The following is a 57,671-nucleotide window of genomic DNA, read 5'->3' on the forward strand; positions in this document are numbered from 1 at the left end:
TGTCCAGCTCCTCCGCCCTCGTGGTCGGGCTCGCCCTGGCCCTGATCGACCTCTCCGGCATCGCCGCCGACGGGACCGGGACCTTCGCCGCCGAGATCACGACCCCCGAGCAGCTGGGCGAGTACCTCGGCACGGTGGAGAACGGGCAGAGCTTCGGCGGCCTCGAGGGCTACCGCGGCGTGGGCACCTTCGGCGGCAGCGAGGACCACACGGCGATGCTGTGCGGGGTCCCCGACGCGCTGGTCCAGTACTCCTTCTGCCCCGTGCGGCACGAGCGGACGATCGGCCTCGGCCCCGAGCTCTCCCTGGTGGTCGCGGTCAGCGGCGTCGAGGCGGAGAAGACCGGGGCCGCGCGCGAGGACTACAACCGCGTCTCCCTCGCGGTCACCGAGACCCTGCGCCGCTGGCGGGAGGACACCGGACGCGGCGACAGCTCCCTCGCCGAGGCGGTCGCGAGCGGCCCCGGCGCCGTGGCCCGGCTGCGCGAGCTCACCGCCGAGGACAACTACCTCGGGGTGCGCCTCGAGCAGTTCCTCACCGAGTCCGAGCGGCTCGTCCCCGCCGCCGCGGTCGCGCTCGAGGACGGCGACCTGGAGGAGTTCGGACGCCTGGTCGACGAGTCCCAGACCGGCGCCGAGCAGGGACTGCGCAACCAGGTGGCCGAGACCTCCGCCCTCCAGCGCCTCGCCCGCGAGCAGGGGGCGCACGCCGCGAGCGCCTTCGGGGCGGGCTTCGGCGGCAGCGTCTGGGCGCTGGTCGCGGCCGAGCGGGCCGAGGAGTTCGCCGAGCGCTGGCTCGATGCCTACCGCAGCGCCCATCCCTCGCGCACCGGGGCCACCGCCGCCGTCACCCGGCCCGGGGGAGCGGCCCGCCGCATCGCCTGACGCGCGTGACACACTGAGCGCGTGAGCACGCCGATGAACAACTCCCTGCCCTGGCCCGACACCGCCGAGGTGCTGCCGCTGGCCTCCGTGCGACCCGTCCTGGACCGCCTCTCCTCGCTGGTGAACGTGCACGAGCAGGACGCCACCGCGATCCCCGGCCTCGCCGTCACCGAGGAGGAGGTCGCGGCCGATCCGCCGCCCGCCCTCGAGCAGATCGCCGACGAGCTCGGCGGCGTCCGCGTCTGCGGGCAGACCATGCTGACCCTCCAGATCGAGGACCGCACGGACGTGGGTCCCTACACGCTGCTGGGCGAGGCGACCTCCTTCTACCCCCTCTACGAGACCCCCGACGCCGCGGTGGTGCTCACCCTCGACGAGGACGGCGCGCCCGGGGCGGTCCACGGCATCGGCGAGGACCTCGCCCTGCGCCTGGCCGCTCCGGACCTGGGCACCTATCTCGAGCTCTTCGCCGACGCCCTCGAGACGACCCTCACCGCCCTCGCCGAGCGCGGACCGGCCGCCGCCGACGTCGAGGACGATCGCGCCGAGGCCGCGGAGCGGCTGATGGACCAGCACCTCTTCGCCCGGATCCTGGGCACGACCGAGGAGGACGAGGCCCCCGAGGTGCCGCTGCAGGACCCGGTATCCTCCGATCTTCCGGGCCTGCCCGGCCTGCCCGAGGGGACGCTCGCGGTCGCCGACCTGCGCGGAGCGCCCCTCGGCGCCCGCGCGGACCTGATGGAGGTCGAGACCCCCGGCGACCCGCTGGCGATGCGCGTCGCCTTCCGCGAGCGCGGGCTCGTGGTCGCCGTCCTCGGGGACTGACCCGACCGGGCGCCGGCCCGCCCCCGGGGCCCGCCTCGTGGCCGCGTCCGAGGGGCACGGCATCCGCCGCCCGCCCCTCGATCTGCTGACCCTGCCATGGGGAGTCCTCCCCATGGCACGCCCCGGGCGCCTCTGAGTAGGTTGGGTCCGACCTCAGGGGTGTCGGCGCGGCCGGGACACAGGGGACGGGACACGGGGAACGAGAGGGGACCGGCGGTCGATGAACGGATTCTGGGGCGCGGACACCGAGGCTCTGCGGACCATGGGATCGGTGCTCGCCCGCCGCGCCGAGGCGTTCTCCGATCTCGAGGCGATGCTCTCCTCCGCCATCGACAGCACCGAATGGACCGGGGAGGACGCGGAGCACTTCCGCGCCGAGTGGAGCGGCATCGTGCGCCCCGGCCTGCAGGACCGGGAGCTCGAGCTGCGCCACTGCGCACGCCGTCTGATCCAGCACGCCGATGAGCAGGAGGCGGCCTCCGTGCCCGACGCCCCCACCGTCGGGGGCGGGGTCGGGGGAGGCGCCGGGGGTTCCGGAGGGCCGTGGACGAGCCCCGGAGAGCTGCTGCGCGACCTGTTCGGAACGGGACAGGGGCTGGCCGAGGAGCTGCGCGGCGGCACCGGGCCCGGTGGTCGGCACGGCGGGGAGGACGGCCCGCTCGCGCAGCTGCTGCGTGAGCTGCTCAGCACCCCGGAGGGTCGCGACGCCGTGCTCGGGGCCTTCCTCGGCGCCGCGCTCGGCGGGCTGCTCGCGGACCTGGTCGGCCGAGCGATCGGCCTGGGCGTCGCTGTCGAGGGCCTGCTCGCAGGGCTCGGCGCCGGTCCCGCCCTCGGTGCGCTGATCGCGGAGTCCGGGAGGCTGCCCGGGGCGGAGCAGTCCCCGACGGGGCCGGATCCGACGGGGCAGGATCCGACGGGGCAGGTCGCCGGAGGGCCGGAGCCGATGGCCGGGGCGCCGACGGCGCCCGCCGGGGGAGCGACGGGCGGCGCGGAGGGTGCCGCTGCCGGCGGGAGCGGTGCCCTGGCCGGTGCCGACACCGGGGCGTCGGAGTCGGGGATCTCGGAGGCGGGGGCAGCCGAATCGGGGGCCTCGGAGCCGGGGGCCTCGGCATCGGCCGGGTCGGGAGGCCGGGGCGCGACCGAGAGCGACTCCGCGCAGTCCCCGGGCTCCGGGGGCGGCGAGCGGATCACCGCCGCGGAGGGCTCGGGACCGAGGACTCTGCTGGAGCGGCTGCTGGAGATGCTCGGCGAGGCCCTGGGCACGGGAGCAGGCCCCGGCGCAGGGACGGGCTCCGGCGGCGCGGCAGCGATCAGCGGGGACATCGGCACGCCCGGCCCCGCCGTCGACGGGCGCTGAGCGGTCCACGGCGCGGGGTCTACCCTGGACGGACCGCCTCCGCTCCGTGAGGCCTCTCGATCAGGAGCCGCGACATGTCCACGACCAGTACTGACACCCCTGCTCCGGTTCTCGTGCTCGTCCCCGGCGCCACCGGTGCCCCGGCGGACGGCGGCGCCCGCTTCCACGTGGCGGATGCGACGGTCCCGCAGCTGTCGGTCACCGACCTCGTCGCCACCCGCGGTGACGGCGTCTTCGAGACCGTCGGCGTCTTCGACGGCCGGCCCATGAACCTCGGCCCGCATCTCGAGCGCCTCGCCCGCAGCGCCTCCCAGGTCGAGCTGCCCGAACCCGACCAGGCCACCATCGCCGAGGCGTTCCAGGCCGCCGTCGACGCCCACGACCCCGTCGAGGAGATGAGCGTGCGCATCATGCTCACCCGCGGCATCGAGGGGGTCGGCACGCCCACCTGCTGGATCCACGCCCGGGTCTCCGACGACTGGTCCTCCTACCGCGCCGGGATGCGGGTGGCGGCGCTGGACCGCGGGCTGTCCACCACGATCGCCGAGACCAGCCCCTGGCTGCTGCCGGGGGCGAAGACCCTCAGCTACGCCGTGAACATGGCGGCCGTGCGCGAGGCCGCACGACGCGGCGCGGTGGACGTGCTCTTCGTCGCGAGCGACGGCTACGTGCTCGAGGGCCCCACCTCCACCCTGCTGGTGCGCCGGGGTGAGGAGTTCCTCACCACCCCCGTGAGCGCCGGCGTGCTGCCCGGGACGTGCGTGAACACGCTCTTCGCCTGGCTGCACGAGAGCGAGGGCCGGACGGTGTCCGAGGAGCTCATGACCGTCGAGGACGTCGTCGGCTCCGACGGCGCCTGGCTGCTGTCCTCCACGCGCCTGGCCGCCCCCATCGCCCGCCTCGACGACGCCGAGCTGCCGGTGGACCACGACCTGACCGCGCAGTTCGAGAAGGTCCTCAAGGGCCGGGCCTGAGCAGACCGACCCGACCTGAGCAGCCGGACCCGTCCGCCCGGCACCGGGCCGCCGGGCGCCGTCGGCCCGACACCGGGCGGCCCGGCTGCGACGGTCCGGGGCGCGCAGGTGCCAGAATCGGGGAGCTGCCCCGGAGGAACCCAGAGCGAGGAACCATGAGCACACCACCGCGCCCGTCCGACGCCGACGACGGCGCCCCGCCCCTCGCGCTCGGCGTCGTGCTCGCACAGCTGGAGGTCTCCGACGCCGAGGACGTGCTGCGCTCCCTCGCCGGCCGCCTGCTCGACGCCGGTGCGGTCACCGTCGACTTCCCCGCCGCGCTGCGCGACCGGGAGCGGACCTACCCCACCGGTCTGCCCACCCCGATCCCCACGGCGATCCCGCACGCCGACCCGGAGCACGTGGTGACGCCGGGGCTCGCGCTCGCGACGCTCGCGCGTCCCGTCTCCTTCGGGGAGATGGGATCGCGCGACCGCGCCGTGGAGGTGCGGCTGGTCGCGATGCCGCTGCTCACCGACGCCCGCGAGCACCTCGCCGCCCTGCAGCGCCTGATGGGGCTGCTCAGCGACGAGGGAGCCGTCGCGGACCTGCTCGAGGCCGAGGACGACGAGGACCTGCGCGCCCGGGCGACGATGCGCCTGGCCGCCGCGCTGCCGGGGGCGGAGGAGGAGAGCGCGTGAGCAGTCCTCGACTGGGGGTCAAGGCCCTGATCGTCCGCGACCAGCAGGTGCTGATGAACCGCTACGTCGATCCCGACGGCAGCGAGGTCTTCGCTCTGCCCGGAGGCGGGCAGGAGCACGGCGAGGACCAGGTCGCCGCCATGGTCCGCGAGTGCCGCGAGGAGATCGGTGCGGGCGTCGAGGTGCACCAGGCCGCCTGCCTGTTCGAGGTGATGGCCGGGCGCCGCATGGTCGACGGCACCCCCGTCCCACCGTTCCACCAGGTCAACGTCGTCTACTGGTGCGGGCTCGCCGAGGGGGAGGAGCCCGGGGAGGGCACCGACCCCGATCCGGGGCAGGCCGGCACCGCGTGGCTGGGGCTGGACCGGCTGGGCGAGCACCTCGTGCACCCGCCCGAGCTCGCCCGCTGGCTCGAGTCCGACCCCAGCGACCGGCCGTTCGCCCTCGGGGTCTGCCGGCTCTGACCGGGTGGGGCCGGTTCGGTAGCCTGGACGCGCTGACCAGCGCGGCACGGTGCCGCGCCCCGAGAGCAAGGAGCACCATGACCGCCTCTCCCCGCATCTCCTTCCGTGACGGCCGTTCCATCCCGCAGCTCGGCTTCGGCGTGTGGCAGGTCGAGGACGACGTCGCGGCCGACGTGGTCGTCACGGCCCTCGAGACCGGCTACCGCCACGTCGACACCGCTCGCGGCTACAACAACGAATCAGGCGTCGGCCGGGCGCTGCGCACCGCGGGCCTCGCGCGCGACGAGGTGTTCGTGACCTCCAAGGTCCCCAACCAGGACCAGGGACGCGACGCGACCCTCGCCTCCTTCGACGCCACCATGGCCGATCTCGGCCTCGAGGAGCTCGACCTCTACCTGATCCATTGGCCCGCCCCCTCGAAGGGTCTCGCCGTGGACACCTGGAAGGCGCTCATCGAGCTGCAGGAGCAGGGGCGGATCCGCTCCATCGGCACCTCGAACTTCCGCATCGAGGACCTGATCCGGCTCGAGTCGGAGACCGGTGCGGTGCCGGTCCTCAACCAGATCGAGCTCCACCCGTACATCACCCAGCCGGAGCTGCGCGAGTTCCACGCCTCCCAGGGCATCGTCACCGAGAGCTGGTCGCCGCTGGGCCAGGGCGGCGGCGAGCTCGAGGACCCGGTGGTCACCGCGATCGCCGAGGCTCACGGGGCGACCCCGGCCCAGGTGCTGATCGCCTGGAACCTCGCGCTCGGCAACGTGGTGATCCCCAAGTCCGTCACCCCCGAGCGGATCGCGGCGAACTTCGCCTCCCTCGATCTGACCCTCGGCGAGGACGAGGTCGCGCAGATCTCCGCGCTCGACAAGGGGGACGCGGGACGTCGTGGCGCGAACCCGGACGAGTTCGCGGGGCACCAGGGGGCCTGAACCGCTCCGGACGCCCCGGGCGGGGAGAGGATCCCTGCCCGGGGCTTTCTGCCGCCCGCCCCGTCCTCACATATGTGAACTGTCGTCGTAACACTTGCGCGCCAGTGTGATCGCGGGCACGATGATCCGCATCCGCACATCGATGTGCAGATGGTCGTCACCTATGTGACGTCAAGGAGCTCGGGATCGGCTCGCCGCACACGGCACCGCTCCTCCGCCGTCCCGAGCAGCGGCGGCCCCGGCCGCCGCGCGGATCGAAGGAGTTCCACCATGACCGTCCACGCCCTCAGCGGGCTCGGCAGCCAGGCCACCGGGGGCGGTGTCCTGCTCGCGGACCCCGCCCCGGCCGTCGGCGCCGACAACCCGGTGATGCAGGCGATCACCTGGGCCGCCGAGCACTTCATCGGCCTCTTCCAGGCCGCGGCCGAGAGCTTCACCGGCCTGTTCACCGGGATCCTCCCGCTGCTGATCGTCCTGCTCACCGCGATGTACGCGATCACCACCTGGATCGGGGAGGAGCGGGTGACCCGGGCCGTGCGCTGGTCCGGGAGATTCGCCCTCACCCGCTACACGCTGATGCCCATCCTCGCGATGATCATGCTGACCAACCCGATGGCCTACACCTTCGGACGCTTCCTGCCCGAGCGCCACAAGCCCGCGTTCTACGACTCCGCGGTCTCCTTCTGCCACCCGGTGACCAGCTTCTTCCCCCACGCGAACGCGGGAGAGATCTTCGTGTGGACCGGCGTCAGCGCCGGCGTGCTCGCGATCAACCCCGATGCCTACGCCAAGCTCGCGGTCATGTACTTCCTGGTCGGCATCGTGGTGATCCTGATCCGCGGCATCGTCACCCAGTGGATCACCGGCGTGATGATCAACCGCAGCCCCGACCGCGAGAAGTTCGCCCAGTTCGACGAGGACTACGCCGCGGGCCACTTCCAGGGGGCGGGGCGATGAGCACGCGCAGCGTCCGCGTCCGACGGGGCCGCGGCGGATGGGGTGACGGTCTCACGCTCACCCCCACCGAGACCCGCGACGTGGTCCTCTCCGTCACCGGCGGCGGCATCCACCCGGTCGCCGCCCGCATCGCCGAGCTCACCGGCGCCGAGGTCGTGGACGGTTTCTCCAACCACATCGAGGACGAGCGGGTCATGGTCGCCGTGATCAACTGCGGCGGCACCGCCCGTATCGGCGTCTATCCCAAGAAGCGCATCCCCACCGTGGACGTCTACCCCGGCGAGCCCTCGGGGCCGCTGGCCCAGTTCATCACCGCGGACATCTTCGTCTCCGCGGTCTCGCAGGGCGACGTCGAGCTGCTGGACCCGGAGGAGGCGCAGACCGCGGCCGCCGGGGTCGCCGGGGTCGCCGGGGCGGCGGCCACCGACGCCGAGGACTCCGCCTCACCGGCCGCCACCGATCCGGGAACCCTGCCCTCCAAGCAGGAGCGGATGGAGCAGACCGGCGCGGCGATGTCCTCGGGCGGCATGGGCGGCTTCACCGGCGTGGTCGTGAGGTTCGGCAGCGTCATCGGCTACCTCATCAACACGCTGCTCTCCTCCGGCCGGCAGGCGGTCCAGCTGTGCCTGCAGACGATCATCCCGTTCATGGCCTACGTGTCGCTGCTGATCGGCATCGTCACCTACACCGGGATCTCCGAGGGCATCGCCCACCTGGTCACCCCGCTCGTCGGCAACCCGCTGGGACTGGTGCTGCTGGGAGTGATCACCGCGATCCCGATCCTGTCCCCGATCCTCGGCCCCGGCGCCGCGATCGCCCAGGTGGTCGGCGTGCTCATGGGCACCCAGATCGGGGCCGGGAACCTGCCCGTCCAGTACGCGCTGCCCACCCTGTTCGCGATCAACGGCCAGGTGGGCTGCGACTTCATCCCCGTCGGCCTGTCCCTCGGGGAGGCGAGGCCGGAGACGGTCTCGGTGGGGGTCCCCGCCGTGCTCTTCTCCCGCCTGATCACCTCGCCGCTCGCGGTGATCATCGCCTACTTCGCGGGCTTCCTCGTCAACTGACCCGTCGCCCGCACCACGATCCCCACCGAGCAAGGAGCCCACCGCCGTGAGCGAGACCCTCTGGACCACCACCGTCACCCGCATCGGCACCGATGCCCAGGAGATGTTCGACGCCGGGGTGCTGATCCTCTTCGCCGAACCGGTGCCGCCGGCCCTCGCCGACGTCTCCGTCGTCCACACCCCCTCGGGGCACCCGATCCGCGAGATCCGCCCCGGCGACGTCTTCGTCGTCGCGGGCCGCGAGCACCCGGTCGAGGACGTCGGCGAGAAGGCCACCGAGAACCTGCGCGAGCTCGGGCACGTGGTGCTCTACCTCGACGCCGTCGACCAGAAGCTGCTGCCCGGCGCCGTGCACGTGCGCGGCGAGGCGGTCCCGCCCGCCGAGGGCCAGCAGATCATCCTCCGTTCGGCCTGACCGGACCACCGCACCCCTCCAGGAGCACCTCATGGACCAGCTCGGATTCATCGCACTGCTGATCTTCGCGATCATCCTGTCCTTCGCCTTCAGCTACCGGCAGCACCGCGCCTACGTCGGCGCGATCCGCGACCTCGCGGACGCCCACGACCGCAATGGCGTCGTGGTCGTCTCCGGCCGCGGCAAGGGATTCCTGCGCGGATGCGTCGTCATCCTCGCCGTCGACTCCACCACTCGTCGCATCCTCGAGGCCCGCACCATGCAGGGCTCGACCGTGCTGGCCCGCTTCCACCGCGCCGGCTTCCTCGAGGGCAGCCTCAAGGGTGCCGTCGAGAAGGCCACCGGCAAGCACATGGCCGCGGCCCTCGAACAGGCCACCACCCAGTTCCGCCGGACCGCCACCACCCGGTCCCGCGCGGCCCGGGCGCGGCGGCCCCGCACCCTCACCCCGGAAGGGACCCCCGCATGAGCTCCACCCAGCGTCTGATCGAGCGGGAAGCCGCGCTCGGCCGCCCCGTCCGGGTCGGCATCGTCGGCGCCGGGCAGATGGGCGCCGGCCTCGTCGCCCAGGTCCACCGAGCCCGCGGCATGGAGGTGGCCGCGGTCGCGGACATCGCCGTAGACCGCGCCGAGGCGGCCCTCGCCGGCGCCGGCCGCACCGACGTCGAGCGCGTCCGCGACATCGCCCACGCCCGCGAGGTCATCGAGTCCGGTCGCGCGGCGGTGCTCGACGACGGGCTGCGCCTGGCCGAGCTGCCGGTGGACATCGTCATGGAGGTCTCCGGCATTCCGGACGTCGCCGCCCAGGTCGCGCTGTCCTGCGTGCTCGCCGGCAAGGACGTGGCCCTGATGACCGTCGAGGCCGACGTCACCGTCGGCCTGCTCCTGGCGCGCACGGCCGCCGCCGGCAGCGCGGTGTACACCGTGTGCCGCGGCGACGAGCCCGTCGAGTGCCTCAAGCTCGTCGAGTACGCCGAGGACCTCGGTCTCGAGGTGGTGGTGGCCGGCAAGGGGAAGAACAACCCGATGCGTCCCACCGACGTGCCCGAGGACGTCGTCGAGGAGGCGGAGCGCAAGGGGATGAACCCCAAGATGCTCACCTCCTTCACCGACGGCACCAAGACGCAGATCGAGATGGCGGCGCTCGCCAACGCGACCGGCTACGCGATCGAGACGCCCGGCATGCACGGCGCCGCGGTGGACCTCGACGGACTCTGCGCGACCCTCCGGCCCGTCGCCGAGGGAGGGATCATCACCTCGGACGGGCCCGTCGTCGAGTACGTCACCGGCGACGTCGCCCCCGGCGTGTTCGTGGTGGTCCGCTCCGACAGCGAGGTGGTCACCGAGGAGCTGCACTACCTGCGGCTGCCGGGGGAGGGGAACCACTTCCAGCTCTACCGCCCCTACCACCTCGCCTCGATCGAGGCACCGCTGTCGATCGGGGAGGCCGTCCTCGACCGCCGCCCCTCCTTCGCCCCGCGGACCTGGACCGCGGACGTCGTCGCCACCGCCAAGCGCGACCTGGCCGCCGGCACGGTCCTCGAGGGCATCGGCGGCCACCACGTCCACGGCACCGCCTACGACGCCGGGCAGGCTCGGGCGCAGGACCTCCTGCCCATCGCCCTGGCCGCGACCTCGCCGCTGATCCGCGAGGTCCCCGCCGGGCAGCCCCTCACCTACGACGACGTCCAGCTCGACGAGTCCCGCCCGCTGGTCGCCATGCGACGGATGCAGGACTCGATGCTCGCGAACGGAGTGATCCGATGACCGACACCGCCCCCGGCTCCACGCCCGACACCGCGCCCGGCACCGCGCGCGACCCCGCGCCCGGCCCTGCTCCGGCTCCCGACCCGGAGCAGCTCCTCGAGGACCCGGGGACCGCCGCCGAGGCGCTCGGGACCATGTGGCGGATCCGCCTGTTCGAGGAGGCCGTCGAGGACCTCTACGGCCGCGGCATGATGCACGGGACCATGCACCTGTCGATCGGCATGGAGGCGGTTCCCACCGGGACCTGCTCGAACCTCGAGGAGGGCGACCAGATCACCTCCACCCACCGCGGCCACGGGCACTGCATCGCCCGCGGCGCGGACCTCGGCCGCATGATGGCCGAGCTGCTCGCCAAGGACAACGGCTACTGCCGCGGACGCGGCGGATCGATGCACATCGCCGACGTCGCCACCGGCAACCTCGGCGCCAACGGCATCGTCGCGGGCGGCGTGCCGATCGCGGCCGGCGCGGGGCTGACCAACCAGCTCACCGGCAACGGCCGGGTCGCGGTCTGCTTCCACGGCGACGGCGCCGTCGGCGAGGGCGCCTGGCACGAGGCCCTCACCCTCGCCTCCATGTGGCAGCTGCCGGTGGTCTTCGTGTGCGAGAACAACCAGTACGGCATGTCCATGTCCGCCCAGAAGGCGTTCAAGGTCGAGAACCTCGCCGCGAAGGCCGCCGGCTACGGCATCCCGGGCGAGAGCGTCGACGGCAACGACGTCCACGCCGTGGCCGAGGTGACCCGGCGCGCCATCGATCGCGCACGCTCCGGCGGCGGTCCGAGCCTCGTCGAGGCGGTCACCTACCGCTGGCGCGGCCACTCCAAGTCCGACAAGAACCGCTATCGGACCAAGGAGGAGATCGCCGAGTGGAAGGAGAAGGACCCGATCGCGGCCTACGCCCACCGGCTGCTCGGGGCCGGGACCCTCGACCAGGGGCGGCTGGACGCCGTGCAGGCCGACGCCCGCACCGCGATCCGCGAGGCCGTCGTCGTCGGCACCCAGGGGGAGGAGCCGGACCCGGCCGCGCTGCTGGACGCGGTCTGCGCCCCCTCGGCCGTGGACGCGACCGACACCCGTGACGGCGGGACGGCACTGACCGCCGGCGCCACCACCGACGATGCGGAGGCAGGACGATGACCACCCGGGAGATGACGTACTCCGAGGCGATCCGCGAGGCGATGGCGCAGGCCATGACCGCCGACGAGCGGGTGTTCCTGATGGGCGAGGACGTGGGCCTGTACGGCGGTGCCTTCGGGGTCGAGAACGACCTCATCGACCGCTTCGGCCCCGAGCGGGTGCGGGACACGACGATCTCCGAGCTCGGCATCGTGGGCATGGGGGTGGGTGCTGCGATCACGGGCATGCGCCCCATCGTCGAGATCCAGTTCTCCGACTTCACCGCCCAGGCCATGGACCAGATCGCCAACCAGGCCGCGAAGCTCCACTTCATGGTGGGCGGCCAGGCGACCGTGCCGCTGGTGATCCGCGCCCCCGGCGGCTCCGGCACCGGCGCCGCAGCCCAGCACTCCCAGTCGCTCGAGGCCTGGTTCACCTGCATCCCCGGCCTGAAGGTCGTGATGCCCTCGAACGCGACGGACGCCGCCGAGCTGCTGCTGGCCGCGCTCGAGGACCCCAACCCGGTGATGGTCCTCGAGCACAAGCTGCTCTACAAGCAGACGTACGAGGTCCCCGCGACCTTCGGGACCGGACGGCTCGGGACCGGACGGATCGAGCGGGAGGGCACCGACCTCACCATCGTCGCCACCGGCGTCGAGGTGCAGCGCTCCCTCGAGGCCGCTGATCACCTCGCCGCCGAGGGGATCAGCGTCGAGGTGATCGATCCCCGCACCCTGAAGCCGCTGGACCTGCCGCTCATCGTCGAGAGCGTCACCCGCACCGGCCGCGCCCTGCTGGTCCAGGAGTCCGTGCGCTTCGGCGGCTACATGGGAGAGATCTCCGCCTCGCTCATGGAGTCCTCGGCCTTCGGGCACCTGCAGGCGCCGGTCAGACGACTGTGCGGCCTCGACGTCCCGATCCCCTACAACCCCGAGCTCGAGAAGGCCGCGGTCCCGCAGGTCGAGGACATCGTCCGCGAGGCGACCGCGCTCGTGAAGGAGTGGTGAGCCATGGCCGAGATCCCGCTGACGATGCCCAAGATGTCCATGACCATGGAGGAGGGCACGATCACCGAATGGCAGGTCGCCGCGGGTGACCGGATCGCCAAGGGCGACGTGGTCGCGGTGGTGATGACGGACAAGGTCGACATGGAGGTCGAGTCCCCGGCCGCCGGCGTGGTCGGCGAGCTCCTCCGCGCCGAGGGGGACGTGGTCCCCGTCGGCGGGCGGATCGCCATGATCACCTCCGAGGAGGAGGACCTCCTCGGCGACCTCTTCGACGGCGGCGGGGACGCGGACGCCGACGAGGACGCGGTCGCCGAGGTGGACGCGGTCGCCGGCGCGGCGTCGGGTGAGGACCCTGCGCCGGCCGATGATCCCGCGCCGGCCGCTGATCCCGCGCCGGCCGCCGATCCCGCCTCCCAGGGACCACCGCCGCCCGCCGTGCCGCTGGCCCGGACGCTCGCCCGCGACCACGGTCTGGACCTGCGCGCGATCGCCCCCACCGGGCCGCACGGCACCGTCCGGGTCAAGGACGTCAAGGAGGCGATCGCGGCCACCGGCGCGCAGCGCGGGGACGGGAGGACCGCGCAGGACGAGCCCCCGCAGGATGCTGCCGCGCAGGGCGTGGTCGACCAGAGTGCGGTCGACCAGGGAACTGTCGACCAGGGCGCTGTCGACCAGGGCACCGTGGCGGACGGCACCGCCGCCGGTGCCGCAGGAAGCGCGGCGCCCGTCGTCGAGGCGTCCCCCGAGGAGCTGCTGGGGACGGCGCGCGAGCGCCGCACCCGGGTCCTCACCGCACGGGCGATGGCGACCACCCCGCTGATCCCGCAGTTCGCGGCGTTCCGCCGGATGGATCTGTCCACCCTCGCGCGGGCCCGCACCGGAGTGCTGCAGGGCGTCAGCTGGACCACGCTCCTGCTGCGCGCCTACTCCCTGCTGCTGCGCGGGAACGACCAGCTCAACGGCTCCTGGGCGGGGGACGGCGTGAAGCACAACCCCACCGTGGACGTGGTCCTGGCCGTCGACACCCCGGGGGGACTGCTGGTGCCCGTGCTGCGCGAGCCCGACCAGCTGCCGATCCGCGAGCTCGACGGACGGATCCGCGAGATCTCCCGCGCCGCCAAGGAGGGGAGCGTCGACCCGGCGCTGTTCGGACCCGCCACCGGCACCGTGTCCAACCTCGGCGGCCTCGGCGTGGACCGGTTCACCGCGCTGATCTCCCCGCCGCAGGCGACCGCGCTCAGCATCGGGACCGTCGGCTTCGCCCCCGTGGTGGAGCCCGACGGCACCGTGACGGGACGGATGGGCTGCGAGCTCGGACTCTCCGTCGACCATCGGGTGGCCGACGGCGCCGACGCCGCCCGGGCGCTGCAGCGGATCCAGGATCTGCTCGACGATCCGTTGCACCTGGCGCTGTGACGGCACAGAATCGACCGAGAGCTTCCCCCGACCCCGAAGGAGCGGTCATGAAGAAGGTCCTCATCATCTGCGGCACCGGCGTCGCCACCTCGACGGTCGTCGCCGCCAAGGTGCGCGACCACCTCGCCGCGGCCGGGATCGGCGCGGAGGTCTCCCAGGGGAAGGTGATGGACCTGGTGCGCGGTGAGGTCGACGCGGACCTCGTCGTCGCCACCACGGACGTGCCCGAGTCCGTCACCGTGCCCGTGATCCGGGCTCTGCCGCTGCTCACCGGGGTCGGGCAGGAGGCGGTGCTCGACGAGATCTCGCAGGCGCTGAGCTGACCTCTTACCGCTGACCGGTCGGCATCCCCCATCCCTCCGCGCTCGAAGGAGAGCACCGTGGAGAACGTCCTCGCCCCCCTCTCGAGCTACCTCAACAACCTCGGGCCCTCCGTCGTCCTGCCCGTCCTGATCACGCTGTTCGGACTGCTCCTGGGACTGAAGCTCGGCAGGTCCTTCCGCGCCGGGGTCACCATCGGCGTCGGCTTCATCGGCATCAACCTCGTCATCGGCCTGCTCGGTGCGCAGGTCGCGCCCGCCGCGGCCGGGATGGCCGAGGGGCTCGGCGTGACTCTCGACGTGGTCGACGTCGGCTGGCCCTCCTCCGCCGCCATCGCCTTCGGCTCCTCGATCGGGGCGATGATCATCCCGCTGGGGCTGGTGGTCAACGTGGTCCTGCTGCTGACCGGTCTGACCCGCACCGTCGACATCGACCTGTGGAACTACTGGCACAGCGCGATGATCGGCGCGCTGGTCGGCGCGGTCACCGGGAACTACCTGCTGGGTCTGCTCAGCGCCGCCGTGCACCTGGCGATCATCCTCGCCATCGGCGACCTCACCGCCCCGATCGTGCAGAAGTACTTCCAGCTGCCCGAGATCTCCTTCCCCCACGGCACCTCCGCCCCCTACGGCCTGCTCGCCATCCCGCTGAACCGCCTGTTCGACGCGATCCCCGGCCTGCGCCGGCTCGACGCGACGCCCGAGGCGATCCAGAAGAGGTTCGGCATGTTCGGCGAGACGCTCATGATGGGGCTCGTGCTGGGACTTCTGATCGGGATCCTCGGCTACGGCTTCGACTCCCCGGCCGAGGACTCCACCGCGATCCTCACCCTGTCGATCTCCCTGGCCGCGGCGATGTTCCTGCTGCCGAGGATGGTGTCGATCCTGATGGAGGGGCTGATGCCGATCTCCGAGGCGGCCCGCGTGTTCGTGCAGAAGCGGTTCCCGGGCCGTACCTTCTACATCGGCCTGGACTCCGCGGTCGCCGTCGGGCAGCCCTCCGTGATCGCGACCTCGCTGCTGCTGGTGCCGATCACGCTGCTGGTCGCCGTCGGTCTCGCCCCCGCCGGCAACCGTGTGCTGCCCCTGGTGGACCTCGCCACCATCCCCTTCATCGTCGCCGTGATGGTCCCGATCTTCCGCGGGAACATCGTGCGCTCCGTGATCGGCGGCGGGATCCTGATCGGTGCGGGACTGTTCATCGCGACCTGGATCGCCCCCACCTTCACCCGGATCGCCGTGGACTCCGGCTTTGCGCTCGAGGAGGGGCAGGCCACGATCTCCTCGCTGGTCGACGGCGCGAACCCGCTGACGGGCCTGTTCTTCGCCGCCGCCGAGCTGGGGACGGCCGGCGTGCTGGGCGCCGCGGTGCTGTGCCTGGGCGGGGTGGTCGCGATCCGCGCCGTCATGCGCCGCCGCGACCGTCGTGCGCTCGCCGAGGGCGGCACCGAGGGCGGCACCGAGGGCGGCACCGAGGACGGCACCGAGGACGGCGTGGGGGCGTGAGCGAGGAGCGCGTCGCGGACCTCGGCGGAGCCGCCGTCCTGCCGTGCGCCGCGATCGCCGGGCTCGCGGCGGAGGACGTCCCCACCCGGCCGGCCGTTCTGCCGTGACGTGCGCCCTCGCCCCTACACTTGCTCCTGCACCGACCCCGACGAACACACCATGGTGACGCGGTGAGGACGGGAGCGCGCAGATCTCCGCCCTGGACGCGGGCGCCGCCGGCCGCCGCGGACCCTCACGTGCCCACCGGGGCACGAGCTGGGACAGGAGGTCCCGATGAGACGACGCACCCTCGTCAGCGGCATGCTCGCTGCGACGATGCTCGCGGCCTGTGACGGCGACGGCCCGGACGGCGCCCGCGACCCCGGTGCGGAGGGCGCCTCCGATCGCGGCGGCGGGTCCGACGGGACCGCAGGAGCCCCACCACGCACGTCGGTGCCGGTGCCGTATGGGCCGGTGGAGATCGATGTCTCGGTCGTCTCGGTGACCCGCATCGAGGAACATCTGGTGCTCACCCTCGAGCTGACCGCGGAGGATCCGGAGGGGGATCTCGACGCCGGGCCCGTGAGCAGGCTGCACCAGCTGGTGTCCGGGGACTACGGCGCGGCACGCGCCTTCGACGGGCTGCGGCTGCTCGATCTCGAGGGCGACCGGGCGGCGGTGATCGCGATGGACGACGACGGTCGCTCGGTGCGCACGGAGCCCGGGGCGAGCTGGTCGGAGCGGTCGGGCACGGAGGGCTCCGAGAGGGTGCAGCTCGCGTACGGCGATCTGGGCACCGACGAGGTCGCGGTGCTGATCCCCAAGGGAGGCCTGCTCGAATCGATCCCGGTCCTCGACGAGGAGCTTCCCGATGCCGATGCCCTGGGGGCGCTGGACCTCGGCGCGATCGCCTCGGCACCGATCACCCCTCTGATCTCCTTCTCCCGTGACCTCACGACCACGACCAGGATCGAGAGCACCGAGGAGTCCACCACCGTCAGTCTGGGATCCGACGTGCTGTTCGATTCGAGCTCCGCCGAGCTGGACGGATCGGCGCAGGTGGTCATCGAGGACGCCGCTCGCGCCCTGGCCGAGCACGCTCCGGGGCCGGTGCGGGTGGTGGGACACACCGACAGCGTCGATGACGAGGCGTTCAACCAGACCCTGTCCGAGAAGCGCGCCCGAGCCGTCGCCGACGTGCTCGCGACCCTGGTCGACGGCGACGAGTATCCGCTGGAGGCCTCGGGGAAGGGCGAGAGCGAGCCGATCGCCGACAACGGCACGGACGAGGGTCGCACCCTGAACCGGCGCGTCGAGCTGAGCATCGACACGCCGGTCGTCTCGGAGCAGACCGTCGCCCGTGAGCTGCCCGAGTTCGAGGGGCAGGTGGCGACGGGGGAGGAGGGCGTGGAGCTCACGGACAGCGGGACCACCCCGTATCGAGTCCGGGCCGTCGGCGCCCGCCTGGTGCACGATCACCTGGTGGTCACGCTCGGGTTCACCCGCCTGGACGAGGAGGTCGATTCCGTCTCCGGCATCCAGGACTCCCCCGGCGCGGCGGGGAGCTGGCTGTCCGCCGGGCACGAGATCACCAAGACGGAGGGCGGCATCGCCGTGATGGACGGCCCGGTCGCCACGTTGCCCGCCCTGCATCACATGGCCGACGAGGACTCCGCCATCCGGCCGCTGACCGATCTGCGCACCAACTCCCGGATCGACGGCGGCACCACCCGCATCTCCGAGATCGTCTATCCGGCCGACGTCCCCGTCGACGACATGGTGACCCTGCAGGTGGGGGAGACGAACGGCTGGCGCCTGACCGAGATCCCCGTGAGCTCCTGAGCGACGAGCGGAGCCCGGCGAGGGGCACCCGCCCTTCCACGGCCCCTACACTGACGCGGACGATCACGCCATGTACACGATCTGATCCTGTGAGGTGAGCGCGATGATCGACCTGCTCTGGGGCATCGGCGGGATGGCGGGCCTGCTGCTGATCGCTCTCGCCTTCTCCAGCAACCGCCGCGCGATCCGCCTGCGCACCGTCCTGTGCGCGCTCGGCATCCAGATCGGACTGGGTGTGCTGGTGCTGTACTGGGGGCCCGGCCAATGGGCGCTGCAGCAGGTCTCGGCCGGTTTCCAGGCCGTGATCGACACCTCCGGCGAGGGCATCTCCTTCCTGTTCGGGCCGCTGCTGCCCGCGGAGGGGGAGGGGAGCATCTTCGCCCTGCAGGTGCTGCCGGTGATCGTCTTCTTCGCCTCCCTGACCGCGGTGCTCTACCACTGGAAGATCCTGCCCAAGGTCGTGGCCTGGATGGGAGGCGGTCTGGGCCGGCTGCTGGGCACGAGCCACGCCGAATCCGTCAACGCGGCCGCGAACATCTTCGTCGGGCAGACCGAGGCGCCGCTGGTCATCCGCCCCTACATCAAGCGGCTCTCCCGGTCGGGACTGTTCGCCGTGATGGTGGGCGGGCTCTCGACGGTCGCCGGCTCGGTGCTGGTGGGCTACTCCCTGCTCGGCGCGCCGCTGGAGTACCTCATCGCGGCGAGCTTCATGGCCGCCCCCGGCGCCCTGCTGATGGCCAAGATCCTGGTGCCCGAGGACGATCCCGAGGCGGTGGCCCGCGAGGCCGCACTGGTCGAGGCCAGCAGCCGCGCGGGGCGCCAGCGGTCCGCGGGCGCGCCCTCGCTCACCGCGTCGGACGCGCAGCCCGACGAAGCGACCTCGGGCGCGCGGGGCGCGGAGACGCAGCCCGCCGACGCGGAGGACGCCGAGGCGGAGGACGCCGGCACCGGCGCGACCGAGGAGGACGAGGACCTGGAGGAGCTGCAGTACAGCAACGTGATCGACGCGGCGGCCGGCGGGGCCGCCGACGGGCTGCGGCTCGCCGCCACCGTCGGCGCCATGCTGCTGGCCTTCATCTCCCTGATCGCCCTGCTGAACCTGCTGCTCGGCACCGTCGGCGGCTGGTTCGGCGCCGGGGACCTGACCTTCCAGCAGATCCTCGGCTGGGTGTTCGCCCCCGTCATGGCCATGGTGGGCGTGCCGTGGGAGGAAGCGGTCCGCTCCGGCAGCTACGTCGGCCAGAAGGTCGTGGTCAACGAGTTCGTGGCCTTCGCCGGCTTCGGACCCGAGGTCGACACCTTCAGCGACAAGTCCGCCGCCATCACCACCTTCGCCCTCACCGGCTTCGCGAACCTCAGCTCGCTGGGCATCCTGCTGGGCGGCCTGGGAGGGCTCGCCCCGAGCCGCCGCTCCGAGATCGCGCAGCTGGGGATGAAGGCGGTCCTCGGCGGCACCCTCGCCAACCTCATGAGCGCGGCGATCGCGGGGATCCTGCTGGCCTGAGAGGAGCCGGCCCCGGGGGAGCGGGCCCGAGGGGACCGGCGCGCCGGCTCAGGCGCGCGGCCCCAGGTCCACGATGTGCTCGGGGAGCCGCTCGTTGCTGCCGTACATGAAGTGGTTCTCCATGCGCTCGGAGTAGCGGCTCGCCTCGGTGGTGCGGCCGACGGCCTCGGCGACCTCGCGGATGTGGATCGGGGCCGCGCCACAGCACACCCCCAGGTAGTTCACGCCCAGATCCAGCGCCTCGCGGGCGAAGGCACCGATCTCGTACCGGTTGGTCAGCAGGGGATCGAGGGCGGTGGGGAAGGTGCGCCCGTGCGGGGAGGGGACCTCCGCCCCCGGGTCGGAGAGGTTGAAGAAGGTCGGCTCCTCCTCCGTGGTGCGGTACGGGATCGGGAGGGCGCCCACGTGGCAGCTCACGGCCTCCCGGATCCGATGCAGCCACGGCAGCATCGTCGCCGGTCCCCGGAAGCAGTTCAGGCCCACCACGTCGGCGCCGGCCTGCTCCAGCCGCTGCGCGGTCTCCACGATGCCCGTCCCGTCGGCCATCTCCTGGAACGCCATCGGGGCGAGCGTGATCACCACGGGCAGCCCGGAGGCCTTCGCGACCTCGAGAGCGGTCAGCGCCTCCTGCGCGTAGTAGAAGGTCTCGCCGACGATGAGGTCGGCCCCCTCCTCGACGGCCCAGCCGACCATCTCCTCGAACATCCCCCGCACCTCGCGCTGCGTCGCGGTGTCCGCCGGGTCCCAGATGTTGGTGTTGGAGATGTTGCCGGCCACGAGGTTGCCCGGGACGGCGTCGGCGACCTCGCGGGCGATCCTCAGGGCGGACCTGTTCAGCGGCTCGAGCAGGTCCTCCTTGCCGATGACCCGCATCTTCTCGCGGTGACCGTTGTAGGTGAACGCCTCGACGATGTCGGAGCCGGCGCGCTGGAAGTCCACGTGCAGGGCGCGCAGCGCCTCGGGATGCTCGAGGGCGACCTCGGGCACGAACTCGCCGGCGGTGAGGTAACCGCGACGCTCCAGCTCGAAGAGGAAGCCCTCCGCGCAGATCACGGTGCCGGCATCGAGCCGCTCGGTCAGGAGGTTCCGGGTCATCATGTGCCTCGTCGTCGGTGCCCGGTGATGGGCGAAGGGGGTGGTGGCCGCTGGCGACTGTATCCGTGCCCGGGCCGTGCCGCCTCGGATGTGGCGATGTGTGAACGCGCGAGGTGCGCAGCAGGCCCGGGCCGACCTGTCGGGGCCCGCTGCGCGGCCCTGCTGCAGGGCCCCGCTGCGGAGTGCGCCCCGCGGTCCGTCAGAGGGTCGCGGCCCCGGGGTCGAAATCTGCCGGCATCGGCTCGACCTCCGCGAAGGAGGAGCTCACAGCGATCGTCCCGTTGCTGCTGATGGCCGTCTCGATGGCCACCATGACGTCCAGGACGTGCGCGGCGATCTCGCCCTGGGCACGGTGCGGGACGCCGGCGCGGAGCGCTCGGGCCATCTCGAGCACGCCCAGGCCGCGTCCGGTGGTGGCACCCGAGGCAGGGACCGGTGTCGCGCTGTCCCCGCGGTACGCGGTCAGTGCCGAGTCGCCGCCGAACACGTTGGGGTCGGGGAGGGCGAGGGTCCCTTCGGTGCCGTACACCTCGACGAAGCCGGTGCGCGAGTGCGGGGAGTCGAAGCTCAGCAGCACCGTCGCGTTCTGGCCCGAGGCGAAGCGCAGCAGCGCCGCGACCTGCGTGGGCACGGTGACGTCGAAGACCCCCCCGGCCCGGGGCCCCGAGCCGATGGTGCGCTGCTCCCGTGCCCGGGAGCCGACGGCGCTCACCGAGACGACCGGGCCCAGCGCGAGCACGAGGGTGGTCGCATAGTAGGGCGCGATGTCGTACAGCGGCCCCGCGCCCTCCTGGAAGAGGAAGGCGGGATTGGGGTGCCAGGACTCCGGGCCGGGGGACTGGAACAGGGTCAGGGCGCTGGTCGGCACCCCGATCGACCCGTCACGGAGGGTGCGCAGCGCTGTCTGGATGCCGGCGCCGAGCACGGTGTCGGGCGCGCCGCCGACCCGCACCCCGGCCCTGGCCGCGGCCTCGAGCAGGGCCTTCGCGTCGGCCGGTGCGGTGGTGATGGGCTTCTCGGTCCACACGTGCTTGCCGGCCGCGACGATCGCGGCGGAGACCTCGGCGTGCGCGACGGGGATGGTCAGGTTCACGACGATCTCGACGTCCGGGTGCGCGAGGACGTCCTCGGCGGTGCCGGAGGCGGGCACGTCGAACTCCGCGGCGCGCGCCGCGGCGGCCTCCGGGACCAGGTCCCCGATGATGTGCACCTGCACGTCCGGGAAGGAGGTGAGGTGGGTGAGGTACTCGGAGGAGATGGTGCCGGCGCCGATGATGCCGACGCCGACGGGGCCGGTCGGGTTCCGGTCGGAGTCACGGGTCGCATCACGGGTCGAGGCGTGCGTCGAGGTCCGGGTCATCAGGGGAGTGTCCTTCGGGGTCGGGGTCGGGGTCGGAGGTGCGGCGTGCGGGATCGCGGGTCGTGGGCGGGCAGGGATCACTTCACGGCACCGGCGGTCAGGCCCGCGACGAAGTTCTTCTGCATCATCAGGAAGCCGACGACCACCGGGATCGACACCGCGATCGAGGCGGCGAGGACCTGGTTCCAGTAGACGTTGGTCTGGGTGGCGTACTGGCGCAGGCCCACCGCGAGGGTGCGGGTGTCCTCCGTGGTGAGGACGGAGGCGAACAGCACCTCGCCCCAGGCCGTCATGAACGCGTAGATCGCGACCGCCACGATGCCCGGCCGGGCGGCGGGCAGGATGATCCGCAGCAGGATCGTGAGGTTGCCGGCGCCGTCGACCTTCCCCGCCTGGTCCAGCTCCTTGGGGATGCCGTCGAAGTAGCCGGCGAGCATCCAGATGGAGAAGGGCAGGGAGAAGGTCAGGTAGGTGATGATCAGTCCGATCCGTGTGCCCACCAGCGGTACGCCGAAGGTGGCGTCGATGTTCACGAAGATCAGGTACAGCGGAAGCAGGAACAGAACGCCCGGGAACATCTGGGTGGACAGCACCGTGGTCATGAAGGGTCCGCGGCCGCGGAACCGCCAGCGGGAGACGGCGTAGGCGGCGAAGATCGCCACCACCACGCTGAACAGGGTCGCCACGGAGGTGACCACGAGCGAGTTCATGAAGTACCGCGCGAGCGGCACGGTGGACCACATCTCGATGAAGGGCGCGATGGTGATGCGGCTGGGGAGCCAGGAGAACCCGGCCTGCACGTCTCCCAGGGGCTTGAGGCTGGTGGTCACCATGACGTACAGCGGCAGCAGCACGAAGCCGCTGAGCCCGCCGATCACGACGACGCGGAAGATCTTCTCGCCGAGGGTCTCACGCATGGGAGGACTCCTTCCGCCACTGGGTGAGGTAGAGGTACACGAGGGACACCGCCAGCAGGAACAGCAGCAGGAGCACGCTCATCGCGCTGCCCACGCCGAAGTCCCAGGACAGGAACGAGGCGTTGTAGATGTGGAAGCTGATGAGGTTGCCGGCCGGGGGCTGGGCGGTGCCGAACAGGATGTACGGGGTGTTGAAGTCGTTGAACACCCACAGGAACATGACCAGCAGCAGGGTCTGGTTGACGGGGGCCAGCATCGGCAGGGTCACCGCACGCCACTGACGCAGCGGCGTGGCGCCGTCCATGGCGCTGGCCTCGTAGAGCTCGGCGGGGACGGACTGCAGGCCGGCCATGAACATGAGGAAGGCGAAGGGCCACATGCGCCAGATCGCGACCACCACGACGGAGACGAAGGCGTTGTCGCCGATCAGCCAGAACGGGGCGCCGTCCAGCACGCCCAGCTGGTCCACGAGGATGTGGTTGATGACCCCGGTGTCGCGCTGGAGCATGAAGTTCCAGGTGATCACCGCGGCGTACAGGGGCAGGGCATAGGGGATCAGGAACAGCGTGCGGAACACGCCGCGGCCGCGGAAGGGGCGCTGCAGGGCGACGGCCGCCGCCATCCCGAGCCCCCAGCTCAGCCCCACCACCAGGACGGTGAAGGCGATCGTGACGAGGAACGAGTTCACCAGCTCCTGCCCGATCGGGGTGGAGACGTCCACGGCGATGCGGTAGTTGTCCAGCCCCGCGAACGGGGCCTCCGTCCAGCGGCGGATGAAGAACTTGGTGAGCTCGACGAAGCTCATCCAGAAGCCGGTGATCATCGGGATGATGTGGATCAGCAGCTCCAGCAGCACGGCGGGCAGCAGGATCAGGTACGGGAACCATTCGCGGCGCGGTCGACGCCGCGGCGGCGGGTCCTGGGGGCGCGTCGCGGGAGGCGTGCTCCCGCTCCGGGCGGTGGTGGTCATGGGGCACTTCTCTCCGGGGACGGCGCGGGGCGGGGCACTGCAGGGTCGGCGGGGGCAGGCGGCCGACGGGGGAGGGCACGCAGCGGCGCGCGCTCCCGACACTCCCGTCGGCCGCCGGATCCTCAGGCGCGGATCGAGTCCTGCGCCGTCTGCATCGCGGTGACGATGTCCTCGCGGGTGACCGTGCCGCCAGTCGCGATGGTCGCGAACATCGAGTTCATCGCCTGGCCGACGGTGGTCTCGAACTGGTCCTCCCACGGCACCAGCGGCAGCGGCTCGGAGCGCTCGGCGTAGACCTCCATGAACATCTCCGCCTGCTCGGAATCGTCGGTGAAGGTGGGCTCGCCGTCCACCAGCACGGGCAGGGAGGCGAAGGGCCTGCCCAGCTCGGCCTGGATCTCCTCGGACGTCATGAACTTCATGAAGGCCAGGGCGCCGTCGCGGTTCTTCGTGTCCGCCATGGCGGCGATGTTGATGCCGGCCAGGTGCGAGGCGCAGTCGTCGACGGCGTCCTCGGGCGCGGGGAAGGGGACCGCGGCGAACTCCTCGGGGTCCATGCCCTGGGACTCGATGGTGGCGTTGGCGTTGTTCTGGTTGATGATCAGCGCGGCCTCGCCGTTGGCGAAGGAGGTGACGGACATGGTGCCGCTGTCGAACTGGGCGTTGGAGGGGTTGACGACCTTGTGCTCCTGCATGAGGTCCAGGTAGCGCAGGATCCCGTCGACGACGCCGTCCTCGGTGAAGGTGGGCTCGCCGTCCGCGCTGTTCAGCGCGGCGCCGTTCTGGACGGCGTTGATGAAGGCGAAGTGGTTGTTCTCGGTGTAGGAGCCCGCCGCGAGGGACATGCCGTACACACCCGCCTCCTCGTCGGTCAGCTCCTTCGCGGCCTCGACCATCTCCTCCCAGGTGGTGGGCGGCTCGAGGCCGGCCTCCTCGAACATCCCCACGTTGTAGTACATGCCGTAGGCCAGGCCGTACAGCGGGATCGACGTGGGATCGGTGTCGACCGCGCCCCCGGTGGCCAGGGCCGCCTCGACATAGCGATCGCGGCCGCCGAGCGCCTCGAACTCCTCCTCGCCCAGCTCGAGCAGACCGCCGGTGGCCTGCAGGCTCACCCCCCAGGTGTTGCCGATGTTGAGCACGTCCGGTCCCTGACCGGAGGTGATCGCGGTCTGGATGCGGGTCTGGAGGTCCGCCCACCCGATCACCTCGAGGGACACCTCGATGCCGGTCTCCTCGGTGAACCTCTCCAGGACGGGGGTGAGCACCTCCTTGTCGTGCTCGAGGCTGGTGCCCTGGTTCGAGGCCCAGTAGGTCAGCGAATCCGGCTGCTCGTTCGAGCCTCCGGACCCGGAGCCGGCGCCGCAGGCGGCCAGGCCGGCCGCGGAGACGGCGGCGAGAGGGGCAGCGGACAGCAGTGTGCGTCGTCGCATCGGGAGGACTCCTTGGTGCACCGTCGTTGGTGACTGGTCGCGGAACGGGGTCGGATGGCGGCGCGGTCCGACCGGGCCCACCATGCTTAATCGATTCGGTACTTAATCGATTCGGCGAGTATCGCGCGGCCGGGAGAGAGCTGTCAACGAGGAAGGGTCACGGAGCGGTCACGGTCCGTGGCCGGGTCACTCCGAGGCGGTGGAGCGGCGGGGGATCAGCGTCGCCGGTTCGTTCTGCACGACGGTGCCGCCCGGGGAACGCCCCTCGATCTTCTGCACCAGCAGGTCGCCGGCGAACCGTCCCATCGCGAAGGGCCGTCGACCGAGCGCGGTGATCCCGGGGGAGGTGACCTCGGCGATCAGCGAGTCGTCCCAGCTGACCAGGCCCATGCCCTCGGGGACGTCGATCCGGTGCGAGAGCGCCGCGCGCAGGGCGCCCAGGGCGATCAGGTCGCTCGAGGCGACCACCGCCGGGCGGCGGCTGATCCCGCGGTCGGCGCTCTCGAAGGCGGCGGACCCTCCGTCGATCGTGTATCTGCCGGAGGCGTGGGTGTGAGGGATGCCGTGCCCGGCGCAGAGCTGCTCGAGCAGCTCGAGGCGTCGGCGCTCGTGGGCGTACTGGGGCGGCCCCGAGAGCTGGATGCATCCGTCGTATCCGCGCTCGACGACGTGGTCGACCACGGTCGCCGCGTCGTCGGCCTCCGCGGTCATCACCTTCACGAAGTCCTCCGGGCCCACGTAGTGGCCCAGCACGGCGAAGTCCATCGCCAGGGACTCGAGCACGGCCGGGCGATGGTCCCCCTCCGCCAGGTCCAGCAGCACCACGCCGTCGACCCGGCGCTGATGGGACCAGGTGCGGAACACCTCGATCTCCTCGTCGGCCCCACCGCGCACGAAGCGGATGAGCAGCTCGTAGCCGTGGGCGCTGGTCGCGGATTCGATGCCCGCGGTCACCGCGGAGTAGAACGGCTCCCGCGAGACCTCCTCGGGGTCGCGCACCAGCACCAGACCGATGTTCCCGCTGCGACCGCGGCGCAGCGCCTGGGCGCCGGAGTGCGGTGTCCAGCCCACCGTGCGGGCGTGCTCGAGGACGCGCTCGCGCATCGCGGCGCCCACCCCGGGCTTGCCGTTGAGCGCGTAGCTCACCGTCGCGGGGGAGATGCCGAGGTCATGGGCGATCGTCGCGACGGTCGGGCGAGCAGTTCTCCGCGACATGGGGTGCTTCCGGGTCGATGACGGCGAGGCCGAGGCAGGGGCGTGCGGCGCGGGCGGGCCGGAGGGCCGACGGCGGCACGGATGCGCACATGATAGGTCCCGGGAGCGGCCCCGACCTGCGGACGGGGGTCAGATCCGGGCGAGGATCTCCCGGGCCAGGTGCTCGTCGAGCACCACCGTGTCCAGCGCGCCGCTGCGCAGCACGCCGCTGACCCCGGGTGCCTTCTCGACGCCGAAGGCGACCCCCACCACCTCCGGAATCGCCTGCAGCTCCTCGAAGGTCACCGCGAGCACGCGGTCCTGCGCAGGGGGGCCGAGAGGGCGGCCGTCGGGGTCGACCAGGCGGGCGCAGATGTCGCCCACCGGGTGCTGGGCCGCGAAGCGCTGCCGCTCCTGGTCGCTGAGCTTCATCCGTTCCACGATGTGCAGCGAGGAGTGCACGCCCACCGATCCGATGCCCACCAGCGCCAGCTCGACCGCGGCCGCCGCCTGCAGCACCGAGCCGATGCTCGACTCCGTGCGCAGGGATCGCACCGTCTCGGCGGATTCCAGCACCGCGGGCGCGTAGAGGGTCTGCGGCTGCGCCCCGAGCTTCGAGGCCAGCGCGCGGAGCACCGACTCCCCGGTCTCCAGCTGGTCCAAGGCGCTGAGTCCGCCCACCAGCGGAAGCACCTGCGGTGCGGGGCGCAGCCGCTGCTGCTCGAGATGGTCGATCACGCTCTGGACCGCCTGCCCCCAGGACACCCCGATGCTGCTCACCCCGGCGAGCTTCTCCGTGATCACCGCCGCGGCCTCACGGGCGGTCGCCTCCGGGGCGGCGGTCCGGGCGGCCGCGACCACGTGGACGTCGCGCAGGCCGAAGGCCGCCTGCAGCCGCACCTCGAGGGAGCTCTCGCGCACCGGGGGCCCGTCGGGGTCGTGGATCGTGATCTCCACGATCCCGCGCTCGCGGGCCTGCGTGAGGATCCGCGAGACGTTGGAGCGGGAGAGGTTCAGCTGCGTCGCGATCTGGGACTGCGAGAGGCCCTGGTCGTGGTACAGGCGCGCGACGCTCACGATGAGGCTGGTCTCGCGCGCTGCGGGCATCGGGGCTCCTCGGGCTCTCTCGGGCGCCGCCGGGGTGGATCGGGGCGTGCGCACAGACTACGCAGGTCCGGGGCCTGTGTGGGGCGGGGAGGGTGGGGAGGGGCTGAGCGGGTCCGGGAGGGTGGGGAGGGACCGGCCGGGTCGTAGGGTCGGAGCATGTCGATCCCCACCGCGTCCGTGCCCGAGCAGGTCCGCGTCGCGCACTGCCTGGTCGATGCGCAGGGGAGGGTGCTCTCCGCTCGCGACGAGGACCGTCCCCTCTACGCCGCCAGCACCATCAAGCTGCACGTGCTGCACGCCGCGCTGGGAGCCGTCGCGGACGGCGCCCTCGACCTCGACCACGCCGTGCCCGCCACGCGGGCCTTCACCGGCGCCGACGGGGCGCCCTTCACCCTGACCGGCGACCATCTGGATCCCTCCCATCCCGCCGACGGCACTCCGGTCCCGATGGGCGACCTGCTGCGGCGCATGATCGACCGCTCGAGCAACGAGGCCACCGATCACGTCCTCGAGCTGCTCGGCCTCGACGCCGTCGCGGAGGCGATCCGCGCCCTGGGCCTGCGCTCGACGCGGGTGGAGCGACTGATCGGGGACGGGGCCGCGCTCGCCGCCGGGGCGACCAACGAGACCAGTGCTGCGGACCTCGCGGCGACCCTGCGCGCCCTGGTCGTCGATCATCCCCATCCGCTGGCCCTCGACGCGCTGCGCGCCCAGCGGATCCCCGTGATCGGCACCGTGCTGCGCGACGGCGTGGAGTGGGGGTCGAAGTCCGGCTGGGTCGACGGGTACCGGCACGACGTGGCCTACGTCGGCGCCCCCGGGTCCGAGGAGCTGCAGGTGCTGGCCGTGATGACCGCGGGGCTCGGGGAGGACGAGGCCGACGCGCGGATCCAGGGACTGGCCCGGGAGCTGCTGCCCGGCGCGGCGGCCTGACCCGGCCCGCCGGGCAGGGCCTCTCCGCCGGGCCGGACCATTTCCGCCGGGCCGGGGCGCTCCGCCCGCCGGGCGGGGCCTCTCAGCCGGCCAGCGCCACGCGGCGTGCGCCGGCGTACTCGTCGTCCACGTCGTACTCGGTCAGCGACATGATCTCGACGCTGCGCTCCGCGTTCGGGGCCTGCATGATCTGGTCGTCCCCGAGGTAGAGGGCGACGTGACGGATCGAGTCCCCGCCCGGCTCGGTCGCGAAGAACACGAGATCGCCGCGCCGGAGGTCGTCGCGCTCGACGGGCTCCAGGTCCGAGTGGTTCATCTGGTCTCCGGCGTCACGGTCGATCGAGATGCCGTGGTGATGGAACAGCGTGTAGGTGTAGCCCGAGCAGTCGAAGCCGTAGGCGCTCACACCGGCCCACAGGTAGCGCAGCCCCAGGAATCGCTCACCGGTGGCGATGATGTCCTCCGCAGTGGGCAGGGGCGGTGTCTCGCCGGCGGCGCGCACCACCACGTCCTCCTTCGGGAGGTAGGCAGGACGGCCGCCGGGCACGGCCACTCGCACCGCGGTCGCGGTGCGTCCCAGCACCGGCAGGATCGTGTCGAAGGAGACGTCGATGCCGGGATGGTTGCCCGAGAGGGTGCCGGTGAGCGTGCTGGTCAGCGCGGTGACGGTCGCCGTGGGGCCGTCGGCGGCGCGGTGGGCGAAGCTCCCGTCGGCCACCAGGTGCACCGTCGGCACCCAGCCGGGATAGCCGCGCGGATCGCGCGGGGTGCCCTGGGCGGTGACGACCACGTGCGCCCAGTCGCCGTCGATCTCGTCGACGATCACCTCGCTGCCCAGCACGGCCTGGCTCTCGAGCATGCCGGTGAGCCAGCGACGGGTCTCGGTGTCCTGCATGTTCGCGTTCCAGGCGTCGAGGTCCACCGGGTTGGACAGCGACGGTCCGTCGATGTCCGGACGTTCGGTCCAGGGGTCGACCCACAGCGTGGTGGCGGTGACCGCCACGTGGGCGGCCTCGCCCGGGACCAGGCCGGTGCCCGGGGCGGGGAGCTCGGCGGGGACGTGCGCGGGCGCGCTGCCGGCGCCCGCAGCGCCGGGGTCGCCGGTCGGGCCGGCGGCGAGTGCGGCGGGGGACACGCCGGTCAGGCCCGCGACGGCGAGACCGGCGGTGCCGGTCGCGGCCAGGCGCAGCCCGTCGCGGCGGGTGAGGCGGGGATCGGTCGGCATCGGGGACATCAGCTCTCCTTCGGCGGGGCGCCGCGAGGTCGCGGCGGCCGATGGTCATGGGAATGTCGGGGGTGGGAACGTCGGTCGTGGGCTCAGCGGTCGTGGGCTCTGCGGAGGTGGACTCTGCGGCCGGGGACCTCTCGGCCCGGGGCGCCCTGCGGTCATCGACCACCCCCTGCTGGACCCGGCACCCTACGCCCGTCCGCCGTGGGGGTGGTGGAGGGATCAGGGACCTGGGCCGGATCGACGTCGGAGGTCAGGCGCTCGAGCCCGAGCCCGGGCCCGCCGGTCAGGCGCAGCCAGGCGCCGTCCTGGTCGTACCCGCCCCGGGGGACGTCGGAGGCGAACCAGGACGGGGAGTCCAGGTCGATCATCGTGATCGCGGGATGCGCGACGGCCACGTGCGCCGCGGCCGCGATCGAGATCCGCGGCTCCATCATCCCGCCGAGCATGCAGTCGATCCCCGCTCGCTGCGCCACGTCGGCGACGGCCAGCGCGCCCTGCAGCCCGCCCGCCTTGGCGAGCTTGATGTTCAGCAGGTCGCAGGCACCGGCGTCGACCAGGGCCCGGGCGTCCTCGGCGGTCCACACCGCCTCGTCGGCCATGATCGGCAGCGTGACGGCCGCGCTCACCCGCGCCAGGCCCGCGACGTCCGCCGCGGCGACGGGCTGCTCGACGAGGTCCACCGGGAGCCCGGCCGTCTCGAAGCCGGTGATGATCTCGACGGCCTGGTCCGGGCTCCAACCCTGGTTCGCGTCCAGACGCAGCCGGGCCCGCGGAGCGGCCTCCACCACGGCGGCCAGTCGTTCCCGGTCCAGGCCGATGTCGCGGCCGAGCTTGATCTTGAGGATCTGCTCGCCCGCGGCGACCGCCCGGCGCGCATGGTCCGCCATGACCTCGGGGGCCTCGAGGGAGATGGTCATGTCGTTCATCAGGCCGTCCTCGAGCCGGCCCCCGAGCATCTCGACCAGAGGCCGCCCGGCCGCACGCGCCCAGGCGTCGTGCACGGCCACCTCGAGCGCGGCCTTCGCGCTGGTCGCCCCTTCGAGCGCGGCCGAGATCCGGGCGGCGTGGCCGGTGACCGACGCCGTCGCGCCCTGCACGGCCGCCCGCAGCGGGCCCTCCAACGCGGCGGCGATCGTGCGCGCCGACTCGCCGGTGACCGCGACGGTCTCCGCCGCGGAGCCCTGCCCGATGGTGCCGTCGGCGAGCTCGACCTCGGCGACCACGTACTCGACGGCCTCGGTGCGGCGGGCGGCGGTCACGAAGGGGCGCAGCAGCGGTGCGCGGTGGCGGTGGCAGCGGACCGCCACCACGGTCAGAGGCACCGTGCCCGTCGTCGACGGCGCACGCGCGCCGTCGGCCCTCATCGCGTCGGCCCCGCTCACAGCATCGACATCAGTTTGGCGGCGGCGAGCCCCACGAAGGTGCCCATGAACGAGCCGATCAGCGCGTAGAGCACACCGACCGGGACCAGCTGGCGGTTGAAGGCCGCGGCCACGACAGGCGCCGAGGCGATGCCGCCCACGTTCGCGGTGGAGGCCACCGCGAGGGAGAACAGCTCGGTCCGGGTGAGCTTCGCGTAGACCAGCATCACGGCGGCGTGGAAGATCAGCACCAGCGCGCCCATCAGCAAGTAGATCGGTGCCTGGGTGAGGGCGGAGAAGTCCGAGCCGGAGGCGATCTGGCCGATCACCACGAACAGCATCAGGGTCGCGACCTCGCTCGAACCGGCCGTCTTCCCCAGCGGGGTGACGGCCACGACCAGACCGAGCAGGGAGACGATGAGGATCGACCACGTGGTGCCGTTGACGACCTCCCCGTACTCCGGGAGCAGCTCGCCGATCCAGATCGACAGGGTCGAGACGAAGATCGCGCCGAACACGACGATGGACAGCGAGGCGACCGTGACCGGGCGCTTCTCCTCCTCGAGCGTCCCGGAATGGGAGTCGAGGTAGGTGGTGTCGGCCTTCGTCCACTTGTTGAATCTCGGGGAGACCGCGACCGAGGCGAACATCAGCATCAGCCACACCGAGTAGCCGATGGTGTCGGTGATCAGCGCGTAGCCGAAGATGTTCTCCGGGGCCTGCAGGATGTCCTGCACGGCGACCATGTTCGCGCTGCCGCCAGTCCAGGAGGCCAGCAGGGCGCCGAACACCTTCCACGCCTCGCTGTGGACGGCGTTCTGGAAAGCCGCGTAGACGATGATCATGCCGGCCGAGAGCGAGGCGGCGGCGACGAAGAAGGTCAGCAGCAGCTTCGGGCCCAGGCGGATGATCTTCCGCAGGTCGCAGCCGAACAGGAACAGGAAGATCATCGCGGGCAGCAGCACGTCCTTGACCTGGGCGATCGGCTCGCGGGTGGCATCGTCCTGGCCGAACACCCCGATCGTGTTCAGGGTTGCGCACAGCAGGTACATCAGCACCATGCCGGGCACGAACTTGAACAGCTTCCAGCCGGTCGTGCGCTCGAGCACGATCAGCACGCACGACAGCGCCAGCAGGACGCCGAGCATGAGCAGTCCGTCGGTGATCACGGGGTACTCCTCGTTCGAAGGGGAAGTCACCGCCCTCCGGATCCCGGTGGGGACGAAAAAATCGGAAGCACCGAGGGCCGCCACCTCGGACGAGGTGCGGTCGCGGTGCTTCCGACGGGATCCGGTTCGGTGAGGTTCCGGGCGGGCGGCAACGGGTATGCGGTTATCGGGTCATGCCCTCACCCGGTGGGGCCGGCCGACAAGTCGCGGTACTTCGCGGCGGCGCTGCGCACTGCGGCGGCGAGCGCCCGCTGCGAGGACCCGTGGTACCTGTCGGTGATCGACTCCACCAGCGCGTCGTCCTCGAGCAAGGACCGCCCCACCAGGAGCTCGCGGACGAACTCGACCGTGAGCGCCAGGGTGGCGGTGCAGTCCGCTGCGCGGATGACGTGCGTCTCAGTATCGATCACGAGGCCGATGAAGAAAAGTCCCCATTGCGAGGTGATCGGATTGTTGGTCGGGGACTTCGCCTCCCCGGTGAGGTAGATCGTGTGCGCCATGGGAGGTCCTCGGGGTCGGGTCCTCGTGGACCGGAACGGGGCGACCCCGGGCCGGAGAGGTCTCCGGCCCGGGGTCGCGGTGGTCGTCGCCGGCCCGGGGGCCGACGCGGCATCGGGGGTCAGCGCAGGTTCGCGGGACCCGAGAGCTCGGCCGCGTCCTCGGCCGCGGCACGGCGCTCCTCGCGCTGGGCGTCGAGCTCCTTGGCGTGCTCCTTGGTCGAGGACTGGGCGGACATCGTCGACGCGGCCGGGGCGAGGTCGGCGAACTGGCCGGAGGACTCGCCGCGCACGCGGTTGTCGGCCCCGGTGGGCGCGGGGTCGTTGCCCTCGCCGGCGAGGTCGCCGCGCACGATGTTGCCGCTGACGTCCACCCCGCCGGTGTTGTCCGAGACGGTCACGTCACCGCCGAGGTAGTTGGTGTCCTCGCAGTCGATCAGATTGCCACCGGTGCCGATCTGCACGCCGACGTTCGCGGTGTAGGTCGCCGCGCCGTCGACCTCGCTGCCGCACAGGGCCGAGCCCTCGGCAGCGCCCGTGACCGTGAGGTCGCGGCTGACGGTCGAGTCGATGACGTCGGTGTACTGCGAGTTCTCACTCGTCAGAGCGCCGCCGACGGTCACGGTCTGCAGGTGCAGGATGCCCTGCTCGACGGCGACCCGGCCGTCGATCGCGGTGTCGTAGGAGTAGAGGAACGGATCCGCATCCTCGCCCGCGCGGCCCACGTAGCTGCCGGCGACGGTGGAGTCGTCGAGGTACACGCCGTATCCGCCGTTGGAGACGACGTTGGCTCCCACCTCGGAGCCGGTGGAGTCGAAGTAGCCGTCGGCCTGGACGACCACGCGGTCGGCGACGCTCGAATCCGTGATCAGGAGGTCGGCGCCCGCCTGCACCCGGACCTCGCCCTCGATGGTGACGCCGGTGAGGACGCAGGACTTGTCCTTGGCGACCACCAGGTCGCCAGGGACGGTCACGTCGGCCGCATCGCCGTCGCAGTAGGTGGTCAGCGCGGCGCTCGCGGAGCCGGCGCCGAGGGCGAGACCGGCGGAGGCGAGGGCCATGGTGGACAGGGCGATGGCAGATCGTGAGATGGTGCGCACGTCGAGCTCCTAGTGCCGTCGAGCCCGACTCTGGGCGCCGACGAGGGTTGTGGGTGTGAACCGTTCCGCATAGACCGTAGCGACTCAGATCACACGGGGCAATCGGTGGCGGGCGATTCCCCAGTGTTCATCGAGGGTTTCCCGGCCCGTGGCCGTCCCCGACGGGCACGGGCCGCGGCGAGGGCGTCGACCGCCCGGCGTCGGGCCGGTGCGCGTCAGCCGACCTCCGACCCCTCGTCGGCTCCGGCGCCGGTGACCCACTCGGACAGGTGCTGCGAGAGCGCGAGCCGACTGGGCTCGTGGCAGTACATCATGTGCCCCGCCTCGTAGTACTCGACGCGGATCCGCTCGCTGTAGTCCTCGCGCGGGATCGCCAGCTGCGCGAGCACGTGCTCGCTCGCATGGAACGGCGTGGCGGCGTCGTGATAGCCGTGGGAGACCAGCACGCGGGTGTGCGGGGACTTCCGCAGCAGGCGGGAGAGGTCCGAGGCGACCTCCGCCGAGCGGCCCTCGAAGTCCTTGTAGCTCCACGGATGCACCCGGCCCGACATGATCTCGTAGACCACGTCGGAGGAGAAGTCGAGCTCCCCGCGCAGGTACTGGTTGATCGTCGCGGTGTAGGAGGGGGCGAGCTGGTCGATCGACGGATCGGTCTCCATCCGGCCCGCGTTGCCGTTGCCCGCCGGAGCCGTGAAGCGTCCGTCGATCCGACCGGTGACCAGGCCCTCCTCTCGCAGCAGCTCGGCGAGGAACGCCATGTGCTCGACGCGCAGATCCGCTCGCTCCACCCACGCCGGGTCCACCCCGATCAGCGCGCCGATGCGCGCGGCCGCCTCCGCCTTCTGCTCCGGGGCGAGCCGCAGGCCGGCCGCCAGCAGCGCCGGGTACTCCTGCTCGGCGAAGGCCTCGGCCTCGTCCACGACGTCCTGCAGGAGCCGCCCCTCGTGCTTGCCGTGCGCATGCGCGATCGCGGCATAGGTGGGCAGGTAGTGCAGGAAGGGGCGGTCGTTGCCGGCGTCGAAGCGGATGGTGCCGAAGTCGAGCACCGGGGAGATCAGCGCGATCCCGGCCACCGCCACGTAGTAGCGGTCCATGAGGCGCGCGGCCACCGCGGAGGCGCGGGTGGTGCCGTAGGACTCGCCCGCCAGGTAGATCGGGGAGGTCCAGCGCCGGTGGCGGGTCAGCCAGTCGATGACGAAGGAGGCGATCAGGTCGCGGTCCTCGGCCAGTCCGTGGTGGCGGGCCGGCTTCTGCCCGGGCGCGGGACGGGAGTAGCCCGTGGTCATCGCGTCGACCACCACGAGGTCGGCGTCCTGCAGGATCGTCTCGTGGTTGTCGAGCAGGCGGTGCGGAGGGGCGGCCGGGGAGCCGGCGTCCCCGGAGTCCACGCGGCGCGGCCCCAGCAGGCCAAGGTGCAGCCACACCGTGGAGGCGCCGGGCCCGCCGTTGAAGGCGAACATCACCGGACGCGGGCCCTCGCCCCGGTTCTGCGCGACGTAGGAGACGGAGAACATCTCCGCATGGGCGGCGCCGCGCCCGTACTCCTCGCCCTCGGGCTCCTCCGTCAGCACGACCGTGCCGGTGGTCGCGGTGTAGTCCAGCGGGCCGTCGGGCAAAGACAGCGAGTGCAGTGTCGTGACCAGGGAATCCTCGGGGGTCTCGGGCGTCCCGGCGCCCGTGCTCGGGCCGGTGGCCCCTGCCTTCTCGGCGTCGGCGGGGGCGGTGTGCTCGGCGTTCACTCGGGCTCCTTCGATCGGTGCGGCGTCGGCGTCGATGCTACGCGGGAGCGGAAGGGCCGGGCGGGCGGACGATGCGCGCTCAGGCGTGGTGTGCGATGCTGGCCCCGCCGGGGCGTGAACGTTCACGAACCGTGATCTGAGCAATGCCGCCCCCGGGTTACCCTCACGGGGAGCTCAATGACGAGGAGCGATGAGGAGAGCGATGAGTCCACACCTGTCACGACGATCCGCGCTCGCGGGAGGTGGCGCGGCGCTCGCCGCCGGCCTCGCCGCGTGCGCACCCCCGAACACCGGGGCCGTCAACGCCGAACCGACGATCCCTGCGGCTCAGGGGCCCGTCACCATCACCTACTGGGCCTGGCTCAAGGACCTCCAGAAGGTCGCCGACGTGTTCAACGCGTCCCAGGACCGGATCCGCGTCGAGACCACTTGGATCCCCGGCGGCAACACCGGCGGGTACGCGAAGATCCTGTCGGCGGTCGCCGCCGGCGGCGGTCCCGACATCGCCCAGGTCGAGCTGCGCCAGGTCCCGGAGTTCGCCCTCGCCGGGGCGATCACGGACCTCACCCGCTACGGCTTCGGCGACCAGGAGGAGGCCTTCGACCCCGGCGCCATCAGCCAGGTCAAGGTGGGCGACTCGTTCTGGGCCGTCCCGCAGGACACCGGGCCCATGGCGACCTTCTACAACCGCGAGGTCCTCGAGGGCGAGCTCGGGCTCGAGGTCCCCACCACCTGGGAGGAGTTCCGCGACGTGGCCGGGGCCGTCTCCGAGGCGGGCAAGAACCTCATCAGCCTCGACCCCTCCGACGGCTCCCACCCGATCGGCTGGGTGATGCAGTCCGGCGCGACCTGGTTCCGTCCCGAGGGCGAGGGCTGGGTCGTCGACATGACCGACGAGGCGTCCATGCGGGTCGCCGATTTCTGGGACGGCATCCTGGCCGACGGCATCATCGGCACCGGCTACGGCTCCTACACGACGCCCTGGTACGCGGCGGCGGGACGCGGCGACGTGCTCGCCTCCATCTCGGGTTCGTGGTCCGACGCCCTCAACGAGACCGTCCCCGACGGCTCCGGGAAGTGGGCCGTCGCCCCGATGCCGACCTGGGAGGACGGATACGCCTCGGGCGGCCACGGCGGCTCCTCGGCCGCCGTCCTGGCCAATGCGCAGCACCCCGCCGAGGCGCTCGAGTTCCTCACCTGGATGTGCACCGACCCCGCCGGGATCGACGCGATGATCGAGTTCTCCGGCATCGGCTGGTCCCCGGCCGCCGACTACATCGGCGAGATCCGCCAGCAGCCCTCCGAGTTCTTCTCCGACCAGAACTACAACGAAGAGGTGATCGTCCCGATGGCCGAGGGCCAGAACCTCGAGTGGACCTGGGCGCCGCTGATGCAGCGCGCGCAGGCCATCATCGGCGACGGCATGACCAACGCCGTCAGCGGCGCGGTGCCCCTGGCGGACATGTTCGCGCAGGCGCAGACGGAGATCGTCTCGATCATGCAGGACATGGGACTCGACGCGGAGGAGGCACGATGAGGTCGAAGACAGCTCCCTGGATGCTCCTGACACCCTTCCTGGTGCTCTTCGTCGGCACCATGATCATCCCGATCCTCATGGCGATCGGCTACAGCTTCACGAGCGTCGAGCGCTCCGGTCTGCTCGGCGAGGGCGGACTGACCAACACCTTCGCCTGGTTCGACAACTACGTCGCCGCACTGAGCAACGCCAACTTCATCGAGGCCATCGGGCGCATGATCCTGTTCGGGATCGTGCAGGTGACCGTGATGATCGTGGCCGCGACCCTGCTGGCGCTGCTGCTCGAGAGCGCCTCGGCGAAGTGGCCCGGGTTCTTCCGCGCCACCTACTTCCTGCCCTACGGGATCCCCGGCGTCATCGCCACGATCCTGTGGTCCTTCCTGTACATCCCCGGGCTCTCGCCGATCGTGGACGCCCTCGGGATCGTCGGCATCGACATCGACTTCCTGGCTCCGGAGATGGTGCTGTGGTCGATCGCGAACATCGTGACCTGGACCTACACCGGCTACAACATGCTGATCATCATCGCGCAGCTGAAGTCGATCCCCGGTGAGCTGTACGAGGCCGCGAAGATCGACGGCGCCAGCTCCTTCCGCGTGGCCACCTCGATCCAGCTCCCGCTGATCCGGCCGGCCCTGATGCTGACCATCATCTTCTCGATCATCGGCACCCTGCAGCTGTTCGCCGAGCCGCGGCTGCTGCAGACCATGAGCGCCGGGATCACCTCCGAGTACACCCCGAACATGGCCGCCTACGCCTTTGCGTTCCAGTACAACGACATCGGCATGGCGGCGGCGCAGTCCGTGATCATCGCGGTCTCCGCCTTCCTCCTCTCGGCGATCGCGCTGGGAATCTCCAACTGGACGGAGAAGCGCCGATGAACACCACCGACACCGCACACCTCGAGGACACCACGCGGCCCGCCGGGCGTCGCGGAGCCTCCGGCAGGCCGCCGCGGGCACCGAAGGACGACGGGCGCGCCGGCAGTCGCGATGCGGGCCGCAAGCCCACCACCACGATCATCGTCACCACCGTGCTGGTGCTCGTGGCCCTGTACTTCCTGGTCCCCGTGTACTGGGTGGTCATCAATGCCACCAAGTCCACCGAGGACCTGTTCGCCACCAACGGCTTCTGGTTCGGCGAGAACTTCCAGCTGATCGAGAACCTCCGCGCGGTGCTGACCGCCAACGGCGGCATCTTCCCGCGCTGGGCGGTCAACTCACTGATCTACTCGGGCGTCGGCTCCGTGCTGGCCACCTACTTCGCGGTCGCCGCCGGGTACGCCCTGGCCAAGTACCGCTTCCCCGGCCGGCGCGTCGTGTACGGGCTGGTCCTGGGCGGTGTGCTCGTGCCGGGCACCGCGGTCGCCCTGCCGCTGTTCTTCCTGTTCAGCTCCCTCGGGATCACCAACACCTACTGGGCGGTGCTGATCCCCTCGCTGGTGAGCCCCTTCGGCCTGTTCCTGGCCTCGATCTACGCGAGCGCCGCGGTGCCGGACGAGCTGCTGGAGGCGGGCCGGATCGACGGCGTCGGGGAGATCGGGCTGTTCCACAAGCTCGCCCTGCCGCAGCTCACCCCGGCCGTGGTGACCATCGTGCTGTTCCAGTTCGTCGCGATCTGGAACAACTACATGCTGCCGCTGGTGATGCTGGCCGACGAGCGGCTGTACCCGATCACCCTGGGCCTGGACAACTGGCGTGCACAGACCGACCGGCTGCCGGAGTTCTACCAGCTCACCACCGGAGGCGCCCTGCTGTCCGTGATCCCGCTGGCGATCCTCATCCTGGTGCTGCAGCGCTTCTGGCGCGGCGGCCTGACGGAGGGGTCGGTCAAGGGCTGAGCACCCCCGGGCACCGACCGGGCGCCGCCCGGTCGGTGCCCGGTCGGTGTCCCGTCGGCGGCGCGGGCCTTGCGCCGAGACCGCCCGACCCCCTTCGATGGGGGGATGAGCATCGACGCCACCCGCGCCCGCCGACGGCTCCCGTCCAGCCCTGTGTCCTCCCGTCCCGTCTCGTCCCGTCCTGTCTCGTCCAGCCCGCTCCCCGGCGGCCCGCGTCCCGGCGGTGCCCTTCCCCGGCGCCGCCTGCTCGCCGCCGGGGCGATGGCGCCTCTGGTCGGGGCGGGCCTCGTCGCCTGCGGGGGCGAGGAGGGTCAGGAGACGGGGACCGAGCCGGACCTGCGCGCCGAGGTCGACCGCGCCGAGCCCGGCCCGCCCGAGGGTGCGGGCGAGCTCGTGATCCCCTTCTCCGCGGCCCTGCTCGGCGCGATCGACCGTGAACCGGTCAACGCCGTGTGCTCCCCGCTGTCCGCGCAGGTCGCCCTCACCATGATCGGGATGGGCGCGGCGGGGGACACCCTCGCCCAGATGGAGGACGTGCTCGGCGGGAGCATGGAGGACCTCGCCGCGAGTGCCAACACGCTCTCGCAGCTGCTGGCCGCGGTGGGCGACGAGGAGCGGGAGGCCGCGGACGAGGAGGCCCCCGCGCCGGCCGTGGCCTCCCTGGTGAACGGGACCTGGCTGCAGGAGGGCATGGAGGTCCAGGAGCCCTTCCTCGAGGATCTCGCCACCTGGTTCGGCAGCGGTCTGTTCGAGGCGGACTTCACCGAGGAGACCGCGCGCGAGGAGGCCCGCGAGGAGATCAACGGCTGGGTCGCCGAGAACACCGAGGACCTCATCGAGGAGCTCATCCCCGAGGGCATCCTCCGCGCCGACACCCGCCTCGTGCTGGTCAACGCCCTGCACCTGCGTGCCGCCTGGCAGGACACCCTCACCACGACCGGAGGCACCTTCACCACCGCGGACGGCGAGGAGCGCAGCGCCGAGATGCTCCAGAGCGCGACCACGACCTGGTTCGAGGACGAGCTGTGCCGGGCGACCTCCCTGGACACCTACGGCGAGGATCTCGCGCTCGCGCTCGTGCAGCCGGCGGGGGAGCTGCCCGAGGTGCTCGACGCCTGGGCGCAGGACGCCGACGACGCCGCCTCCGGCCTCGGCGCGGTGCTGGCCGGCCTCGAGGAGTCGCAGGCCTCGGTGCAGCTGACCGTGCCTGCTTTCGACATCTCCTGGGAGGAGTCGCTGAAGGAGACGCTGCAGGGGCTCGGGATGACCGCCGCCTTCGACGACGACGCGGACTTCTCCGGCGTGACCGGTGCACAGGACCTCGTGATCGACGAGGTGCTGCAGAAGGCCGTGATCATGATCGACGAGGAGGGGATGGAGGCCGCGGCGGCGACCGCGGTCATCGCCTCCGAGACCTCGGCCCAGGTCCCCGATCAGGAGCTCGTGCTCGACGCCCCGTTCCTGGTCGTCGCCTACGAGCGCTCGACGCTCGCCCCGCTGGTGGTCGGTTGGATCGGGGACCCGACGCAGACCCGCTGAGAGGCCCGGCCAGGGGGTGGGGCGCGCTCTGCCCCCGCGCCGCGTGCCCCCGCGCCGCGTGCCCCGTGCGCGGGTGCCCCGCTTGCCCCGTCGTCCGTCCCCGGATTGGATGGACCGATGCCCACCGCCCACAGCACCTGCACCGCCTTCACCGCTCGCCTGCTCGCCGGCCTGGACCGCGCCCCGGTCAACGCCGTCTGCTCCCCGCTGTCCGTGCAGGTCGCCCTCACCATGGCAGGGCTCGGCGCCGCCGGGACCACCCGCGAACAGCTCGAGCAGGTGCTCGGCGCGGACGCCGAGGAGCTCGCCCGCACGGCGCAGGAGCTGCGGGAGCTGCTCGCCGCGGTGGGGGAGCAGGAGCGCTCCCGCGGGAACGCCTCCGGTCCCGAGCCGGCGCGCGCGAGCCTCGTCGGCGGCGCCTGGGCGCACCAGGGCCTCGCGGTGCGCCCCGAGTACCGCGAGCTGCTGGCCGACCGCTTCGGCAGCGCGCTCGGGGAGCTCGACCTCACCGACGACACCGCTCGCGAGGCCGGTCGCCGGGAGATCAACGACTGGGTCGCAGCCCGCACCGACGGCCTGATCGAGGACCTCGTCCCCGCCGGCGCCCTCACCGCCCGCGAGCGCCTGGTGCTGGTCAGCGCCCTGCACCTGAGGGCCGCCTGGCCCACGCCGTTGACCCGCGCTCCCGGCGCCTTCACCACCGCGGGAGGCGAGGTCCGCGAGCTGGAGATGCTCCGCGGGACGGGTGCCGGCTGGTACGAGGACGAGCACTGCCGCGCCACCGCGCTGCCCACGGCGGGCGGGGAGCTCGCGCTCGCCGTGATCGCCCCGACCGTCGGCGTCCCCGAGGTGCTCGAGGCCTGGGCCGACGCCGCCGAGCGTCCGGCCGACGACGGGACAGGAGGCCCGGCCGAGGCAGGGTCCGGCCTCGCCGCCCTGCTCGCGTCCCTCGCCGTCTCGCACGAGCGCGTGGAGCTCACGCTCCCGGGCGTCGACGTCGCCTGGGAGGAGGAGCTCAACGGCCCCCTGCAGCAGCTCGGCCTCACCGAGCCCTTCACCCCCGGTGCCGACTTCTCCGGCGTCGCCGAGGGTGCGGACTGGTTCCTCTCGCTCGTCCTGCACAAGGCCGTGATGACGATCGACGAGCACGGGATGGAGGCCGCCGCCGCGACCGCCCTGCTGACCCGCCTCTCCGCCCCGGCGCCCCCGCGGCGCCGCCTCGTGGTCGACGCCCCGTTCCTGCTGGTCGCCTACGAGACGCGCGCGCTCGCCCCGCTGGTCGCCGGCTGGATCGGGGATCCGGCGCTCACGCGGTGACCCGCCCCGTCGGGGCCTGTCACGGAGGGTGCGGATCCCGGTAATCCCCGTGCGAGCGTCGGCCCCCTGTGAAAGGTTCTGGTGGTGAGCATCTTCGCGGTGGGGGTCTGGAGCATCCGGCAGGGATGGGCGGCGCAGCCGCGGATGGTCGCCGCCGCCGCGGTCCTGAGCCTGCTCGTCGCCGCGGTGCCCTCGCTGCAGGTGGTGCTGATGGCGGAGTTCGTCCGCACCCTCACCGGGGCGGACCGCTTCTCCGACGTCGCCGCCCCCTTCGCGGGCCTCGTGCTGCTGATCGCGTTCACCGGGCCCGTCGAGGCGATCGTGGGCACCCTGCAGTGGCGCGTGGTGGACCTCATCGGGCTGCGCGCGAAGAAGGAGGTCGCCGGGGCGCTGTCGACCCTGCCGCCCACCGTGCTCGCCGACCCGGGCGCCGCGGCGGACATCGAGGCCGGCAACAAGGCCGCGGAGGACGAGCTGTCCTTCCTCTACCCCTTCGTGCTGAGCCTGCTGCGCGACATCCTCTCCGTGGTCGGCGTGTTCCTCACCCTGGCCACCATGAGCCCGCTGGCGGCGGTGTTCGTGCTCGTCTCGCTGGTCCCGATGCTGGTGGCCTCGCAGCGCATCACCCGCATCAACTCCCGGATGTGGGACGACGTCGGCAAGCTCTACTGGCGCTCCCGCTACCTCCACCAGCACCTGGTCACCACGGCGCCCTCGATCGAGCTGACCTCGCTGGGCGCCACCGGGCAGATCTCCTCCCAGGTGGCGGCGACCGTCGGCCGCATCACCGATCGCAAGGCGCAGACCTATCTCCCCATGCTGACCTGGCGGCTGCTCGCGGGCGCGGCGACCTCGCTGCTGCTGGCCGGGGCGCTCGGCGCCCTCGTCGTGGGAGTGAACTACGGTCCCGCCGCCGCCGGCGGGGTGTACGGGGTGATGGCCGCGATGGCGGCGGTCGGCTCCCTGGGCACGAACCTCGGCCAGATCGTCGAGGGCGGAGCCCCGTTCGAGCGCTACCGGAAGCTGCTGGGCATGCGCCGCGAGTCCCGGGAGCCCGTCATCGCCGAGGACGCGCGCTCCCTCACCGTCACGGGCGTCTCCCATACCTACGACGGCAAGGAGGAGCCCTCCCTGGTGGGTCTCGACCTGCGGATCGACAAGGGCAGCATCGTCGCCCTGGTGGGGGTCAACGGCGCCGGCAAGACCACCTCCGTCAACGCGATCGTGGGGACCCTGGAACCGCGGCAGGGCAGGATCGCGATCGACGGCCGCACCCGGGAGGACATGCCCTTCCAGGAATGGGTGGGCCACTTCGGCACCCTCACCCAGGAGTTCGGCCGCTACGAGCTCACGGTGCGCGAGTCGCTGCTGCTGGGCACCCCGCGCACCGACGTGGGCGAGGAGGAGCTGTGGGCCGCGCTCGAGGCCGCGAACGCCGCGGGGATGGTGCGCGGCTTCGCCGACGGCCTCGACCAGCAGCTGGGCTCCCAGTGGGAGGGCGGCGTGGGCCTGTCCGGCGGGCAGTGGCAGCGGCTCTCGCTCGCCCGCATCCATCTGCGCTCCGCCCCGATCTGGATCCTCGACGAGCCCACCAGCGCGATCGACGCCGAGGCGGAGCAGGACATCTTCCGCGAGCTGCAGCGCTCGAAGCACCGCCGCATCACCATCGTCGTCTCCCACCGCGCCTGGACCCTGCGGGGGATGGACGAGATCCTGGTGGTCGACGAGGGGCGGGTGGTCGAGCGCGGCCGCTACGACGAGCTGCTCGTGCGCGGAGGACGCTTCGCGGAGATCTTCGCCGAGCAGGCGGCCTGACGGGCTGAGGGCCGCGGCAGGTCGGCGCTGTCGGCGCGGGCCTGTCGGTGTGGCTCTGTCGGCGCGGGCCTGTCGATGCGGGCCTGTCGGCACGGCCCCCGACGGCGGCGTCGGTGCCACAATGGAGTAAACCGTTTCACCGAGAGGATCGACGACGATGCCCGCCCTGCTCACGCCCACGCCCGACGGGTTCCTCCGCGACGGGGAGCCGCACCTGGTGATCTCCGGCGCCCTCCACTACTTCCGCGTCCACCCCGAGCAGTGGCGCGATCGTCTGCGCCGCCTGGTCGCGATGGGCTGCAACTCCGTGGAGACCTACGTCGCCTGGAACCTGCACCAGCCCGCCCGTGGCGTGACCACCTTCGAGGGCTTCGCGGACCTGGGGCGATTCCTCGACATCGCCGCCGAGGAGGGCCTGGACGCCATCGTGCGCCCCGGGCCCTACATCTGCGCGGAGTGGGAGAACGGCGGGTTCCCCGGCTGGGTCCTCGCCGACCGCAACCTGCGCCTGCGCAACCGCAACCCTGCCTACCTCGAGCTGGTGGACGAGTGGTTCGACCAGCTCGTCCCGGTGATCGCCGAGCGCCAGTCCGGCCGCGGCGGGAGGGTCGTGATGGTCCAGGTCGAGAACGAGTACGGCAGCTTCGGCGACGACACCGCCTATCTCGAGCACCTGCGCGACGGCCTGCGCGAGCGCGGGATCGAGGAGCTGCTGGTCACCTCCGACGGCCCCGCCCGCACGTGGCTCACCGGCGGCACGGTCGAGGGCGCGCTGGGCACCGTGAACTTCGGCTCGCGCACCCTCCAGGTGCTCGAGATGGCACGGCGGGAGCTGCCCGACCAGCCGCAGATGTGCATGGAGTTCTGGAACGGCTGGTTCGACCACTGGGGCGAGGAGCACCATGAGCGCACCGGCGGGAACGCCGCGGCCGAGCTCTCGGACATGCTGGACCACGGCATGAGCGTCAACTTCTACATGGCCCACGGCGGCACCAACTTCGGCCTGCTCGCCGGCGCCAACCACGACGGAGCCCTCCAGCCCACCACCACCAGCTACGACTACGACGCCCCGATCGCCGAGAACGGGGCGCTGACCGAGAAGTTCCGGGCCTTCCGCGAGGTGATCGCCGAGCACGTCGAGCTGCCCCCCTACGAGGAGCATCTCGCGCAGCTGGGCCTGAGCGCGCAGCCGGCGACCCTGCCTTCCGCGGAGGTCGCGATCGAGAAGGTCGCCTCCGTGCGCGGCCTCGATCGCTTCACCCGCTCCGCCGAGGTGCACCCCACCCCGCCGTCCTTCGAGGACCTCGGCCTCGAGCGGGGCCTGCTGCGGCTCTCCCGGGAGATCGAGATCGCCGTGACGGAGCGCGACGGTGCCCGCACGATCTCCCCGCTGAAGCTCTACGACCTGCACGATCGTGCCTGGGTGTACGTCGACGGGATCGCCGTCGGTGCGGCGGGCGTGGTCGGGAACGAAGTGCGCGAGACCGACCCGGCCACGGTCGAGCTCACCCCTCACCTCGAACGTCTGCTGCCCGACGGCGGCCACCGCACCGTGCGGGTGGACATCCTGGTCGAGAACCTGGGCCGGGTGAACTTCGGGCCGCGGCTGGGCGAGCGCAAGGGCATCCTCGGCGGCGTGTGGCAGACCATCCGCTACCTCAACGACTGGGAGGCCGATGCCTGGCCGCTCGAGGAGATGGGCGCCGAGCTCGCCGCCCAGCTCGCCGCGGCACCGCCGCTCGAGGTCGGGCGCAGGGGCGGGGCCGCAGGAGCGGTCGACGGAGAAACGGTCGACGGAGGGGCGCGGGACGAGGGGGCGGACGCCGACGCCCTGCCGGTGCTGGTCGGGGGCTCCTTCGAGGTGGAGACCCCCGCGGACACCTTCCTCGACGTCTCCGACGGCGGCCACGGCGTGGCCTACGTCAACGGCTTCTGCGTGGGGCGCTACTGGGACATCGGCCCGCAGCAGACCCTCTATGTCCCGTCCCCGCTGGTGCGGGCGGGGCGCAACGAGGTGCTGCTGCTGGACCTCGAGAGGCGGCCGACGCGGCTGAGGCTCGCCGAGGAGCACCTCTTCGCGGCCATGCGGGCCGGGCGGTAGCCCTCCGCACCGCCGCTGCCCGGAGGGCCCCTCGACGACGGGAGGGTCCTCCGGACGGCCGGTCCGCACGATCACGATCGGGCGCGCGACCGCCGGACCGGGCTCGCAGGGTCCCCGGGACGGATCGAGACCCGGCCGAGATCGGACCGCATTGACCTCAAGAGTGGTCTCCGTTACCTTTGGTGAAAATGGATTAACACCACGCGTGTCGATCCGCCGCCGGACGGCCCGTGTCAGCCGACCGACCACGTCCGACGGCCGAGCGCATGTGCGGCGTTGCTCATGCACGGCTCTGAATGTCCCGAAAGGACTCCCATGAACATCCGTCGTCGAACACTCATGACCGGATCCGTCGCGACGGCCGCTGCTCTCGCGGCCGCGGGCTGCAGCTTCGACCGGGGCTCCTCCGGCGAGGGCGGCGGTGAGGACGGGCCCACCGAGGTCCGGATCGCCGGCTGGGGCGGCACTCAGTGGACCCAGAACTTCAACCTGTTCTCGCCGACCGCCACCGCGGTCACCCCGGGGACCTCCTTCTTCTACGAGCCGCTGGTGTGCCTGGACCGCACCGAGGCCGGCGTGGTGCTGCCCTTCCTCGCCGAGGAGTGGGAGTTCAACGACGACGGCACCGAGCTGGTCTTCACCCTGCGCGACGACGTCACCTGGAGCGACGGGGAGCAGTTCACCGCCGAGGACGTCGCGTTCACCTGGCAGCTGGTGCTGGACGGCGAGACGAACACGCACTACCCCTTCACCGCCGTCGAGGCCGTCGACGACACCCACGTCATGGTCACCTACGAGAGCAGCTCCTTCACGGATCTGGTCCCCTTCAGCCAGCGCCGCATCGTCCCCCAGCACATCTGGGAGGACGAGGACCCGGCCGCCTTCACCGACCCCGAGCCGGTGGGCACCGGGGCCTTCGTGCTGGACTCCTTCTCCCCGCAGCAGGTCTCGCTGCGGGTCCGCGAGGACTACTGGGGCGGAGCCTCCAACGGCGTCCAGACCGTCAAGCTCCTCGCCATGAGCGACGACGCCTCCAAGGACGCCCTGATCAAGGGCGACATCGACTACGGCACCATGGGGTGGGAGAACGGCGAGGAGGAGTTCGTCGCGCGCGATCCGGAGAACAACGAGTACTCGTTCTATCCGACCGGGACCTGCGCCGGGATCGCCTTCAACACCAAGGTCGCCCCCTTCGACGACCCGGCCGTGCGCCGGGCCCTGCGCGACTCCCTCGACCTCCAGGCCGCGGCCGACGCCGTGAAGGTCGGCTACGAGGTGCCCACCAAGGCCGGGATCGACGCCGGGGTGTACTCCGAGCTTCTCGCCCCCGACCAGGAGCAGACCCAGGACGTCGAGGGCGCCAAGCAGACGCTGGCCGACGCGGGATGGAGTGTCGAGGGCGGCAAGCTCGTCAAGGACGGCGAGACCTACACCCTCCGCCACGACGTCTACCAGCCCTACACGGAGTGGGTGCTCACCGCGCAGCTCCTCACCGACCAGTGGAAGACCGGGCTCGGACTCGACGTCGAGGTCAACCAGCTCGCCGACCAGCCCTACACCGATGTCCAGGAGGCCGGCGAGTACGGCATGCTCTCCACCAGTCCCACGAGCGGGTCGAGCATCGCCGAGGTCGTCAAGCTGTTCGACGCCCGCCTCGTGGGGGAGATCGGCGACAACGCCCAGGGCAACGAGTGCTACTTCGAGGACGAGCGCCTCACCGAGATCGGCGACGCCCTCGGCGAGATCCCCCCGGGCGAGGAGGTCGAGCGCGTCCGGGAGCTCGCCGTGGAGGCGCAGGAGATCTTCGCGGAGGAGTGCCCGTTCATCGCCACCGCGACCGCGGGGTGGAAGGCGGTCTTCAACAAGTCGCGCTGGGACAACTGGCCGGCGATGGGGGAGACGGCCTACGTCCCCAACAACACCCTGCCCGCCGACGCCATCCTCACCCTGATGAACGTCACCCCGAAGCAGTGAGCCGGGGTGGAACGGCTCCCTCCGGGGCCGAGCCACGCACCCGTCCCTGCCCCCTACGGATCCCTGACCAGGAGGCGATGTGTCCCTCGAGGGAACGGTGAGCGTCACCGAGACCACCACCCAGCTGAAGGCGAAAACGCCGCGACGAGCCAGCGGTCTGCTGTTCCTCGGCAAGCGTCTGGGCATCTATCTGGCCACCGCGCTGGTGGCCGTCGCGCTGAACTTCTTCATCCCCCGCTTCATCCCCGGTGATCCCGTGGTCGCCCTGGTGCGTCAGCTCGAGCAGCAGACGGGCACCAGGATGTCGGTCGAGCAGGTCTCGTCCCTGTACTCGCTGTACGGCGACCCCGATCAGAACCTGCTCCAGCAGTTCTTCACCTATGTGTCCGACGTCCTCCGAGGGGACTTCGGGATCTCCGTGATGCGATATCCGACCCCGGTCGGTCAGCTGATCGCCGAGGCCATGCCCTGGACGATCTTCCTGGCCGGAGTCACCACGATCCTCGCCTGGGTGATCGGCACCGCGCTGGGCTCGTTCGTCGGCTGGAAGCCGGGATCGCGTCTGGACAACGTCCTCACGCCGGCCTCGCAGCTCTTCACCTCGTTCCCGGCGTTCTGGATCGGCATGGTCATCCTGTGGCTGCTCTCCTTCATCCTGGGGTGGTTCCCCCGCGCCGGCGGCTACAGTCCCGACGTCCCCTTCGAGATCAACAACGTCTTCTTCCTGCTCAGCGTGCTCGAGTACGGGGCGCTGCCGATGTTCACACTGATCCTGGTGGGCTTCGCCGGGTGGCTGTTCTCCATGCGCAACATGATGGTCACCACGATCTCCGAGGACTTCGTGACGCTGGCCAAGGCCAAGGGCCTGCCGGAGCGTCAGGTGATGTTCCGCTACGCGGCGCGCAACGCCCTGCTCCCCAACGTCACGAATCTGGCCATGGCCATGGGCGGCATCGTCGGCGGCACCGTGCTGGCCGAGATCGTCTTCACCTACCCGGGAGTGGGCATGCTCCTCCTGCAGTCGATCATCACGCAGGACTACCCGCTGATGCAGACGATCTTCCTGATGCTGGTGCTGTCCGTGCTGGTCGCCAACTTCATCGCCGACTCCGTCTACGTCATCCTCGATCCGCGGACAAGGGAGAGCTGATGCTGCGTCGATTCCTCGCCAGCTGGAAGGTCAGGCTGGGCCTGAGCATCCTGGGGTTCTTCGTGCTCCTGGCGATCTTCGGGGAGCTGATCGTGGTCCATGTGCTGGGGATCGATCCCCTCGCCGTCGACTACGACAACCTCGCCCAGCCCCCGAGCTCCCAGTACTGGCTGGGCACCAACATGGTGGGCCAGGACGTCTTCGCGCAGGCCGTGATCGGTGCCCGGGGCTCGGTGGTGGTCGGATTCGTCTCCGGCACCATCGCCGTGGTGATCGGCGTGCTGGTGGGCACCTGGTCGGGCTACTCCGCGGGCCTCATCGACCGGGTCACCATGGCCGTGGTCAACGTGCTGATGACCCTGCCCAGCATGGCCGTGCTGTTCATCCTGGCCGGGTACGTGCGTGACGCCGGGCTGGTCATGATCGCTGTCGTGATCGGGGTGCTGGCCTGGCCGGGCAGCGCCAGGGCGATCCGCGCCCAGACCCTCTCCCTGCGCAACCGTGACTTCACCACCGCGCTGCGCGGCATCGGCGAGTCCCGGTGGCGGATCGTGGCGGTGGAGATCATGCCGCACCTGGGCGGCATCATCTCGGCGATGTTCCTGACGGCCCTGGTCGGGGGGATCCTCGCCGAGTCCGGTCTGGCCTTCCTCGGGATCGGCAACACCAACGGACTCTCCTGGGGCCTCCTGATCGGGCAGGCGCAGCAGCAGGGCGCTCTGCTGCGCGGCCTGTGGTGGTGGTTCCTGCCGCCCGGCATCTGCATCGCCCTGATCGGCTTCGCCACCGCGATGGTCAACTTCGGCCTGGACGAGATCACGAATCCGGCGCTGAACGCGAAGCTCGCCGCCCGCACCCGCGAGTTCAACCAGGGCCGTCGCCGCGAGCTCGCCGCCGAGCGCAGGGCCGTCAGGACCGCCGGACAGGGCACCGCGACCGGGGCGGCCGCCGACCCGAACGCCGGTGCCGACCCGAACGCCGGTGCCGACCCGAACGTCGGCGCCGAGCCGACCGTCGGCTCCGCCTCGACCGCCGCCTCCGATGCGAAGGGAGCCCCCCGTGGCTGACGACCTCCTGCTCGACGTCGAGGAACTCGATGTGGACTACCTGGGCGAGCACCGCAACGCCCGAGCCTGCGACAAGGTCTCCTTCACCCTGCACCGCGGCGAGATCCTCGGTGTGGCGGGGGAGTCCGCCTCGGGGAAGTCGACCCTGCTGAACGCCCTGATGCGCCTCCAGCGTCCCCCGGCGGTGATCGCCGGCGGAGCGGTCCGCTACCACCGCGAGGACGGCACCGTCGTCGACCTCGCACGGGTCACCGAGCAGCGCATCCGACCGTTGCGCTGGGTGGACCTGTCGATCGTCATGCAGTCGGCGATGGCCTGCCTGAACCCGGTGCTGCGTCTGGGCGCACAGTTCGACGACGTCCTGGTCGCCCATGAGCCTCGGCTGTCCGCGGGGCAGCGCCGGGCCCGTGCGGTCGAGCTGCTGGAGATGGTCGGCATCACCGGCGATGCGGTGACCAAGTACCCTCATGAGCTCTCGGGCGGGATGCGCCAGCGCTCGCTGATCGCCCTGGCCATGGCCTGCGATCCCGAGCTGGTCGTGATGGACGAGCCGACCACCGCGGTGGACGTCGTGATGCAGCGCCAGATCCTCGAGCAGATCCTGCAGCTCCAGGAGGAGCGCGGCTTCGCGATCATCTTCGTCACCCATGACCTGTCCCTGCTGCTGGAGATGGCGGACAGGATCGCGATCATGTACGCGGGCCGCCTCGTCGAGGTCGCCGACGGCGAGGACCTCGTCGACGGCGGTCTGCACCCGTACGCGGAGGGCCTGCGTTCGGCGTTCCCCTCGGTGACGGGTCCGCAGCGGACCTTCACCGGCATCCCCGGCTCGCCGCCGAACCTCCTGGACCTGCCGCCGGGATGCCCCTTCGCGCCCCGCTGCACGCTGCGTGAGGACATCTGCGATCAGGTGGATCCGCCGCTCGAGCACCTCGGCGGGGGGCGGCTGGTGGCGTGCCACGTCCGCTCCCGCGAGGCCGAGGAGAGGAAGGCGTCATGACCGTCCAGGACTCCCTCGCCCAGCCTCCGGCGCCGCCCGCCGCCGAGGCCGCCCTCGAGGCGCATGAGGTGACCGTGACCTTCGAGGGCAAGGGTCGCGACGGATCCCGTCAGACGGTCACCGCCTGCGACGCGGTCTCCCTGAGCCTCGCGCCGGCGGAGATCGTGGCCCTGGTGGGCGAGTCAGGCTCCGGCAAGACGACGCTGGCCCGCGCCCTCGGGCTCTTCCAGGACATCGACTCCGGGCAGATCCGTCTGTCCGGTCGGCCGGTGCGGGGCCGCGGGAAGGACAGCGTCCGACCCCGCGACTACTACGGCGAGGTCCAGATGATCTTCCAGGACCCGTTCGCCTCCCTGAACCAGCTCAAGACGATCCGTCACATCATCGGCCGTGCGGTGCGGATCCACAGCGGGCTCCGCGGGCGGCGGGCGGTGGAGGAGCGCACCCTGGAGCTGCTCGAGACCGTCCACCTGACCCCGGCGGAGGACTACATCGACCGCTACCCGAGCGCGCTCTCCGGCGGTCAGCGTCAGCGCATCTCCATCGCCCGGGCCCTCGCGGTGGACCCGACGGTGATCCTCGCCGATGAACCCACCTCGATGCTGGACGTCTCGATCCGCATCGACGTGCTGAACCTCCTGTCCGAGCTGCGCCGCGAGAAGGGGGTGGCGATCCTCTACATCACCCATGACATCGCCAGCGCCCGCTACATCTCCGATCGCATGGCGGTGATGTACAAGGGGACGATGGTCGAGTTCGGCGAGACGGAGCAGGTGGTCCTCTCTCCGCAGCACGACTACACCAGGACGCTGATCGCGGCCGCCCCGGATCCGGGACGCCGCACGCGGCGGAGACGCCGTCGCGGCGACTCGCCGCTCTCCGCATGATCGACTGCTCGCACGAGAACGGACGTGCACGCACCCACGAGCCGAGGGAGCACGAGATGGACGACAGCACCAGGACCCGATCGACGGCGCAGGGCGCCCCTCCCAACATCGTCCTGATCGTCTCCGACGACCACGGGTTCGGGGACCTCGGCTTCCGCGGGGTGCAGGGCGACGTCTCCACCCCGCACCTCGACGCCCTCGCGGCCGACGGCCGGGTCTACGACAACGCCTATGTCACCGCGCCGATCTGCAGCCCCTCGCGCGCCGGGCTGATCACCGGGACGCACCAGGCGCGCTGGGGCGCGCACTGGTTCACCGACTCCGCCATGGCGCCCGAGGCGGTGCCCAGCCTCCCGGAGCGCCTGGGGGCCCACGGGTACCGCACCGGGTACTTCGGGAAGGTGCACTACGGGGCCGACGAGGAGGGCAGCCGCGCCTGCCCGCCCCACCACGGCTTCGAGACCTCCTTCTACGGCCTGGCCGCGCAGTCCATGGGCCGACTGCACTACCTGCACCACTCGCGCGCCCACGAGGAGGCCTACGGCGAGGCCGCGCGCCGGCACGGGGTCTCCCCGATGTGGGAGGGCGAGGAGCGCGTGGACTGCGAGCGCCACCTCACCGAGGAGTTCGTCGAGCGGGCGATCGGGTTCGTGGACGCCCCGGACGAGCGGCCGTTCTTCGCGATGATCGCCTTCAACGCCGTCCACAACTTCACCTGGCAGCTCCCGCAGCACGAGCTGGACGCGCGCGGGCTGCCCGCGCATCCGGACTTCGACGCCGAGACCAACGACTACCTCGACTGGTACGACGGGGCGGTCGAGCCGAATCTCGAGAACGGCCGCGCGTACTACCTCGCCCAGCTCGAGATCATGGACCGCGAGATCGGTCGGCTCCGGGCGCACCTCGACCAGCAGGGGCTGGCCGAGAACACGATCGTGGTCTACATGACGGACAACGGCGGCTCGCACTGCAACTACGGGCGCAACGCCCCGCTGCAGGGCTCGAAGTACACGCTGTACGACGGGGGCGTCCGCACCCCGATGCTGATCTCGTGGCCCGGCGTGACCGAGCCCGGATCGGTGTCGAAGGCGCTGGTGAGCTCCTTGGATCTGGCGCCGACGTTCCTCGCGGCGGCCGCTGCGGAGGGCGGCGGTCGGTCGGACGGGGGCGCCGTGCCCGTCGACGGGATCGACCTGCGGGCCTCCTTCGAGGACGCCGACGCCCCCGTCCACGAGGTGCTCCACTTCGACACCACCTTCCAGTGGGCGGTGCGCACCCCCGAGTGGAAGCTGCGGTACGTGGACCCCGAGTCCCGGGCGCGGCACAGCATCCTTCAGGTCGAGCACACCGACATCGGAGAGGGTCTGCAGCTCAGCCCGTCCACGGAAGGGCTCGCCGGCGTGGACGAGACCGTCGACCTCGCCGCAGAGCGCCCGGACGTGGTCGCCGAGCTCACCGGGCTCCACGAGCGCTGGCTCGCCGAGATGCGGCGCAGCGCGGCCGAGCTGGCGGCCTGAGGAGGACCTGTGAGCACACCGGAGCATGACCGGGCGACGCCGCCGAACATCGTCCTGGTCTGCGTGGACCAGATGCGGTTCGACGCGATGGGCTGCGCGGGCGACGACGCGATCGACACCCCGTACCTGGATCGTCTCGCGAGTCGGGGCAATCGCTTCACACGGGCCTACTCCTCGACCCCGACCTGCATCCCGGCCCGTGTGGCCCTGATGACCGGCCTCGGGCCCGAGAGCCACGGGCGGTACGGCTACCGCGAGGGGATCAGCTTCCCGGACGCCTACCCGACCACCCTCCCGGGCACGCTGCGGGAGAACGGGTACCAGACCTTCGGGGTGGGCAAGATGCATGTCTGGCCCGACCGTGCCCGGTGCGGCTTCGACGACGTGCTGCTGCACGACGGGTTCCTCCACGTCAGCCGCCGTCGGGACCAGGGTCCGAGCCTGCGGTCCGACGACTACGTCGCCTGGCTGCGGGAGCAGACCGGGGACCCGCGGGCGGACTACCAGGAGACCGGGCTGGGCTGCAATTCGATGGTGGCCCGTCCCTGGGAGCGCGAGGAGCGCCTGCACCCCACGCGGTGGGTGGCCGACCGGTCCTTCGAGTTCCTCCATCGCCGGGACCCGTCGCGACCCTTCTTCCTGTACATGTCCTTCCACCGCCCGCACGCTCCGTTCGACCCGCCGGGATGGCTGTGGGACAAGTACTCGCGCCGGGAGTTCCCCGAGCGCCCGGTGGGGTCCTGGGTGGAGCGGTTCGACCGCTTCCGCCGTGACGGGGACGATGAAGCAGAGTTCGCCCATCGCAGCGACTCGCGGCACCACGACGTCAGAGCCGGCTACTACGGGAGCATCGAGTTCATCGACTTCCAGATCAACCGCCTGCTGGAGAGCCTGCACGACCACGATCTGGAGCAGGACACCGTGATCCTGTTCGTCTCCGATCACGGCGAGATGCTGGGCGACCACGACCTGTACCGCAAGTCCGTCGCCTATGAGGGGTCGAGCCACGTCCCGTTCCTGCTGCACCTGCCTCCCCGGCTGAGGAAGGACTGGGGCCCGGCCGGGGACGTGGACGCGATCGTCGAGCTGCGGGACGTCATGCCGACCCTGCTGGACCTGGCCGGGGTCCCCGCGCCCGAGGGGCTCGACGGGGTGAGCCTGCGGCCCGCCGTCGCCGAGCGCGCCGAGGTGCGGGGCCATCTGCAGGGCGAGCACCTGATCCATCAGCTGGGGCGGCACTCGATGCAGTGGATCCTCACCGAGCGCCACAAGTACGTCTGGTTCTCCGGGGACGGGCACGAGCAGCTGTTCGACCTCGTCGAGGACCCCCTGGAGACGACCGATCTGGCTCCGCGCGCCGAGTGCGCGGCCGAGCTCGAGCGGCACCGCGCCCTGCTCGTCGAGCATCTCCGGGGCCGGGAGGAGGGCTTCGTGGTCGACGACGCCCTCGTCCCGGGCCGCGAGCTGCGCAGCGAAGCGGACTGGGTGCGCGAGTTCGCGCGCCTCTGAGCAGCTCCGCCGACGCGCGATCGGGCCCGGACGGCGGAGGGCCGCCGACGGGATCGCCGACGCCGGGATCGCCGACGACGAGGGGCGCGGCACGGAGGATCCCGTGCGGCGCCCCTGCGGTCGGTCCGGCCGGTCGGTCTGCTCAACGCCTCACAGGGTGCTGCTGGGGGTGACCGGGACGTCGTCGGGCAGCACCGCGGCGAACTCCTCGAGGATCTGGTTGCCGCCCTTCTCCTCCCACTCCGTGACCGCGGCCCGGAAGTCGTCGATGGTCTTGCGGCCCTGGATCACGTCGTTGCGCACGTCGTTCAGGCGCTCGCCGAGCTCGGTGCCCTTGTCCGAGTTGGTGTCCGAGTACAGGCCGTTGGTGGGCCGGCGCATCATCAGCTCGAGCAGCTCCTGCTCCTTGCCGTAGATGTACTCCGAGTCCGAGGGGATGGTGTTGTAGATGACGCCCTCGCCGGCGGACATGATGTTCAGTGCGCTGGCCAGGCCCGGGACCTCGGCATCGGCGTCGCCGATCGGCACGTAGTTGCCGTCCTTGACCTCGTAGTCCTCGCCCTCGGTGCCGTAGTTCTTCTGCATGAACTCGACGGTGCCGAACGGTGCGGAGAGGTAGTTGACGAGGTCCAGCAGCTCGCGGATCTTCGCCTCGTCGTCCGTCTTCTTGAAGGGCGTGAAGCCCACGGTGCCGTAGCCCATGTTGTACACGGGGCGGCGGCCCTCGACGGCCGAGAACGGCACCATGATGTCCGCGAGCAGATCGGCGTTGTAGTTGCGGTACTCGGAGGCGCCGCGGGGGCCGACGGAGACCAGCGCCGCGATGGAGCCGTTGGCGAAGTCCTGGGCGGACTCGGCGTGGTTGAGATCGGGGTAGAAGGCCCCGGCCGCGAACACCTTCTGCGCGTACTCGAGGGTCTCGAGGTACTCGTCCATCTGATGGTTGGCGGTCAGGGTGCGGTCCTCGTTGACCCGGTACTGGTTCGGGACGCCGAACCACTGGGAGAACATGTGGAAGGCGTTGGGCAGGAACGGCTCGAGCGCCCAGCGCTTGCCGGGGACCAGGATCTCCTTGCACTTGTCGAGGAACTCCTCGGCGCTGCTGCACTGGAAGCCGTCCACCTCGTCCCACACGCTCGGATTGCCCAGGTACACCTGGCCGAACGGGGTCGAGGGGATCGGGGCGCCCCAGATCTTGCCGTTGACCACGGCGGTGCGCCACGAGCCCGGGGTGAGGGCGGCGAGGTTCGGGTACTCCAGCACCGCGTCGCCGGAGAGGTACTCGGTGAGATCGGTGAACTGGGACTCGAGCATCGGGCCGATGTTCGGGATGCCCTGGTTCGGCGGGACCCACATGAGGTCGGGCAGATCGCCGGAGGCGAGGATGGTCGCGAACTTCTCCGGGTAGGAGTCGATCGCGATGTCGATGTTCAGGGTCCCACCGAGCGCCTCGTTCAGCCGTCCCCACATGCCGTTGCTGGCCATGGGGGTGGGCGGGGTGGCGAAGGTCTGGGAGAGGGCCGTGATCTCGCCCGAGGTGATCGGCTTCGCGTCGGTGGTGGTGAGCAGCTCCTCGGGCGCCTTCAGATAGACGTTGTGGAGGCCCTCCTCGTTGCCGGGAAGGTCCGGGGTGAGGCCCTCGAGGGGCTGGTAGGTGGGCAGCTCGAGGGTGGCGGAGGCCTCGGCGCCGCCGCTCTGGCCGCCGCCTCCTCCTCCTCCGCAGGCGGTCGCCGTTCCGGCCACTGCTGCGGCACCCGTGAGGGCGAAGAGGTCACGTCGTCGGATCTCGAAACGCATCCGGGGTTCCTTTCATGGGGGTGCCCCGCGGGGCACCGGAGGAGAGCGGGCTGATCAGCCCTTGATGGCGCCGGTGATGACGCCCTTGGAGAAGTACTTCTGGAGGAACGGGTAGACCATGACGATCGGGGCCAGCGCCACCACGACGACGGCCATCTTGATCGACTGGGGCGGCGGGGCCTGCTGGACGCCGAGCTGATCGGCGGTGAGCGAGGTGCCCTGGATGACGTAGCTGCGCAGGATCATCTGGATCGGCCACAGCGACTGGTCGTTGATGTAGAGCATCGCGTTGAAGAAGGAGTTCCAGAACCCGACCGCGTAGAACAGGCCGATCACCGCGATGACGGCCTTGGACAGCGGCAGCACGATGGTGCGCAGGATCCGGAAGTCGCTCGCCCCGTCGATGCGGGCCGCCTCCATCAGCTCCGAGGGGATGCCCATGAAGAAGGACCGCATGACGATGAAGTTGAAGCCCGCGAACACGCCGGGCAGGATCAGCGACCAGATCGAGTTCAGCAGGCCCAGCTCCTTGATCATGAGGAACATCGGGATCAGGCCGGGGCTGAAGAAGAGCGTCAGGATGATCGCCATCAGCATGAACTTCCCGCCCAGCACGGGGCGGCTGAGGGCGTAGGCCATGCAGATGGTCACGAACAGGGCCAGCAGGGTGCCGACCACGGTGACGAACACGCTGACCCCGAGGGCGCGGAAGATCAGAGGGCTGGCGAAGATGGTCTCGTAGGCCTCGAGCGTCGGATCGGTGGGGAAGAGCACGTATCCGCCGGCTTCGCGGATCTGGTCGCCCGAGGCGAAGGACGTCGAGATCACGACCAGCATCGGCACCACGATCGACAGCGAGATGGCGACGATCACGAAGGTCTTCGCGATCGCGAGCGAGGTGCTGGGCTTCTCCATCCAGGCCGGGCGGACGGACTCGCCGAAGGCGAAGGCCCAGACGCGGTGGTGGAGGCCGCGGTCCGCTCGGGCGGCGGAACGGTCCGGGGTGCTGCTGTTCGGAGTGGAGGTGGAAGTGCTCACTGCGGCCTCCCGCGGTAGATGCCGTCCTCGCCGAGCATGTGGGCGACCTTGTTGGCCAGGACGATGAGGATGGTGCCGACGACGCCCTTGGCCAGGCCCGCCGCAGCGCCCATCGACCAGTCACCGCCGATCACGCCGGTGTAGTACGAGTAGGTGTCCAGCACCTCGGCGGTGTCCGCGCCGACGGCGTCGCGCTGGAGGATGAACTGCTCGAAGCCGACGGTGAGGATCGAGCCGAGGTTCAGGATCAGCAGCAGCACGATCACGGGCCGCATGCCCGGGAGCGTGATGTGCCAGGTGCGGCGGAAGCGCCCCGCGCCGTCGGAGGCGGCGGACTCGTACAGCGACTGGTCGATCGAGGCGAGCGCCGCGAGGAAGATGATCATCCCCCAGCCCGCGTCCTTCCAGGCGACCTCGGCGACGATCAGCAGCGCGAAGGTGTCCGAGTTGGTCATGAACGGGATCGGGTCCA

50 protein-coding genes (2 of these 50 running past the window's edge) are annotated in these 57,671 nt (G+C 71.5%); 34 read left to right on the plus strand and 16 right to left on the minus strand.

Going from position 1 to position 57,671, the window contains the following annotated elements:
• The 19 genes from ACT3SP_RS09640 to ACT3SP_RS09730 all read left to right on the plus strand — a co-directional run.
• Nucleotides 1-884: the 3' portion of a galactokinase family protein gene (locus ACT3SP_RS09640; protein ID WP_444587065.1), read on the plus strand. Its footprint begins 376 nt before the window's first position; the window shows 884 of its 1,260 coding nt (coding positions 377-1,260); its start codon lies beyond the left edge, outside the window; the stop codon is at nucleotides 882-884.
• A 21-nt stretch (nucleotides 885-905) separates the two neighbouring features.
• The gene (locus tag ACT3SP_RS09645) at nucleotides 906-1,709 is read left to right on the plus strand and encodes a hypothetical protein (protein ID WP_444587066.1); all 804 of its coding nucleotides are present in this window, start codon (nucleotides 906-908) and stop codon (nucleotides 1,707-1,709) included.
• A gap of 220 nt (nucleotides 1,710-1,929) precedes the next feature.
• Nucleotides 1,930-3,066 (plus strand): WXG100 family type VII secretion target, encoded by a 1,137-nt coding sequence (locus tag ACT3SP_RS09650; protein ID WP_444587067.1) that lies wholly within the window; start codon nucleotides 1,930-1,932, stop codon nucleotides 3,064-3,066.
• 74 nt (nucleotides 3,067-3,140) lie between these two features.
• Entirely contained in the window at nucleotides 3,141-4,040 is a 900-nt protein-coding gene (locus tag ACT3SP_RS09655) for an aminodeoxychorismate lyase (protein ID WP_444587068.1), read from the plus strand.
• 155 nt (nucleotides 4,041-4,195) lie between these two features.
• Entirely contained in the window at nucleotides 4,196-4,720 is a 525-nt protein-coding gene (locus ACT3SP_RS09660; protein ID WP_444587069.1) for a PTS sugar transporter subunit IIA, read from the plus strand.
• On the plus strand, nucleotides 4,717-5,184 hold the full coding sequence (locus tag ACT3SP_RS09665; protein ID WP_444587070.1) for an NUDIX domain-containing protein: 468 nt from the start codon (nucleotides 4,717-4,719) through the stop codon (nucleotides 5,182-5,184). The genes ACT3SP_RS09660 and ACT3SP_RS09665 overlap by 4 nt, the downstream gene beginning before the upstream one ends.
• 77 nt (nucleotides 5,185-5,261) lie before the next feature.
• Nucleotides 5,262-6,110 carry an aldo/keto reductase gene (locus ACT3SP_RS09670; RefSeq protein ID WP_444587071.1) on the plus strand — a complete coding sequence of 283 codons (849 nt, stop codon included), beginning with the start codon at nucleotides 5,262-5,264 and terminating at the stop codon, nucleotides 6,108-6,110.
• 270 nt (nucleotides 6,111-6,380) lie between these two features.
• Nucleotides 6,381-7,067, plus strand: coding sequence for a PTS glucitol/sorbitol transporter subunit IIC (gene srlA / locus ACT3SP_RS09675; RefSeq protein ID WP_444587072.1), 687 nt, complete (start codon nucleotides 6,381-6,383; stop codon nucleotides 7,065-7,067).
• The gene (gene srlE, locus ACT3SP_RS09680; protein WP_444587073.1) at nucleotides 7,064-8,131 is read left to right on the plus strand and encodes a PTS glucitol/sorbitol transporter subunit IIB; all 1,068 of its coding nucleotides are present in this window, start codon (nucleotides 7,064-7,066) and stop codon (nucleotides 8,129-8,131) included. The genes srlA and srlE overlap by 4 nt, the downstream gene beginning before the upstream one ends.
• A gap of 46 nt (nucleotides 8,132-8,177) precedes the next feature.
• Nucleotides 8,178-8,546 carry a PTS glucitol/sorbitol transporter subunit IIA gene (locus ACT3SP_RS09685; protein ID WP_444587074.1) on the plus strand — a complete coding sequence of 123 codons (369 nt, stop codon included), beginning with the start codon at nucleotides 8,178-8,180 and terminating at the stop codon, nucleotides 8,544-8,546.
• A gap of 31 nt (nucleotides 8,547-8,577) precedes the next feature.
• Complete coding sequence (locus ACT3SP_RS09690; RefSeq protein WP_444587075.1) at nucleotides 8,578-9,015, plus strand: transcriptional regulator GutM; 438 nt, start codon at nucleotides 8,578-8,580, stop codon at nucleotides 9,013-9,015.
• On the plus strand, nucleotides 9,012-10,313 hold the full coding sequence (locus ACT3SP_RS09695) for an NAD(P)H-dependent oxidoreductase (RefSeq protein WP_444587076.1): 1,302 nt from the start codon (nucleotides 9,012-9,014) through the stop codon (nucleotides 10,311-10,313). The genes ACT3SP_RS09690 and ACT3SP_RS09695 overlap by 4 nt, the downstream gene beginning before the upstream one ends.
• The gene (locus ACT3SP_RS09700) at nucleotides 10,310-11,452 is read left to right on the plus strand and encodes a thiamine pyrophosphate-dependent dehydrogenase E1 component subunit alpha (RefSeq protein ID WP_444587077.1); all 1,143 of its coding nucleotides are present in this window, start codon (nucleotides 10,310-10,312) and stop codon (nucleotides 11,450-11,452) included. Before ACT3SP_RS09695 ends, ACT3SP_RS09700 begins: the two co-directional genes overlap by 4 nt.
• Nucleotides 11,449-12,438: an alpha-ketoacid dehydrogenase subunit beta gene (locus tag ACT3SP_RS09705; RefSeq protein WP_444587078.1), complete on the plus strand. Its 990-nt coding sequence runs from the start codon at nucleotides 11,449-11,451 to the stop codon at nucleotides 12,436-12,438. Before ACT3SP_RS09700 ends, ACT3SP_RS09705 begins: the two co-directional genes overlap by 4 nt.
• A 3-nt stretch (nucleotides 12,439-12,441) precedes the next feature.
• Complete coding sequence (locus tag ACT3SP_RS09710; RefSeq protein WP_444587079.1) at nucleotides 12,442-13,854, plus strand: dihydrolipoamide acetyltransferase family protein; 1,413 nt, start codon at nucleotides 12,442-12,444, stop codon at nucleotides 13,852-13,854.
• A gap of 47 nt (nucleotides 13,855-13,901) precedes the next feature.
• Nucleotides 13,902-14,177: a PTS sugar transporter subunit IIB gene (locus ACT3SP_RS09715; RefSeq protein ID WP_444587080.1), complete on the plus strand. Its 276-nt coding sequence runs from the start codon at nucleotides 13,902-13,904 to the stop codon at nucleotides 14,175-14,177.
• A gap of 57 nt (nucleotides 14,178-14,234) precedes the next feature.
• A complete protein-coding gene (locus ACT3SP_RS09720; RefSeq protein ID WP_444587081.1) occupies nucleotides 14,235-15,680 on the plus strand; it encodes a PTS galactitol transporter subunit IIC in 1,446 nt (481 codons plus the stop codon).
• A 273-nt stretch (nucleotides 15,681-15,953) separates the two neighbouring features.
• On the plus strand, nucleotides 15,954-17,501 hold the full coding sequence (locus tag ACT3SP_RS09725; RefSeq protein ID WP_444587082.1) for an OmpA family protein: 1,548 nt from the start codon (nucleotides 15,954-15,956) through the stop codon (nucleotides 17,499-17,501).
• Nucleotides 17,502-17,604: 103 nt separating this feature from the next.
• Nucleotides 17,605-19,005 carry a NupC/NupG family nucleoside CNT transporter gene (locus ACT3SP_RS09730; RefSeq protein WP_444587083.1) on the plus strand — a complete coding sequence of 467 codons (1,401 nt, stop codon included), beginning with the start codon at nucleotides 17,605-17,607 and terminating at the stop codon, nucleotides 19,003-19,005.
• Nucleotides 19,006-19,053: 48 nt separating this feature from the next.
• Here ACT3SP_RS09730 and ACT3SP_RS09735 read toward each other — a convergent pair whose 3' ends face one another.
• The 7 genes from ACT3SP_RS09735 to ACT3SP_RS09765 form a co-directional block, all read right to left on the minus strand.
• Nucleotides 19,054-20,100: a homocysteine S-methyltransferase family protein gene (locus ACT3SP_RS09735; RefSeq protein WP_444587084.1), complete on the minus strand. Its 1,047-nt coding sequence runs from the start codon at nucleotides 20,098-20,100 to the stop codon at nucleotides 19,054-19,056.
• A gap of 199 nt (nucleotides 20,101-20,299) precedes the next feature.
• Nucleotides 20,300-21,460, minus strand: a complete 1,161-nt coding sequence (locus tag ACT3SP_RS09740; RefSeq protein ID WP_444587085.1) for a Gfo/Idh/MocA family protein — start codon at nucleotides 21,458-21,460, stop codon at nucleotides 20,300-20,302.
• A 77-nt stretch (nucleotides 21,461-21,537) separates the two neighbouring features.
• Nucleotides 21,538-22,377: a carbohydrate ABC transporter permease gene (locus tag ACT3SP_RS09745; RefSeq protein WP_444587086.1), complete on the minus strand. Its 840-nt coding sequence runs from the start codon at nucleotides 22,375-22,377 to the stop codon at nucleotides 21,538-21,540.
• Nucleotides 22,370-23,347, minus strand: coding sequence for a carbohydrate ABC transporter permease (locus ACT3SP_RS09750; protein ID WP_444587087.1), 978 nt, complete (start codon nucleotides 23,345-23,347; stop codon nucleotides 22,370-22,372). Before ACT3SP_RS09750 ends, ACT3SP_RS09745 begins: the two co-directional genes overlap by 8 nt.
• A gap of 122 nt (nucleotides 23,348-23,469) precedes the next feature.
• Nucleotides 23,470-24,780, minus strand: coding sequence for an ABC transporter substrate-binding protein (locus ACT3SP_RS09755; protein ID WP_444587088.1), 1,311 nt, complete (start codon nucleotides 24,778-24,780; stop codon nucleotides 23,470-23,472).
• Between the two features lie 186 nt (nucleotides 24,781-24,966).
• On the minus strand, nucleotides 24,967-25,995 hold the full coding sequence (locus ACT3SP_RS09760) for a LacI family DNA-binding transcriptional regulator (RefSeq protein WP_444587089.1): 1,029 nt from the start codon (nucleotides 25,993-25,995) through the stop codon (nucleotides 24,967-24,969).
• A 129-nt stretch (nucleotides 25,996-26,124) separates the two neighbouring features.
• Nucleotides 26,125-27,081 (minus strand): sugar-binding transcriptional regulator, encoded by a 957-nt coding sequence (locus ACT3SP_RS09765; RefSeq protein ID WP_444587090.1) that lies wholly within the window; start codon nucleotides 27,079-27,081, stop codon nucleotides 26,125-26,127.
• 156 nt (nucleotides 27,082-27,237) lie between these two features.
• On the opposite strand from ACT3SP_RS09765, the gene ACT3SP_RS09770 reads away from it, so the two are divergent.
• Nucleotides 27,238-28,014 (plus strand): serine hydrolase, encoded by a 777-nt coding sequence (locus ACT3SP_RS09770; RefSeq protein ID WP_444587091.1) that lies wholly within the window; start codon nucleotides 27,238-27,240, stop codon nucleotides 28,012-28,014.
• A gap of 82 nt (nucleotides 28,015-28,096) precedes the next feature.
• On the opposite strand, the gene ACT3SP_RS09775 is transcribed toward ACT3SP_RS09770, so the two are convergent.
• From ACT3SP_RS09775 to ACT3SP_RS09800, 6 genes are all read right to left on the minus strand, one after another.
• Entirely contained in the window at nucleotides 28,097-29,248 is a 1,152-nt protein-coding gene (locus ACT3SP_RS09775) for a C40 family peptidase (protein ID WP_444587092.1), read from the minus strand.
• A 152-nt stretch (nucleotides 29,249-29,400) separates the two neighbouring features.
• On the minus strand, nucleotides 29,401-30,567 hold the full coding sequence (locus ACT3SP_RS09780; RefSeq protein WP_444587093.1) for a dipeptide epimerase: 1,167 nt from the start codon (nucleotides 30,565-30,567) through the stop codon (nucleotides 29,401-29,403).
• A 56-nt stretch (nucleotides 30,568-30,623) separates the two neighbouring features.
• Entirely contained in the window at nucleotides 30,624-31,775 is a 1,152-nt protein-coding gene (locus ACT3SP_RS09785) for a DUF819 family protein (RefSeq protein WP_444587143.1), read from the minus strand.
• A gap of 179 nt (nucleotides 31,776-31,954) precedes the next feature.
• Nucleotides 31,955-32,275 carry a DUF3870 domain-containing protein gene (locus ACT3SP_RS09790; RefSeq protein ID WP_444587094.1) on the minus strand — a complete coding sequence of 107 codons (321 nt, stop codon included), beginning with the start codon at nucleotides 32,273-32,275 and terminating at the stop codon, nucleotides 31,955-31,957.
• A gap of 119 nt (nucleotides 32,276-32,394) precedes the next feature.
• Nucleotides 32,395-33,372: a hypothetical protein gene (locus tag ACT3SP_RS09795; protein WP_444587095.1), complete on the minus strand. Its 978-nt coding sequence runs from the start codon at nucleotides 33,370-33,372 to the stop codon at nucleotides 32,395-32,397.
• A gap of 215 nt (nucleotides 33,373-33,587) precedes the next feature.
• The gene (locus tag ACT3SP_RS09800; RefSeq protein ID WP_444587096.1) at nucleotides 33,588-35,111 is read right to left on the minus strand and encodes a S10 family peptidase; all 1,524 of its coding nucleotides are present in this window, start codon (nucleotides 35,109-35,111) and stop codon (nucleotides 33,588-33,590) included.
• 202 nt (nucleotides 35,112-35,313) lie between these two features.
• Between ACT3SP_RS09800 and ACT3SP_RS09805 the strand changes: the two genes are divergently transcribed.
• From ACT3SP_RS09805 to ACT3SP_RS09870, 14 genes are all read left to right on the plus strand, one after another.
• Entirely contained in the window at nucleotides 35,314-36,648 is a 1,335-nt protein-coding gene (locus tag ACT3SP_RS09805; protein WP_444587097.1) for an ABC transporter substrate-binding protein, read from the plus strand.
• Nucleotides 36,645-37,529 (plus strand): carbohydrate ABC transporter permease, encoded by an 885-nt coding sequence (locus tag ACT3SP_RS09810; RefSeq protein WP_444587098.1) that lies wholly within the window; start codon nucleotides 36,645-36,647, stop codon nucleotides 37,527-37,529. The genes ACT3SP_RS09805 and ACT3SP_RS09810 overlap by 4 nt, the downstream gene beginning before the upstream one ends.
• Nucleotides 37,526-38,488, plus strand: coding sequence for a carbohydrate ABC transporter permease (locus ACT3SP_RS09815; RefSeq protein ID WP_444587099.1), 963 nt, complete (start codon nucleotides 37,526-37,528; stop codon nucleotides 38,486-38,488). Before ACT3SP_RS09810 ends, ACT3SP_RS09815 begins: the two co-directional genes overlap by 4 nt.
• A 105-nt stretch (nucleotides 38,489-38,593) precedes the next feature.
• Complete coding sequence (locus tag ACT3SP_RS09820) at nucleotides 38,594-40,027, plus strand: serpin family protein (RefSeq protein WP_444587100.1); 1,434 nt, start codon at nucleotides 38,594-38,596, stop codon at nucleotides 40,025-40,027.
• A 117-nt stretch (nucleotides 40,028-40,144) separates the two neighbouring features.
• Nucleotides 40,145-41,344: a serpin family protein gene (locus ACT3SP_RS09825; protein ID WP_444587101.1), complete on the plus strand. Its 1,200-nt coding sequence runs from the start codon at nucleotides 40,145-40,147 to the stop codon at nucleotides 41,342-41,344.
• 84 nt (nucleotides 41,345-41,428) lie between these two features.
• Nucleotides 41,429-43,159, plus strand: a complete 1,731-nt coding sequence (locus ACT3SP_RS09830; RefSeq protein WP_444587102.1) for an ATP-binding cassette domain-containing protein — start codon at nucleotides 41,429-41,431, stop codon at nucleotides 43,157-43,159.
• 157 nt (nucleotides 43,160-43,316) lie between these two features.
• The gene (locus ACT3SP_RS09835; protein ID WP_444587103.1) at nucleotides 43,317-45,260 is read left to right on the plus strand and encodes a glycoside hydrolase family 35 protein; all 1,944 of its coding nucleotides are present in this window, start codon (nucleotides 43,317-43,319) and stop codon (nucleotides 45,258-45,260) included.
• Between the two features lie 339 nt (nucleotides 45,261-45,599).
• Nucleotides 45,600-47,234, plus strand: coding sequence for an ABC transporter substrate-binding protein (locus ACT3SP_RS09840; protein WP_444587104.1), 1,635 nt, complete (start codon nucleotides 45,600-45,602; stop codon nucleotides 47,232-47,234).
• Between the two features lie 79 nt (nucleotides 47,235-47,313).
• A complete protein-coding gene (locus ACT3SP_RS09845; protein ID WP_444587105.1) occupies nucleotides 47,314-48,384 on the plus strand; it encodes an ABC transporter permease in 1,071 nt (356 codons plus the stop codon).
• Nucleotides 48,384-49,451 carry an ABC transporter permease gene (locus ACT3SP_RS09850; protein ID WP_444587106.1) on the plus strand — a complete coding sequence of 356 codons (1,068 nt, stop codon included), beginning with the start codon at nucleotides 48,384-48,386 and terminating at the stop codon, nucleotides 49,449-49,451. Before ACT3SP_RS09845 ends, ACT3SP_RS09850 begins: the two co-directional genes overlap by 1 nt.
• Nucleotides 49,444-50,451, plus strand: a complete 1,008-nt coding sequence (locus tag ACT3SP_RS09855; protein ID WP_444587107.1) for an ABC transporter ATP-binding protein — start codon at nucleotides 49,444-49,446, stop codon at nucleotides 50,449-50,451. The genes ACT3SP_RS09850 and ACT3SP_RS09855 overlap by 8 nt, the downstream gene beginning before the upstream one ends.
• A complete protein-coding gene (locus ACT3SP_RS09860; RefSeq protein WP_444587108.1) occupies nucleotides 50,448-51,338 on the plus strand; it encodes an ABC transporter ATP-binding protein in 891 nt (296 codons plus the stop codon). Before ACT3SP_RS09855 ends, ACT3SP_RS09860 begins: the two co-directional genes overlap by 4 nt.
• A 56-nt stretch (nucleotides 51,339-51,394) precedes the next feature.
• Entirely contained in the window at nucleotides 51,395-52,855 is a 1,461-nt protein-coding gene (locus ACT3SP_RS09865) for a sulfatase family protein (protein WP_444587109.1), read from the plus strand.
• Between the two features lie 9 nt (nucleotides 52,856-52,864).
• Entirely contained in the window at nucleotides 52,865-54,364 is a 1,500-nt protein-coding gene (locus ACT3SP_RS09870; protein WP_444587110.1) for an arylsulfatase, read from the plus strand.
• A 150-nt stretch (nucleotides 54,365-54,514) separates the two neighbouring features.
• Here the strand turns inward: ACT3SP_RS09870 and ACT3SP_RS09875 are convergent, their stop codons facing one another.
• The 3 genes from ACT3SP_RS09875 to ACT3SP_RS09885 all read right to left on the minus strand — a co-directional run.
• Entirely contained in the window at nucleotides 54,515-56,161 is a 1,647-nt protein-coding gene (locus tag ACT3SP_RS09875; protein WP_444587111.1) for a sugar ABC transporter substrate-binding protein, read from the minus strand.
• A 54-nt stretch (nucleotides 56,162-56,215) separates the two neighbouring features.
• Nucleotides 56,216-57,076 (minus strand): carbohydrate ABC transporter permease, encoded by an 861-nt coding sequence (locus ACT3SP_RS09880; protein WP_444587144.1) that lies wholly within the window; start codon nucleotides 57,074-57,076, stop codon nucleotides 56,216-56,218.
• 119 nt (nucleotides 57,077-57,195) lie between these two features.
• Nucleotides 57,196-57,671: the 3' portion of an ABC transporter permease gene (locus tag ACT3SP_RS09885; protein ID WP_444587145.1), read on the minus strand. 403 nt of this gene lie beyond the right edge of the window; only the last 476 of its 879 coding nucleotides appear in the window; its start codon lies beyond the right edge, outside the window; its stop codon occupies nucleotides 57,196-57,198.

It is taken from the genome of Brachybacterium sp. AOP43-C2-M15, assembly GCF_052446295.1.
In the GTDB taxonomy this organism is placed as follows: Bacteria; Actinomycetota; Actinomycetes; order Actinomycetales; family Dermabacteraceae; genus Brachybacterium.

Coding starts and splice junctions, on each gene's coding strand:
- ACT3SP_RS09865 (WP_444587109.1), top strand. CDS start 51,395: ATGGACGACAGCACCAGGACCCGATCGACGGCGCAGGGCGCCCCTCCC.
- ACT3SP_RS09810 (WP_444587098.1), top strand. CDS start 36,645: ATGAGGTCGAAGACAGCTCCCTGGATGCTCCTGACACCCTTCCTGGTG.
- srlE (WP_444587073.1), top strand. CDS start 7,064: ATGAGCACGCGCAGCGTCCGCGTCCGACGGGGCCGCGGCGGATGGGGT.
- ACT3SP_RS09880 (WP_444587144.1), bottom strand. CDS start 57,076: ATGGAGAAGCCCAGCACCTCGCTCGCGATCGCGAAGACCTTCGTGATC.
- ACT3SP_RS09700 (WP_444587077.1), top strand. CDS start 10,310: ATGACCGACACCGCCCCCGGCTCCACGCCCGACACCGCGCCCGGCACC.
- ACT3SP_RS09760 (WP_444587089.1), bottom strand. CDS start 25,995: ATGTCGCGGAGAACTGCTCGCCCGACCGTCGCGACGATCGCCCATGAC.
- ACT3SP_RS09850 (WP_444587106.1), top strand. CDS start 48,384: ATGCTGCGTCGATTCCTCGCCAGCTGGAAGGTCAGGCTGGGCCTGAGC.
- ACT3SP_RS09710 (WP_444587079.1), top strand. CDS start 12,442: ATGGCCGAGATCCCGCTGACGATGCCCAAGATGTCCATGACCATGGAG.
- ACT3SP_RS09825 (WP_444587101.1), top strand. CDS start 40,145: ATGCCCACCGCCCACAGCACCTGCACCGCCTTCACCGCTCGCCTGCTC.
- ACT3SP_RS09860 (WP_444587108.1), top strand. CDS start 50,448: ATGACCGTCCAGGACTCCCTCGCCCAGCCTCCGGCGCCGCCCGCCGCC.
- ACT3SP_RS09835 (WP_444587103.1), top strand. CDS start 43,317: ATGCCCGCCCTGCTCACGCCCACGCCCGACGGGTTCCTCCGCGACGGG.
- ACT3SP_RS09820 (WP_444587100.1), top strand. CDS start 38,594: ATGAGCATCGACGCCACCCGCGCCCGCCGACGGCTCCCGTCCAGCCCT.
- srlA (WP_444587072.1), top strand. CDS start 6,381: ATGACCGTCCACGCCCTCAGCGGGCTCGGCAGCCAGGCCACCGGGGGC.
- ACT3SP_RS09705 (WP_444587078.1), top strand. CDS start 11,449: ATGACCACCCGGGAGATGACGTACTCCGAGGCGATCCGCGAGGCGATG.
- ACT3SP_RS09815 (WP_444587099.1), top strand. CDS start 37,526: ATGAACACCACCGACACCGCACACCTCGAGGACACCACGCGGCCCGCC.
- ACT3SP_RS09840 (WP_444587104.1), top strand. CDS start 45,600: ATGACCGGATCCGTCGCGACGGCCGCTGCTCTCGCGGCCGCGGGCTGC.
- ACT3SP_RS09765 (WP_444587090.1), bottom strand. CDS start 27,081: ATGCCCGCAGCGCGCGAGACCAGCCTCATCGTGAGCGTCGCGCGCCTG.
- ACT3SP_RS09755 (WP_444587088.1), bottom strand. CDS start 24,780: ATGCGACGACGCACACTGCTGTCCGCTGCCCCTCTCGCCGCCGTCTCC.
- ACT3SP_RS09715 (WP_444587080.1), top strand. CDS start 13,902: ATGAAGAAGGTCCTCATCATCTGCGGCACCGGCGTCGCCACCTCGACG.
- ACT3SP_RS09730 (WP_444587083.1), top strand. CDS start 17,605: ATGATCGACCTGCTCTGGGGCATCGGCGGGATGGCGGGCCTGCTGCTG.
- ACT3SP_RS09775 (WP_444587092.1), bottom strand. CDS start 29,248: ATGTCCCCGATGCCGACCGATCCCCGCCTCACCCGCCGCGACGGGCTG.
- ACT3SP_RS09690 (WP_444587075.1), top strand. CDS start 8,578: ATGGACCAGCTCGGATTCATCGCACTGCTGATCTTCGCGATCATCCTG.
- ACT3SP_RS09725 (WP_444587082.1), top strand. CDS start 15,954: ATGAGACGACGCACCCTCGTCAGCGGCATGCTCGCTGCGACGATGCTC.
- ACT3SP_RS09695 (WP_444587076.1), top strand. CDS start 9,012: ATGAGCTCCACCCAGCGTCTGATCGAGCGGGAAGCCGCGCTCGGCCGC.
- ACT3SP_RS09660 (WP_444587069.1), top strand. CDS start 4,196: ATGAGCACACCACCGCGCCCGTCCGACGCCGACGACGGCGCCCCGCCC.
- ACT3SP_RS09790 (WP_444587094.1), bottom strand. CDS start 32,275: ATGGCGCACACGATCTACCTCACCGGGGAGGCGAAGTCCCCGACCAAC.
- ACT3SP_RS09650 (WP_444587067.1), top strand. CDS start 1,930: ATGAACGGATTCTGGGGCGCGGACACCGAGGCTCTGCGGACCATGGGA.
- ACT3SP_RS09735 (WP_444587084.1), bottom strand. CDS start 20,100: ATGACCCGGAACCTCCTGACCGAGCGGCTCGATGCCGGCACCGTGATC.
- ACT3SP_RS09805 (WP_444587097.1), top strand. CDS start 35,314: ATGAGTCCACACCTGTCACGACGATCCGCGCTCGCGGGAGGTGGCGCG.
- ACT3SP_RS09745 (WP_444587086.1), bottom strand. CDS start 22,377: ATGCGTGAGACCCTCGGCGAGAAGATCTTCCGCGTCGTCGTGATCGGC.
- ACT3SP_RS09750 (WP_444587087.1), bottom strand. CDS start 23,347: ATGACCACCACCGCCCGGAGCGGGAGCACGCCTCCCGCGACGCGCCCC.
- ACT3SP_RS09770 (WP_444587091.1), top strand. CDS start 27,238: ATGTCGATCCCCACCGCGTCCGTGCCCGAGCAGGTCCGCGTCGCGCAC.
- ACT3SP_RS09740 (WP_444587085.1), bottom strand. CDS start 21,460: ATGACCCGGACCTCGACGCACGCCTCGACCCGTGATGCGACCCGTGAC.
- ACT3SP_RS09875 (WP_444587111.1), bottom strand. CDS start 56,161: ATGCGTTTCGAGATCCGACGACGTGACCTCTTCGCCCTCACGGGTGCC.
- ACT3SP_RS09655 (WP_444587068.1), top strand. CDS start 3,141: ATGTCCACGACCAGTACTGACACCCCTGCTCCGGTTCTCGTGCTCGTC.
- ACT3SP_RS09670 (WP_444587071.1), top strand. CDS start 5,262: ATGACCGCCTCTCCCCGCATCTCCTTCCGTGACGGCCGTTCCATCCCG.